This is a genomic window from Roseovarius conchicola (assembly GCF_041403425.1).
In the GTDB taxonomy this organism is placed as follows: Bacteria; Pseudomonadota; Alphaproteobacteria; order Rhodobacterales; family Rhodobacteraceae; genus Roseovarius; species Roseovarius conchicola.
On record NZ_JBGEHK010000002.1, the window covers coordinates 643,898 to 699,479 of the forward strand.

The following is a 55,582-nucleotide window of genomic DNA, read 5'->3' on the forward strand; positions in this document are numbered from 1 at the left end:
CCGGTTGTGACCGCGACGCCGTTGATATGGGTGATGGTCAGTGTGCCACCGGTGTTGTTCACATCATTGTCCAACACATCGAGCGTTTTGGTGCCGTCCGGGTTCAGGTTCAGAGTGTCGTCCAGCGCCACCAGCGTGGTTTGCACGCTGTCGCCCGCGATCAGCAAGGTGGAGTCGTATTGGTTGTCTGACACGTCTGCGATGCCGATGCGGATCGAGTTCAATACACCCGGGTTGACCGGAATGGTCAGTGTGAGCGTCAGGGTGAATCCGTCCATCTCGGTATTGAACTGATCGCCTGTGTTGTCGACAAACAGGTTGCTATTGGACCCGCCATTTAGATTGTTGGGATCAATATCACCGTCGCCGGCGCTTAACTCGACAAACTGTCCGTTGACCCAGACACCAACGAAATCCTGATAGGCACCGCTGGCAAACTCTGGGAATTCTTCGGACGAGAACACGAACTGCATCGTCATGACATCGCCGGTGGGGATGAAGTCTACATCAAGATAGGAGGCGTCAAACGTGTTGGTGCCTGCTGCGGCGTTGAACAGCGGATCGTTGTTGGGGCCGCTGGAATTGGTCGTGGTATTGGTGCGGATGTTGGACTGGGAGGAATTGTTGGTAAAGCCACGCAGATCGCCGGTGGAAAACATCACGCCGGTGTCGCTTGGGGTTACGCCGGGGGCGATGCTGTCGCCGTTGGTGTAAATCCCTGAACTGTCGTTGTCGCCGGTATAGGTGGCACTGACAACGGTTACACCATCGCCAAAAATCGCCTCGGCCATCTCATTCGCCGTCGCGCTGCGATCAATATCAAGTTCTGTGCCTGCTACCATCTCTGCCTTACCTCACCGGAAAGGCAGCGCAAAACGCCATCGCGAACGGGTTTCCCCGCCTATAGTATTTGGACGTGTTCTTGTCGTCCGCTCGATCGCTGGCCTATTGCGGCCATGCCTGTTTTGCCCTGCCTCGGGTCATTTATTGAGGAGTTGGTAGCAAGTATTGAGAGCTTTGTTAAGGGATTAATGCGGGGAGGACCTTGATTTTGCCCGTCAAAAGCGGCTTTCCCGCCACATTTGCGCTGTCCTGCAAAGCGGGGTAGGGACAGGACAGATAGATCAGAAACGTGATGATTGGCTGGTTGAAATGACGCCCACCTCCCCTGTTGATCCGGTCGAACTGACCGCTGATTTGCTGCGCTGTCCTTCGATCACACCCGAGGAAGGCGGTGCCTTGGTGCTGCTTGAACGCGTCCTCAGCGAGGCCGGGTTTGCCTGTACACGCGTGGATCGCGGCGGGGTCGCCAACTTGTTCGCCCGCTGGGGCGACAAGGGAGCGTTCAAGACATTTGGCTTTAACGGGCATACCGATGTCGTGCCCCTGGGGGATGAGGCCGCATGGAGCGTACCGCCGTTCGGAGCGCTTGAGAAAGACGGCTATCTCTGGGGTCGGGGTGCCACGGATATGAAATCGGGTGTTGCGGCCTTTGCGGCGGCTGCCATTGATCTGGTTCGGACCACCCCGCCGGACGGGGCCGTGGTCCTGACCATCACCGGCGACGAGGAAGGGGATGCAACAGATGGCACCACGGCATTGCTAGATTGGATGGCCCAGCAGGGCGAGGCGATGGATGTCTGCCTTGTCGGCGAACCCACCTGCCCGGATAAGATGGGCGAGATGATCAAGATCGGGCGGCGCGGATCGCTGTCGGCGTGGTTTACATTAACCGGTGTACAGGGCCATTCCGCCTATCCGCACCGGGCGAAGAATCCGGTGCCCGCCATGGCACGTTTGATGGATCGGCTGGCCAGTCACGACCTTGATCGGGGCACGGATCATTTTGACCCTTCGACACTGGCTGTGGTTACGATGGACACAGGCAATCCGGCCACCAATGTGATCCCGGCGGAGTGCCGCGCCACCGTCAATATCCGCTTTAACGATGCCCATCACAGCGATGATCTGATCGCCTGGATGCAGGGCGAGATGGATCGCGTGACCAAAGACTTCGATGTGGTTGGTGACATGCGTGTGAAAGTTTCGGGCGAAAGCTTTCTCACACCTCCAGGGCCACTGTCGGAGCTGGTTGCGCGCGCGGCCGAGGCGGAAACCGGCATCGCACCGGCACTGTCGACCACGGGTGGCACGTCGGATGCCCGGTTCGTCAAGGACCACTGTCCGGTGGTGGAATTCGGCTTGGTGGGCCAGACCATGCATCAGGTGGATGAACGGGTTGAGGTGGCGCAAATCCATCAACTCAAGAGCATCTATGGGCGCATTCTGCGGGACTATTTTGCGGGATGATCGAGATCGAGCCAAGCGATGACCTGACCACCTGTCTGGCGCTGCGCCATGAGGTGTTTGTCGAGGAGCAAGGCGTGTCCCTGGCTGAGGAACAGGATGGGCGCGATGACGACGCGCATCATATTCTGGCCCGCGTCGATGGCCAGCCAATGGGCACGGCCCGCATCCTGATCAAAGGTGAGACCGGCAAGATCGGGCGCGTTTGCGTTCTGAAAGCTGCGCGCGGCACCGGGCTGGGTGAGGGGTTGATCCGCGCCTGTCTTGACCATCTGCGCCAGCAGCCGGGCGTTACCCGCGCCGAGTTGGGGGCGCAAACCCATGCGCTGGCCTTCTATGAAAAGCTGGGCTTTGCCACCTATGGCCCGATCTATGACGACGCCGGGATGCCGCACCGGGATATGGAGCAGGCTCTGTGATCCGCCCCCAACTGGTGGTGATGCTGAAACTACCGCGCCCGGGACGTGTGAAAACCCGGCTGGGGCGCGATATCGGCATGGTGGGTGCTGCGTGGTGGTTTCGCCATCAGGTTGCCCGCGTGTTGCGCCGTCTGGAAGATCCGCGCTGGGACCTGATCCTTGCCGTTGCTCCGGATCATGAAGGGATGGCGGCCCGTATCTGGCCTGCGCATTTGCCGCGGATACCGCAGGGGCCGGGTGATTTGGGGGATCGCATGGCGCGGGTGATGCGTACCCGGCCACCGGGCCCGGTGTGTATCATCGGGGGTGACATTCCGGGGGTAGACCGTCCCTATATCGCGCGCGCTTTTGCGCGGCTGGGGGATCATGACGCGGTGTTTGGGCCAGCACCTGACGGTGGCTATTGGCTGGTCGGTTTGAAACGCGTTGGTGCGGTTCCATCCGGCTTGTTCAAGAATGTGCGTTGGTCAAGCGATCACGCGTTGTCCGATAGCATGGCCACCCTGCGTGACAGCCGGATTGCGCTGATTGATACGTTGCAGGACGTAGACACTGCGGCTGACTTGGAGGGGTGACCCTCAGCCAATCAGGCCTTGGCCAGCATCCGGCCCAGTGGGCGGCCGCCAACGATATGCAGATGGTAATGCGGCACTTCCTGAACGCCGTCCTGCCCGGCGTTCGAGAGGGTGCGATAGCCCGCGCCAACATCGCCGGGGCTGATGCCCTTGATCCTGCACACCTCGGCCGTGGCACGCATGAAATCGACGATTTCGGCCTCGCTGGCCTCAGCCGCGAAATGATCGTGGCACACATAGGCCCCCTTGGGGATCACCAGCACATGCACCGGGACCTGCGGTTGAATATCGTCAAAGGCCAGTGTGTGCTCGGTTTCCAGCACGGTGTTGTTGGGGATCTCGCCGCGCAGGATTTTCGCAAAGATGTTCTGATCGTCGTAGCTGTAGGGCATGTTATGGCTCAATCTGCAAAGAGGTGCTCGTCGCTTGAAATCTCCTGCGCTTTCTCGGGGCTGATGTCCAGAAACTGGGTCAGCAAATCTTCTTGCCGCTCGCGGCTATCGCTTTCGCGCAGGATGATGTGGTTTTCGAATTCTTCGTCGCGGATGCGATCGCTTTCAAAATTCATGTCGCTGCGGATCGTGGGCAGCAACCGCTCCAGCGTTTCCTTGGGGGTCTGTTCGCCCGCAAGGCCGACGCGCCGGGCATGGCCGATAAGGTAGTGATCGGTGAATTCGCACTGCACCTCCAGCAATTTGGTCACCGAGCGGTCGCCGCAGAAATCTTGTAGCAGGTCGATCTCGCCGGGGTCCATACACACGATCAGCCGGTCGGTTTCGTAATAGTCAAACAGCATCCGCATCAATGCGCGGCGGTGGCGCGTGCGTTTTTCAACGCTGGCCTGAATGCCACCCAGATCGGGCAGCACGGTGCTGTCTTCGTTGAAGAGATATTCGATGGCCGGCACATTGGTGACCTGCCTGATCCGTTCCAGCAGGCGTTTGGCCACATGCCATTTCTTGCAGATCACGATCATCAACTCGCGCTCGCGACCCAACGTGGATTCGGTTTCCCAGAACCGGCTGGCAAAGCGCCGTCCGATCCGGCCACGACCCGTGAGGAACTTGAACAGGTTGCGCCCCTCGTTTGAGATCTGGAACTGGGCATCGCCATCTGCATAAAGCGCCCCAAGCCGTTTTTTCAGCTCCAGCGCCTCGCCGCTGATCTTGCGGGCAAACAGGTAGTCCTGACCCAGCAGAAGATCATAGTGATCGTTGTAAAACGTCACAGGCATCCCGTAATCGGTGAACATCAGGAAGGTCAGTGTGCGCGTTCTGATCTCGTTTTCGGGGATCAGGTGGCGCACGAGGGTCTGGAAAAACGTTTCATCCGGGATCCAGGTGCTGCGAAAAAAGCGCATCACATCGCGCCGCTTGCGGGTGAAGTCGAGAATCCACTCGATGGTGCGGCGGCGCAGGCACCACCATTGGCTGCCGATCTGGACCTGGATATCTGACGGGATCTGGCGGGTCAGCCCCAGTTTCTTTTGCAGGTTGAACGTTGCATAAAAACGTTTCGGCTGTGTGCGCTCGTTGAAGTAATGGCGGTAAATCAACCGCTCTTCCTTCATGCCGGTCTTGATCCAGTCACTTTCGAAATAGTCAAAGCTTTCGATGTAATCGACATCGTTATCGTCCAGAAACTCATGCGTGTAGCGGGCCGACTTGATCGCCATGCAATCGCCGGACAGCATGTAGAAATGCGTGGCACGTGGAAACTGATCCACCGCTGCTTCAACTGCATACAGGGAGGCTTGCACCAAAGACCATTCCCCCCAGCCGCACTTGATGCGTTTCTTGGCGAAGGTCACGTTGGGATTATCGGCCAGTGCCGTCTTGATCTGGTTAAAATGCTCGGCCTTGGCGCGAGCATCGAAGTGAATGGACATGTAATCACCAGCCGCGGTCAGCATTTCTGCCTGACGGATGATCGCCTCAGGGTCCTTATGACACAGCAATATGAATGCGATTTTTGCCATTACCGAAACGGTTTACCCAAGTTAATCAAGATTGTTTACCCTGATAATGGTGAAAAGCGGCCGAATAAACAGGCTTTCTTTGCAGATTTTAACGGGTTAAAAACGCAAAAACCCGAAAAGTCGTCGGGCGAGTGGGGTTTCGGAGGCAGCGAATATGGGGTTTCCCGGCACATGGATGACCGAGAGTGAAAGCGTGGTGTACCGCGTGGTGCCCAAATGCGCCTGTTCGACCATTGGCCAGATCATGTATTATTCGGATCATGGCGAGTTTTTTGACGGCGACATTCATGATGCCAAGGATGGCCTGCACAAATGGGCGCGCGAGGACAGCCAGAGGCTGATCAATGCCAATGTGCGCACCCACACCTCCTATGCATTCACCTGTGTCCGTAACCCTTACACCCGCGTTCTGTCGTCATTCTTCGACAAGATCTGCGGCATTCAGCGCAATGGTAAACGCTATCGCGGCAAGCTGGTCCCGCTTCTGATTCAGAAATACGGGATCGAGGTGGGCGGCGATGATGGCAAGCAGGAATTTGACCAGATTCAAAGCTTCCGCCGCTTTTTGCTTTTTGCGCGTGACACCATCCGTTGGCGCCGCCCGATGGACCCGGACATTCACTGGTCTGCCATGTCAGGCCATGTCTCGACCTTCATTGCCAATGGCGGCACCTATGACAAGATTTTCTGGACAGAATCCTTCAACGACGGAATGGGCGAGGTTCTGAAGGCGATCAAGACGCCGAAGAAAGTCGATATCAAGAAGATCCCGCGCTTCAACGAAAGCGAAGGCCACGGACCGAAACGTGCGCACCCGGTCGAGGATTACTTCGACGATCTGTCGATGCATCTGATCAAGGAAATCTATCACCGCGATTTTGAGCTGTTCAAATACGATTTCGACGACCCCTCGAACAAGATGCCCATTGGTGAGATTGATCTGGACGAGGTGCACGCCAAGCTGGGGGAGTAGGCGGCTGGGCGTCCTGACACGGCACAGTAGGGGAAACCGGGGTAAAGCTGGTGACCTGGAGCAATCGGAATTGATGTCGGCTCAGTGGACGAAGCGCTACTTCGCTGCGCTTGCTCCAATAGCCGCTTCTGGCAGTTCGCACACGCTGCGAGATGGTTCCAATCCTTTCTTACTTTGTCCTCGACATGGCTGAACCAATTTCTTTGGCCAGGGCACGAACGCGACGTGGCTGAGCTCGCCCCGGCGGGAACATCATCTGCAGTGGGTTCGCTGGCGAAGTGTGCTCTTCCAGAAGGGCGATGAGGCGTCCGGATATCAGATCTTCGGAGACATCCAGTTCCGACTTCAGAATGATACCATGCCCCGCTATCGCCCATTCGCGCACGATTGAACCATCGTTGATAATCTTGTCTCCTCGCACCGTTATGCTTTGCGCTGACTTTCCGGAACCAAACCGCCAGACATTGTCGAGAGTTCTGCCAAATCGCATGACAAGGCAATTGTGATCTGAAAGGTCATCAGGGTTTTTCGGGGCACCATTGGCTTTGATGTACGACGGCGCGGCGCACACAAGCCGCCGATATTCCCCGAGGCCACGGGTGCGCAGCGTACTGTCCGTCACCTTTCCAAAGCGAATTGCGAGGTCGAACCCTTCTCCTACGATGTCGGTGTACCCGTCAGAAAGCGACAGCTCGACCGAAATGGCAGGGTGCTTCTTGGTGAAATTGGCGATCACCTTGGAGACGATGCTACGCCCGACATCAACGGGAGCGCTGATCCGGATTGGGCCAGACAGCGTTTCGGCTCCATGCCGAATGCGCGCGTCAAGATCATCAACTTCGCCCAGAACAACTTTGGCGCCTTCCAGTAAGGTGCGGCCTTCGTCTGTAAGGCTGATGGATCGGGTCGTGCGGTTCAAGAGAACAACGCCGTAATGCGCCTCAAGCGCGGCGAGCCGTTCGGAGACCGTGGTGGCCGACAGCCCGACCTCTCGACCGGCAGCCACCATGCTACCTTTTTCAGAAATCTTCAAAAACAGACAAATGTTATCGATCAGCATTATTCGGCATTTCCGGATTGTATATTTGATTTATGACCGTTTATCCGGAATTTTCAAGCCTGTATGTTCCATTCAACACGAGACTGGATTGAAAGGAATACCTCAATGTCAAAGCTGACAATCGTCGCCAACATCAAAGCCAACGCCGACAAGATAGAGCTAGTGAAGGCCGAGCTTCTGAAACTGATCGACATCACACGCGCCGAAGCAGGCTGTATCAACTACGACTTGCATCAAGACAATGAAAACCCCGCCCACTTCATGTTCTACGAAAACTGGGAAAACCGCGAATTGTGGCAGACCCACATGAATGCGCCTCATCTGGCGGCGTATATGGCAGCCACGGAAGGCGCCGTGGCGGAATTCACTCTCAACGAAATGTCCAAGATTGGATGACACCTTCGCAGGCAAGGAGAAGAAAATGAAAGCTGTAGCTCTCACGCATTATCTTCCGGCAACAGACCCGGATGCATTTCAGGATGTGGAACTCTCGAAACCAGAGGCTTCAGGTCGAGATATCCTTGTTCGGGTCAAAGCGGTTTCTGTCAACCCAGTTGACACCAAAGTGCGCCGAGGCGGCGGGGACACGGTCGAAGATCCCCCGCGTGTTCTGGGCTGGGATGCCAGCGGTGTGGTCGAGGCGGTCGGCAATGACGTGACGCTCTTTAAAGCGGGTGACGAAGTTTACTACGCTGGCGATGTCACGCGTTCAGGATCGAATGCCGAGTTCCAGCTTGTGGACGAACGCATCGTCGGCGCCAAACCCAAATGCCTGAGTTTTGCCGAGGCTGCCGCCCTGCCGCTAACCACCATTACTGCATACGAATCCTTCTTTGACCGTCTAGGTATTGATCGAGATGGAGCAAACTCGGGTGAAACAGTACTGATCATTGGTGCGGGCGGAGGAGTCGGCTCGATTGGTATCCAATTGGCCAAGGCTGCGGGGCTCAAGATCATCGCCACAGCCTCGCGCCCCGAAACCACGGCCTGGGTCATGGAGCTGGGGGCTGCTCACGTCGTCAATCACCGCGAGGATATGGTGGCGCAGGTGCGCGCCTTGGGGTTCGATCATGTCGATCACATCGCCATCTTCAACGACATGCGTCATTGGGAGACGGCAGTTGAGTTGATCCGGCCCCAGGGTGGAATTGTGACCATCGACGACACTGATTTGCCGATGCCCATGGCGGGGATGAAAACGAAGGCCGCCAGCCTGCATTGGGAGTTCATGTTCGCCCGTGCGAAATTTGAAACGCCCGACATGAACGAGCAGCACAAGCTGCTGAGCTACGTCGCCGGTGAAATCGATGCCGGGCGCATTCGAACAACGCTCGACAAGGTCATGAACCCGATCAACGCGGCCAATATGCGCGAAGCACATCGGTTGATCGAGACAGGCACCGTCAAGGGAAAAATCGTAATCGAAAGTTTTGATGACTGATCTGAAATCCACGAGGAGCACGAAATGGCACTTTATGAGTTGCGCCAATACAAGGTTCGCGATGGCAATATCGCCCGCTTGGCTGGACCTCATGGAAGGTGAAATCATTCCATACGTCGTCTCCAAAGGAATGGTTTTCATCTCTAGTTTTGCGGCTGAAAACGACCCGGCCGTCTATATCTGGCTACTTCGTTTCGAGGAAGAACCAGATCGTGCCGGCCTCTACGATGCGGTTTATGAGAGCGAGCGTTGGAAATCAGGCCTATCACCAAAAATCGGTGCACTACTGGTTCGAGAAGAGTCGATCATTCACAGGCTGACGCCGAAGCGCATCTCGCCACTGCAGTAGAGACGTATACTGACAGCAACTGCGGGTACTGGATAACGTGGGAAAGCCCACCCATAATCCGCCTTTCTAAAATTGGGAAATACCATGTCTGACATCCAGCATCTCAAGACGATCGAGCAGCGGCTTTTGTGGCTGTCGCACTGGATGATCCACCACGCCAACCATGTCCGGCCCAAGGTAGACGGGATCAAGGTGGGCGGGCATCAGGCGAGCTCGGCCTCGATGGTGTCGATCATGACGGCGCTCTACTTCTCGACACTGCGGCCCGAAGACCGGGTGGCGGTGAAACCGCACGCCTCGCCGGTCTTTCATGCGATGCAGTACCTGATGGGCAACCAGACCCGCGAGAAGATGGAGAACTTCCGTGGCTTTGGCGGGGTGCAGAGCTATCCCAGCAGAACGAAGGATATCGACGACGTGGACTTTTCCACCGGATCGGTGGGCCTCGGCGTGGCGATCACTTCCTTTGCGTCGATCATTCAGGATTACATCAAGGTCAAAAGCTGGGGCAGCGACGCACCGATGGGCCGTATGGTGGCGCTTGTGGGCGATGCAGAACTGGACGAAGGCAATATCTATGAGGCCTTGCAAGAGGGTTGGAAAAACGACCTTCGCAACACCTGGTGGATCATCGACTATAACCGCCAGTCACTAGACGGTGTGGTGCGCGAAGGATTGTTCGAACGGATCGAGAAGATCTTTGACGCCTTCAGCTGGGATGTCGTCCGGGTCAAGCATGGCGTGTTGCAACGCGCGGCGTTTGACGAACCCGGCGGCGATAGGTTGCGCGCCTGGATCGATGCCTGCCCCAACCAGGACTATTCCGCGCTGACCTTCATGGGCGGGGCAGTTTGGCGCAAGCGCTTGATGGATGATCTTGGCGATCAGAGGGACGTCATGGCGCTGATCGAGCGGCGCAGCGACGCGGAGCTGGCGGCGCTGATGGAAAACCTCGGCGGCAATTGCGTCGAGACCATGGCCGAAACCTTTGCCGTCATCGACCATGACCGCCCGACTTGTTTCCTCGCCTATACGATCAAGGGTTGGGGCACGCCGATTGCGGGCCACAAGGACAATCATGGCGGGCTGATGAACAGCACGCAATTTGCCGAATGGCAGGCGTATATGAGCGTCGCAAAGGGCGCGGAATGGGAGCCCATGGCCGGCGTCACCGATCCGGCTGCGCTGCAGGATTTCCTGTCGCAAGTGGCGTTCTTTGCCAAGGGCCCGCGTCGTTATCAGGACAAAACCATCGAGGTGCCAGGGATCGAGCTGAGTCCGGATCGCGAGATTTCGACACAGATGGCCTTCGGTAAGATCCTCGACGATCTCAGCAAGGGTGACAGCGAACTGGCGGCACGGATCCTGACGACTTCACCTGATGTGACCGGGACCACGAGCCTTGGGCCCTGGGTCAACCGGCGCAAGCTTTTTGGACGGACCGAACTGGCCGATGCGTTCATCGAACACCGGATCCCGTCCACCGCGAAATGGGAGTTCATGCCGGACGGTCAGCATATCGAACTGGGCATTGCCGAGATGAACCTGATGCTGCTTCTGGGCGCAGCTGGGCTGAGCCATAGTCTATTCGGCAAGCGCCTGATCCCCATCGGTACGCTATACGATCCGTTCGTGTCCCGTGGTCTCGATGCGCTCAACTATGCCTGCTACCAGGATGCGCGGTTTATGCTCGTGGGCACGCCTTCCGGTGTAACCCTGGCCCCCGAAGGCGGTGCGCACCAGTCCGTCGGCACGCCGCTAATCGGCATGTCGCAGGACGGGCTGGCTGCATTTGAGCCCGCCTTTGCCGACGAACTGGCGGTGATCATGGAATGGGCCTTCGACTATCTGCAGCGTGACGGCGATGGCGACCCGGACGAACGCACCTGGCTCAGGGATGAAACCGGCGGATCGGTCTATCTGCGCCTGACTACCAACCCGATCGAACAGCCCGGCAAACGCCAGGACGACGCCTTCCGCCAGGGCGCGGTCGACGGAGCCTACTGGCTGCGCAAACCGGGGCCCAATTGCGAAGTGGTGATCGCGTATCAAGGGGCAGTAGCGCCCGAAGCTATCAAGGCGGCCGGCATGATCGGTGAAGGACGCCGGGACATCGGCGTACTCGCGGTAACGTCCGCCGACCGGCTGAACGCCGGCTGGACGGCCGCGCAACGCGCCCGTTCGCGCGGCGCCAAAAACGCCACCTGCCATGCCGAAACCCTGATGCAGGACCTGCCCCCGCATTGCAAACTGGTCACCGTAATCGACGGACATCCTGCCACGCTCGCTTGGCTGGGCAGCGTATGCGGCCACAAGACTATTCCGTTGGGTATTGAGCATTTCGGTCAGACCGGCACCATTGGTGATCTCTACGCCCATCACGGGATCGATGCAGCAGCCATTGTCGATAAGGTAAATAGTTTGACCGAAGGCAGGCGCGTGATCCGCAACAACCTGACGTGATGATCTAGTACTAAGTTTTGCGCGGAACTACAGCGGCTGCTTTTTTTACCGTACTTGGTCGTTCACCCGCCTTGCGGCATCGGTCGGTTTGGGCTCTTCGTTAGCCTTAGCTGCTCATGTCATGAATGCCCGGTTCAGGACGTCCTGCTTTTCGCTGCGGGTTGGCTGAATTGGTGCGATGCGGACAAAAGCGGTCATCCGATATATTGATTTGAAACGCCGTTTTGTCCCGAAATGCAGTCGTTCGCCGCAAGTGTACGATTTTGAGGTTGGTCGAACTCAAACATCGCACTACGAAGTCGCCAATATGTCGGCTTTCCTAAGGTCCGGTCTCAAACTATTACGATTTTCACAGGTTGATCGGATGGTTGGGGTTCCTCGCATCAGAAAGAGGTTGAAAGTGGTAGGAAAGGCCGGTCAGGCCCTCATGATCGACCACGACAATTGTGCTGTCAGTTTTTGCGCGCAGCAGCTCGAGCAACAGGGCATTCTCGGGGTCTGCGGCAAGCCTGGTGGTGTCGATAACCACCAGATCGGGATTGGCCAATGCGATACGCACAAGGTCGATGCGCAGGCTGTCGGCGACAGGTATGTTACGCGCGGCCTCCGAGATGCGCGCCTTCAGCGATTTGCACCCCAGGGGCAGCAGGTGCCCAAGGCCAAAATCCTGTGCCATCTGCAGGATCTTTTCGCCCTTGGGTCTTGGCGAGATCCCCAATGTCATTGTCCGCCTGAGGCTGCCCTGCAACGCGATCGGATTTTCACCGATGAAATGGATGCGGGGTAAATCGACGGCATCGGCCCCATACGTGACCTGTAATTCCGGCCGCTCATCCAGCCCGGCCAGGAGCAGTGCCAGGGACGATAGTTGGCGCGCATCGCCACCACGAAGATGACCAGTCGACCCCGCAGGGATTATGAGATTGACGGGTTGATCATCCAGTGCCCCTGACGCCGTGATCCCAACCGGGTGCGAGGCCGAGGCCGGCAAGCGCAGGCGACTGTGCTGGGCAAGAAGGTTCAGCGCCTTCTGCCGGGCAATGCGCCAGCCGTTGAAGTGATCCCAGGATACGGCCAGATCCCGCAGCGGGAGCGCCAGTATGCAAAGCATCGACAGGATCGCGGCTGCGGTACCGGGCGCGGTATCAAGGCGGGCGGCCTGCCACAACGCGGCGGCACCGGCGACGGCCAGGCCGATCTGCGGTATTGCGCCAAGGGCACCCGCGCGCCAGGCCCGGGCTGTTGCGTCAGACCGAAGCTGCCGCCCCTTTTCGGCAAGCGCATCGAGCTCCTGCTGGGTCCGTCCCATCAGGTCGAGCACCGGGGCGATCACAATACGCTCCATCATCGTAATCGCGATACTGGCGCGCCGGGTCCGCAATGTCTGATGCAGCATTTCAAAACCGATGGCGGCAATGGCCATCAGCAGAAGGCTTAATGCCAAAACGATACAGCCAGTCAGGGCAATGCGCGGATCCAGCAGCCACAGCACAAGGGCTGCACCGGGCAGGACAACCGCCGCCGAGATCACCCGCGGTAGCCCCCATCCATACCAGTTCCGCGCCGCGGAAAGGTCACCGACAAACCGAAGCGACAAGGCCCCCAACCTGCGTGCATCCAGTTCTCGTTTGTGCATGCCGGCAAGGTGACGGTAGAGCACGATGCGCAAGCTGCTGGCATAGCTTTGCCCCAACCGTTCCGCGCAGATCCGCCGGAGCACCTCCAGGGCGGCAGCGCCGATGCCCGCGCCAATCAGCTTGAACAGCGTCAAGGCGCTGAGCAGTTCGCCGGCATGCAATGCGCCGAACGCATCGCGCGTGGTAAAAACGCCGATGGCAAGAAAGGCCACTTGCCCGACGCTCAGCAGTGGCAGAGCGACCGCATCGAGAATGCGGTCGCCAGTATAGAACGTGGGCAACTTGCTCATGACGCTACCTTCAGATGTGCGTCACGCAGATAGGGGGCGATCAGTTGCGACACGACGGCGCGATCCCACAGCTCTTCGCGCGACAGGATTGGCAGGCCCGTGATTTGGGCGGCCTCTGCGCTGGCCAGGGGCGAGCAGCTGACCATGCCCGAAATGGCGAAGGGGCTGAGGCCGTAGCGTTCAAGCACCGTCACTCCGCCAAATGCCCCAAGCGCATCCGGCGCCGCGAACAAAATGCCGTCCAGCCGGTCGCGAATACGGGATTTGTTGAGGATCGCGCGCGTTTCGTTCTGAAAGACGCCATCGGCGATTTCGACAACGATCATATTGGCCCCGTTGGCGGCGGCGGTTGCCACCAGCGTGTCAAAGCCGCGTTCGATCCGGTCGAGCGGCATCCTGTAGGTGGTGGCCATGCCCGCATCGGTGAAATCGGTGACAGGAATGCCGGCATCCTCGAATGCGTTGAAATCCCCAAAGGCACCAGTGCCCGTCGCCTTGATACCCGCCACATTGAACCCGGCGCGCCGCAGACCATGCGCCAGACTGGCCGCGGCGGTGGTCTTGCCCGAATTCATCGAGGCTCCGAAGACGCCCACGACGGTGACATCGTTATTGGGTGCCTTGGCAGGCAGGGCATAATCGGCGACATTCATCACCTTGCCTTCCGAATTGGTAAGCAGTCCCAAAGGCTGGACAGAGGTTGGCTGGCTCATCTTCTGATGGGCGGCCACCACGTTTCCGACGATGCCCCCACCCGCGGCGAGTTGCATTGGCGCCTCTTGCAGTTCGGCCTTGCAATGGAATTGATCGGGCGCGTAGCGGTCCCCCAGGCACAGCACCACGAGGTCTCCGGGGTAGCTTGCCGAGTTGCGGCGATCAGAAAGCTGGATGTTCTTGTGCTGGCCCACTGCCAGGATCTTGCAAAGCACCATGTCGCCTGCGACGGCGGTTTTGTAATCCTTGTTCAGAAAGACCGCATCCTCCTTGTTTGCGCGGCGCGTGGTAAAAGCCCATTTCGCGTTGGACAGGATTTGCGTGGCGTGAATTGATTGAAAAGTCATGGCGGGATCTCCCGATTGCTGGTTTCGATACAATCCACTCTGGAGATCTTTGCTGACTGCATTTTGAATGCCCGATTAACGCCGGTGAACACTTAAATGAATGAGTTCTGAAAAGCGCCTGAAAGAATTCGTATCGCGTTCATCAAACATTCATCTTACGCTCAGGACACGGTCATGATTTGCATATTATCAAAAGGATAGGCGGCCCGGAGCTTGCTATGCACAGCGTGTTTCACCGTCTCAGCGGCTGCACCTTCGGCATAACACTCTAACCTTCTAAAAAACCACTCGCGAGAAGTAAGTCTATCTATGAAAATTGCTCACATTATCAAAATTTTTGCGTTCGTCGTGCTGCTGGTCGCTTCGGCAAGTGTTTCGGTCGCCATCTGGGCCGCCAGACAAAGCGACTTCCACAACCATCGCATTACGCTCGCCCACACGTCTTATGAGCAGCATTTGATGCTCACGGCGGACACGTATCTGCTGTTCAAACGATTTGGCGATCTGCTTTTGGCGGGCGATACCGAGCGCGCGCAGGACGTAAACGAAATCAACGAGCGCCTGAATACGCATATTGCCAACATCCGTGAAACGATCGAGGAAGAGATCCGGCTGGTTGGCGATGAAGAGCTGGAAGAGCTTGAGCTATTGAGTGAAGTCGAAGACGTCATCGACAAGTTGTCCACACTGTTTCAGCGGGCACTGGAGCGTGATGACCTTGACGACATCCGGTCGAACTGGCGCGAGTTTTCGTTGGTTCTGAATGACAACATTAAAAAAGACTTTCGCGAGCTGATTTCGGTTGCGCTTGAAGAAGAAGAAGAAGAAGTTGCTGAAACTGAGGCTGAGGCCCGTGCGCAGATGGAATTGGTGCGTATGATTTCATACGCCCTGGCTGCAGTTTTTCTGGCCATTACTATACTGGCCCTGCTGATGTTCCGACGTGAGTTTACCCATCCGTTTGAGCGTTTATTGACGGGCGTACGCAAATTCGCTGCTGGGGATTTTTCAGCTCGTATCGACCTCAGGGGTGGCAGTGAGCTTTCGGAAATCGGATCAGTTCTGGACGAAATGTCCGAGGTTGTCGCCGCCCGCACCAAAACCCTAACTACGCAGAACGAGGAACTAGAGCAAGCGGTTCAGCAACGCACCAAATCGCTCGAAAAGCTCCTGACCGAAGCACGAAAATCCGAAGAAACCCGGCGCCAGCTGCTTGCGGATGTTAGCCACGAGCTGCGCACGCCTCTTACCGTGATCCAAGGAGAAAGTGACATCGCATTGCGCGGAGCCGACAAAACCGTCGACGAATACAAAGAAGCCTTGGGCAGGACACGTATGGCCGCAAATCATACGGCCAATCTGGTAAGCGATCTGTTGTTCATGTCACGCAAGGAGAGTGGATCGCTCCACTTGTCTCTTGAACCAGTTAACTTGGGCGAATTGGTCAAAGAGGTCATCACTTTGTCGGGCCTCGAAGTTGAGTTTAATTCGCCCTGCGAAGACGCGATTGCACGTGTCGATCGGCAGAGGCTTCGACAGGCGTTGCTGGCGTTGCTTGAGAATGCCAAACGTCACGGCGGAACGACGATTGACGTAACGCTGGACACGCGTCCCGACTCTGTAGAAATTGCTGTCTCTGACGACGGTTCGGGCATGAGTGATGAGGATAAAAAATCGGCGTTTGAGCGATTTTTCCGGGGATCTAATGCTTCCAGCCGGTATACGGAAGGGCTGGGGCTGGGGCTGCCAATCGTGCGCTCAATCGCCGAAGCGCATGATGGTACAGCCGAAATACGTGATAGGGACACCACCGGTACGACGGTTGTGATAAATCTTCCCAGCGCGCCAACGAGCTAAGGGACGCATCGATGAATATTCTGCTTGTAGAAGATGAGGAACGTGTCGCGGATTTCGTGCGTCGCGGTTTGAAAGCAGAAGGATACAGCGTCGAGTACGCCGGTGACGGTGAAATGGCGCTGGAGTTCTTGCAATCCCGCGACTTCGACGTTGTGATACTGGATCTCATGTTGCCAGGCATTTCAGGTAGCGAAGTGTGCCAAAGAATGCGCGCCAGGAGCAACAATACGCCAGTTCTAATGTTGACTGCGTTGGATTCGACCGACGAACGTGTGGCCGGTTTGCGCATCGGTGCAGATGACTACTTGCCAAAGCCGTTTGACTTTGAAGAATTGCTTGCTCGGCTCGAAGCTCTGCACCGGCGCAAAACCGGCTACGGGGACAAGGATGAAGGCCAGATGTTGGTCCATAAAGGCCTGTCCTTCGATCCATATGCGCTGGAATTCTATGTCGATGGCGATCCGATTTCGCTCTCGAGTAAAGAGAGGGAAATCGCAGTGCTGTTGCTGAAGAATGTAGGACGTGCACTCAGCCGCGAACGTATACTGAATGCGGTCTGGGGAAGCCAAGCAGATCCGATGACGAATATTGTAGATGTCTACATTGGCCGCCTTCGCAAAAAATTTGGTGATCAGGGCGATTACATCGTGACCCTAAGGGGCGCGGGATATCGGCTTGATTAAACCAAGCAGCTACGTCGTGGTTTGATAAGTCATTGGGGCACAAATAAGAACCAGATTTCAGGTTTTGTTCAACAAACTGCCAAGATCAAAAAATCCATCTGCTTTCAAGGCGTTACATCTGAATCAAATTACACCATTCTGAAGGAGTGTTGATATGGCATGTCGAGTTCTAGCGCGTTGGGGCGTGGCAGCGGTTGTTCTGATAAGCTTGGCATTTCCCGCATCCGACGCGGCGGTCGGTAAAGGCCTGTTTTTTTCGGCCGCCTGGGCTGATGGCGACGGTGGCGATGGAGACGGCGGGGATGGCGACGATGGCGGTGATGATCGCGATGACAGGGATGATCGCGGCAGCCGCAACGGCACTAACAGCAGAGCGCAAGGCGGTAGTGGGTTTGAATTCCGGTTCCCGTGGAAAGAACGTAGCCAGAAGACCCGCCGAACGCAACGAACCGCACAGACGGCGCCGCCGATTGTGCGTCTTGAACAGGCACCGGCCGAACTTGTTGTCTCCGACATTGCCAATGAGGATCTTGATGTGTTGTTGGAAGAAGGTTACGCGGTGATCCAGGTGTTGCAGCTTGCCGAGCTCGATCACGCTCTCACCCGGTTGACAATTCCGTCAGGCACCGGACTTGAAGACGCACGAGACCGTGTGCGCGCATTGACAACCGGCCAGACAGCCGATTTCAACCACTATTATCGCTTCGAGCAAAGCGAAACACTCGCAGCAGTTCAGGCGCAACCCTGCACACATGAGAACTGCCGCGCCTGGGAATTGATCGAGTGGCCGCATAATGCCCTTGCCCTTGGTGAATGTGCGCTGACGGTCCCGGTGGGAATGGTAGACACCGGCATTAACCCTGAACATGAGATTATGGCTGCCGCCCGTCTTGAAACGATCACGCTGACCGATATGGCGCTATCACCCTCGAAAGCTATTCATGGCACAGCAGTTGCTTCGTTGTTGGTCGGGGATACGAACAGTCGAGTGCCGGGTTTGATTAGCGATGCGGATCTGATCGCAGTCGACGCTTTTGCTAGCGCCGGGCACGAAGAGCGCGCCGATCTCGTGTCTTTGCTTCGGGCGCTTGATCTACTGGCAAACCGCGAGGTGCGTGTGATCAACCTGTCGCTGTCCGGGCCGGATAATCGGCTATTGGCAGAGGCGGTCGAAGAGATGGCGGAGGAGCGTAGTATAATCATTGTTTCTGCGGTAGGAAACGCTGGCCCAAGGGCCAAACCGTCCTTCCCTGCAGCGTACGAAAATGTTCTTGCTGTGACAGCGGTGGATGCCAAGGGGCGCATTTACCGCCATGCGCAACGCGGGGCACATGTTGATGTCGCGGCCCCTGGCGTGAATATGTTGGCGGCCACTTCGATCCGCGGTGCGCGGTTAAAAAGTGGGACGTCGTTTGCAGTCCCTTTCGTGACAGCGGCGGCAGGACTCATTGTATCGCAAAATCCGTCGCTGAATATCCAAGGGCTGCGTCAACGCCTCGGAGAAACTGCGCTCGATCTAGGTGCAGAAGGGAAAGATGACATTTTCGGTTACGGTCTGATCTCAACCAGCGGCGTCTGCGCCCCACCCTTGGTGGACTAGCGTGGGGTGAACAATCTGAAACCTGCGGCTCCGCACCTGCGCTGCGATTTGCCTTTTTCACGCGGCTTACCCCGATCTTTTGGAATTCAAGGGCGCCAGCCACGCTTGATCAAATCTATCTCTGTCGCGGCATCCAGCGCCGAGCCAGCGTCCATCTGATCCAGGACGGGGTTGAGGCTCAGCGTTTCGTCACCACTCGCGGTGACAAACCCATCCTCCGTTCCGGGCGCCACCAGAGGCTCGGACATTGTGACGACAATAGCCCACGCCCCATCCGTGCGACACGCAAGGCCAAGATCAATCTGTTCGGCGGCATTGTCCACGACCTCGATCTCGCGACAGAAACCACCCTTGACCGGCAGGGTCGCAAGGATCATCACTTCGCGATCCGCGTCCAGGCTTTGCGGAACGCCCGAGGGCAGGCTGTTCAAGGTGCTGGAAAGCGTGCTGCCCATTGCAACCGGTCCAGGCGTTAGCGCCAAGCGCCCGTCACTGGTCGCCATGATCTGCGGCAGGGTGACCAGCGCAAGTGCGACCGAGGCGGCCAGTGCGGCACCCCCGGCCCAGACAGCGGGTTTGCGGCGAAAGGGAACAACCTGAGCAGCGGGCTTCTCACCCATAATGGCCTGTTTGATCTCGGCAGGCACTGGTTGGTTCATAGGGGCGGAAAAAGCCTGTAGCAGAAATTCATTAGCGGCCATCAGGTTGTCCACATAGGCCTGGTCCTGAGGGTGATCCGCCAGATGCATCACCACTTTGGCGGCCTCTTCCGGGGTCAATTCGCCATCTGCAAAGGCGGCAAGACGGGTTTTGTCCATTACTGTCTCAAGGCTCATTGCAGGGATCCTTTGGTTAGTCCGAGGCGTGGTAAAAGAGCTTCGCGGGCGCGGGCAAGGCGGCTCATTACTGTGCCCAGTGGCACGTCCAACACCTCGGCTGTATCCTTGTAGCTAAGCCCCTCGATAGCAACCAACGATAAAACCGCGCGCTGCTTGTCCGGCAGGTTATTCATCGCGTTGCGCGCCATGTTCAACATCATCCTGTCCTCTGGCAGGCGCGCAGATTTGCCGCCATCGCTGAGACCTGCTTCCTCTGGGTCGACCTTGGCACCCTGGACCTTGGCGCGGCGGCGATCGTCGATCCAGAGCGTCTGGATGATGCGGTACATCCAGCTATCCATGCGTGTGCCTTCCTGAAACTGGCCGGCATTCCTTAGAGCCTTCACGCAAGCCGATTGTACAAGATCGTCCGCATCAGCGGTGTTGCCTGTCAGGGACAGTGCAAATCTGCGCAGCTTGGGGACGAGCGCGACTAAATCCTGTCGAAAGCGGTCTGTCACCTAATATCTCCGGATGCTGTTTCTGTATCTACAACGGGGCTGAAGCAGTTTTATTTCAAATTCCCGTCGAATAAGTTCATGCGACCAAATCCTGGCGCGCAGAAGAGCCGGTATCCCTCGTGAAAAGCTGAGGTTGGCACCGCCCGTGGCAAATTCCGACGGATTCTGTTCAAGCACCAAAAGCTGAAATACTGAACGTCGATCATGACGGACTCTCATTGTGAGAGCTGCTGGTAATCCAGCATCAGGTACTTGGCGGGCTGGTTCTTCTTGGCGTTGCCTTCATCGCTCATGAGCAGTAACCGCGGTTCACCCAGAACGGTAATTGAATCAATGGATTCAACGTTGTTCAGGTTTATGATATCGGGCAACAGGATCGGTTCGGGTGGCACATCCGCCTCACCGCTCCATGTCCATAGCTGCGAATGGCGTCCGGCGCCGGGGGTCTTGACCTCGTTGACGATCAGGAAGGCACCAAGAACCGGATCGAAGCTGAGAGCACGGATGCCACCTCCCAACAAATCAAGCAGGATTGGCGCGCCAAAGACCGGGTCCGCCTGATCCTCAAACACCTGCGCCGGATTTTCGATTGGAACGATGATCGAGTGATCACCGGCCTTAGGCTCGCGCAAGCCGAGCAAAAGCTGCTTGGTTTGACGGAAATAGGCCAACCCCTCGATATTCACCTTTTTGAAATCGACATCTTCGCCACTCTGGTCTCGGATTGCCGTTTTCAGATCATCAGCAGCACTCAGCGCGTCCGCCAAGGCGGTGAAACTGCTGATATCGCCGACATTCGAGCCTTTGATGCGGAATCTCAGCAATTGTTCACGTGCTGGACGGCGGGCACCTTTATCTGTTCTCGCATGCGAAGTGACCGCGTAGACGAAGTCTTGCTCGTCAATTGACAAGCCCTCCAAGTCATTCATTTTACGGGAAAATCCACGAATGAGTTTCAGATCGACGGCAGGATCCTCAATTAACGTCCCATCATCGGCAATGGACATTACGCTAATGGCACGCGCGGCCTCGTCCTCGACCACCAGAATGCGGCCGTCGGACAGTTGTTGGACCGCCGAAGGTTCGTAGATGTCGTTGAATTCCGAAATCCCAAGCCTGTGCAGCTGAACCACTGCGTCATCGTTTTGGCTGGGAAACAGGCCTTGCGCTGATCTGACGCCGATGAAGCTGAGCAGGGAAAGCAGCAGACCCCAGCGAAACACGGTGTAGGAAATGTTCAGGAGTTTGAATTTTCGGTTGGCCATCAATCCCAGCCAATAGAGCTGATCGCTCATCTTGTGATAGACATTGTCGCGATCACGCATCAGAGTTTCCATGCGCTGCCAGTATTCCGCTCGATTGACCCGGACTCGGTCGGCGTAAATCAGCATGTTCAGATCGTCGCCTGTCTCGGCTTCGCTTCCACGTATCACGTATTGGCGAAGATCGCGCAGCCGCGCCTCACCCCGGCGAACATCCCGGACCCAGGTCCAAAGGGACCCGAACAAATCGAACTGCTCGGGCGATGCGGCAAGAAGCGCAAAAATAATCGAGGTCGCAGCGGTACATAGAAAGACGCCCGCCGGCAGGAGGAAGGCGGGCGAGGATGCAAAAATGAAGGCGCCGGAGATCATCAGAGCGGAAATGATGAATCCGTTCAGCGAGATCATGATATTTGCCTTGGTAGCGGCCAGTGCAATTGTGTCGAGCTCGGCTCGATAGGCGTTGCGGAACATGGTATCGACCGCCTTGGCCGATCCAAGCTGCTTGATCTTGTCTGGCTTGGGGTCGCCAAGGTCTTTCGCCGGTTGACTTTTGCCGTCTTCCGCCGCTTGGCCCATCACGTCATGTTCGTTGTTTTTATCGGTTGATTTGCTCATTGTTTTTAGCTCTTTGACATATCATGACCTTGTGGCCAGACTTCTGAGTGCCTGCTGTCCCGCCACGGTGTCCGAATTTGTAACGCAGTGCTGGTAGCTGATAGGGCCAAGCTAGGAAAAACCCTCGCCGGCGTTACCTTTGCCTCTGGGAAAGACCACTTCATCACGTCAAAACTCCAAACTGAATTCGACGCCCAAATACGTGGCGGGATCGTCATGGTCATCGAAGGCAGAGCCCGGAAAAAACACCCCTCCGATCAGGTCTATATCGACGTTCTTGAATTCGCGAACACCGACCACCAGATTGATTTCGTGACCCAGATGGCGGCTAATGCCATTCGGTTTCCGATCCAGATTGCTGTTGCGGATCTTTGTTGATGCCCGGTGTTGGAAGCTGTTGTGGTAGACAATGTCGATCGAAGATTTATTGAGAAAGTCAAATCCCAACCCCAAGGTGAAGATTGCCAGATTGCTAAGTTCCGGATCGAAGACTTCGCCATAATATTTGAAATTTGTACGACCTCCGAATTTGTCGGAATTGCCCTGTATATCGGTTTGGCGAAACGCCGTGTCGGAACCGGAACCGTCATCGCCGGAACCGAAGGCTAAGCCCGCCGTCACGCGCGGATTGGAACGCCACTGGCTGAAAGTTCTGGTTAGCCCGACATCCAGCCCAAATCCCCGGATGTCCCGACTCTTTTCGCGGCCGCTGACATGGGCGAGCTCAGCCCAGTAATTGATGTCATTCGAGACGTGACCCGCAAACGAAAGGCCCAGCCAGAAAAGGTCAGCATCACCTCGGTCCTGACCGCGTTGATAGAGGCCATAAAGGCTGCCGATTTTATCGCCGGGCAGGTTGGCATAGGCGCGAGTGTAGAAGTGGTCCGGTTCGTTGTCATCATGGTCTTCAAGCAAATCCTTGTGAAATATCTGCTCGCGCGCATACATCATCTCGACAGCAAACTTGTGACCACGGTGGAAATAATGGATGCCGTCCAGCTCTTCTTCGAATAGCCATTCCCGTTCGTCAGACACCGACCATCGACCGATGGACAGCGCCTGATTTCCGCTGCTGTTGCGAAACGAGACATAGGCCTCGTTCACCTCGAAAATCGCGTCGCGGGCGTTGGATTGATTGCTGGCCAGGCTTTCGGTGGCGTAGTTCAGCTCCAGATAGGAACGGACGAGGCCACCGGTGTCGTAAAGAAGACCAAGCTGGCCTTCCAGTTTGGTTTCGGTCTCAGTTTCCCGGGACTCGAAATCCAAGTGTCGCGCGCGCTCCGCCGTAAGCTTTAACGCGACGCCAATCGCCAGGCGATCTGTCACTTTCTTGGTGACATGCGGCTTCTTGTCGAAGTGAAACCTGATCCATTCTGATGGGTCGTCCGGATCGGCGAAGGCCATTCCGCCAAACGGGAATATCAGGAACGCAGCCGCAGCGCAGATTAAGTTCATTGAAAGAAAACGGGCTTTCTTGTCGATGCAAGTATCAGGCTGCAACGGTGAGGCTTGAGGAGGGCCCGCACGATCAATGGATGACTTCAAAACGAGCATTTTCATTCACCGCTTGTCATTTCGACCAGGCCGAAAACAGTCCGATGCTCGCCATCGATCTTGTCGTCGCTGACTATGATAAGATGACCGTTTCCAATGTCGGCAACACCTTCGAACTTCGCATCCGGTACACCTGGAATTGGCACTGCGATCCAGCGGGTCGGACACAGATCCGGCCCACATTCCGCTGGGTCCAGCATTCTGAGGATCGGTGTCAGCACGGTCTTGTCGTCGGATTTCAGATTCTCCAATATGAGAATTTGACCGTCCGGCAGCACCTCAAGACTTTTGATGCTGGTCGATCCAGCGTCGGAGACATCAAAGGAAAAGAGCTTGCCCGCGGCGCCGTATATCGAATGGATTTGTCGAGGTGCCGCACGCAGGGGTTCTTCGGGTGCGGTCAGCAAACCGAAATCCGGATGCTGCGCAAAGGATTCGAGCCCGTCCTTGACGCTGCGTTGCAGGTCCGGGTCACGCAAGGCGTCGGGAACGGCGATGAACGATATTAGCTCACCGTCTGATGTAAACCGTGCGATTGACGGGCCTGTTTCACTGACAACGACGACATTGGCGTCGCCCGTTTTGCCATTATTTCCGTTGTATGTTTCAAGCCCTTCGGGGTTAAAGCCGACCCGCCGCATTTGTGTGCCGTCTGCATCCCGCAGCTTGACGGCCGAGACCGGGTTAATGATTTCGAATTTTCCGTTCGTCACCGGGACGTCAAAAGCAAACAGCCTGCCCCTGTCCGAGATGATCCGCAGCAGTTGCTTGTCGTGATCGAATGAGGCGCCTGAGGCTTCCGAGAACTTGATGTCGTCAACGCGGATAGCGCTTAGTATTTGATAGTCCCAAAGTGTCGCGTTCAGCCTGTTTGATGGGGCTGGTTCGACTTCAGCCTGGGCTGAAACCGCGCCAGAGCTGAAAGTAAGCATTAACGCACAACTCGCCGCCGGCAGAAGGTGTTTGTGAGGAGACGTGCTCATATCAGGTGATCCTTGGTGTTTTTTGGATGTGGAGTATACCCACCCCGGTCGGTGGCCGGCCGGGGTGATGGATCAGGTCAGGGGAGCATTACTCCGCGCAGCGTGAAGTAAGCGATTGCGGATATGGCTGCAGTTGCGGGAACCGTAATGATCCAGGCTGCGAAGATTCTCAGCACCAATGAACGGTCCACTAGGTCGCGTTTATGCAACCGGGTGATCGTCTTGCGATCGAGTTTGGTAACATCACTCTGACCCATGCGCGTCTTCAGCTTCAGCTCCTTCAGCATGGCGCTGCGCTCTGCGATCGGCGTGGTATGGAAACGCTTCAGGAATGCGTCTACGCCGTCTGTGTCCCCCTCGGGGTGGGCTTCGTGGATCTCGTGCAAGATCCCTTCATATCGCGCTTTGATCCGTTCGCGCAGGAAACCCACCCCCAGGACCGCGCCCACGGTTACGTGAGTGGTGCTTACTGGCAGGCCCAACTGACTGGCGAGAATAACCGTCAGGGTAGCGGCCATGGCAATGCAGTAGGCGCGGATGGCATCAAGATGTGTCAGTTCGGATCCAATGGTGCGGATCACGCGAGGGCCGAAGGCCAAGAGACCGATCGCCAAGCCAATGGCGCCGATGGCCAGCAGCCAAAAGGGAATGCCCGCCTTGGCATGGACATCGCCGCTTGCAAGCGCGTCGACAATACCCGCAAGCGGGCCGATCGCGTTGGCGACATCATTGGATCCATGGGCAAAGCTCAGGGCTGCGGCCGCCAGGATCAAGGGCACAGCCAACAGGCGGTTCACGCCAGCTTTGGTGTTCTCAAGCCCTTGGGCCTGGCGCATAACGACGACGCGCATCACAAACCAGGCGACCACGGCAAAGGCAAAGCCGAGGGTTGCCATGGTCACGAGATCGACTGAGATGATCTTTTTCAGGCCTTTGACCAGCAGAAAGGTGGTGAAGCTCATGGTCATGGCGGCAACGAGCATCGGAATCACACGTCTGGCAGCTCCGAGGATGTCGGACTGATAGGTGACGGAACGCTTCACGACGTATAGACAGCCAGCGGCGAGAACCGCACCCAGTAGTGGCGAGATCACCCAACTGGCGACGATATTGGTCACGACTGTCCAGTTGACCACCGATAGCCCGGCAGCGGCGACGCCAGCCCCAAGAACACCACCGACAATGGAGTGCGTTGTCGAGACTGGCGCGCCGACCATTGTCGCAAGGTTCAACCAGACCGCCGCCGCAAGCAGGGCCGCCATCATCACCCAGACATAGACCATCTGATCCGAAATCAGCGATGGATCTACAATTCCGGCTCTGACAGTGCCGACAACGTTGCCGCCGGCAATGATGGCACCGAGGGCTTCGAAGGTGGCGGCCATAACAAGAGCGGCACCGAGGGTCATGACCTTGGCGCCAACCGTGGGGCCTACATTGTTGGCGACATCATTGGCGCCGATGTTGAGGGCCATATAGGCGCCAAAACCTGCAGTAATGGCAAAAAGGATGCCAAATTCGCCACCTCGGAAGAAAGCATAGGCGGCCGCAGCAGCCACAAAAGCAAGGCAGAGTATGATCCGTTGGATCGTCTTGGTCATTTCCGGCGACCGGTCTGAACCTGACGTAGACATTGGTGAAGTTGTGGTGGAATCAGACATCTTATCGTCTCCGGTTTTGAAAAGATTATGAGGCCTCGGCCAGGCGTAGTTTTTTGAGCGCGGGCAAGAACCTGTTGTGGCGAACAACCGCGCCGGTCGATGCCATCCCAATGCAATATTTCGAGCAACGTCTGGTCGGGTGCATGTGCAAACCGCGAAGGATTTTGTCGGCGATGCCATTCCCGCGTGCGGACTTTGTCTCGACAATGAACATGTCGGGTTGAATGGCCCGCGATGTTCCGTTGGCCTCGAAATGCAGACTGGTGTCGATTGTCATCCGTTCGCCGCCTTCCTTGGCGACGAGCGTGATGCGCTCGTATTGCATCGCGATCACCGGATGGAGAGTCTTGCCGAATGTTTCGTTATAAATGTCGCGATATTGCTCTTCGATAAAATCCAGCGCTTGGCTGTTTAACGGGTCGTCCTGGTCAGCGACCTTCAGACGTTTCTTGACGGTGATCTTGCGTTTGTCCTTGAGCTTGACCTCAAGATAGCTGAATCCGGCATCTACATATTCGCGGACCCTGACCTTGCAGCGTTTGCGGCGTCCTTGATGGTGGTCGTAGTACCCGCGCATTTCCGGGTCGTCATAGTAATTGGTGGCATAGGTGAAGGCGCGCTTATTGTCGATTTCCAGCACTTCAAAATGCTCTGAGAACTCTTCAAGCGCAGGTTTGAAAGCACCGGCAGTCAGGATGTATTTGTTGTCCAGCCGCTCAAGCATGGCCGCTTTGCCGTTCAAATCGTCCAGGCTGATGGGATCGAACCCGGCCAACGTAGTCGCAATACTGATATCCATAGTGAAATCCTTTTTTGCTTTGCGTTTCCAGTGGTTTACGGTTTGCGGAAGAAGACGTTGATACGCGCCATATCGTTGATGTAATCAAGCGCCGTGATTTGATAGGACATCACCTCGACCCCCAATCGCGAGGACAGGTCCTGGCGCATTGCCTTGGGGTCCGAGAGCGCATGGGTGTCGATCTTGTCGAGTGTGATCTTGACACCATCGGACGACTTCAGAATGCGCGGATGATCCAGCGCCCAGGCCCCCACTAGAACCAAGCTGACAACCACACCCACGAAGGCCAACCCGGTGCCGTGGATCGAACAGATGACGGCAATGGCAATGGATCCGAAGAAATAGGTGATTTCGACCTTCGAAATCTGTTCTGATCGCAACGTGAAAAGTGCAAGTATGGCAAAGAGGCCGAACCCGGCGGCAAGGCTGAATTCAACAGACGACAAGACCGTCAGCACGCCGAATGCGAAGACGTTGAACAGCGACGCAGCGGTCACCAGTTCTTTGTCGCGATAGCGGTGGTAAAAAAGCCCAAATATCAACACGACCATGGAGGCAATATTGATCGCAAACCGGACAAGCGTTTCTGGAGAGAGAACGTGGTCGAGCATTGTTTGATCCTTAGTTTTGGCGGCTCCCGAAATGGAGGCGCTTTGGATCAACTTTGCCGGGATGCTGTGAATTCATCCTGTGTGACGAATTAACCAATCATAATAGTTTTATGAACGTTTGATGACAGCTTTGTAATATTGGCAATGCAGGTGCGCTTTAAGGACTCAGCTTAATAACTGGCCGGGATGTTGGGTCACGCGTGGGTGTCGAACGGTCGCAATAGTATTGGGTGGTCCACCCCCCTAGCCAACACCGCAAGGCGTCGCGATCAGGTGCTTTAGATACGCTGGGTTCTTGCCTTGCCGGTTCTTGTGCAAGCCAATTACTGTAATCTGCTATTGTTGATTTCAGGGCGCTAAAATTGGGCTCTCAGCTGGTCATGCGCAAGAGGTCGGGTGTCAAAGCAAATCTTTCAGAAATAGAACTAACGGTTCGCAAGCGGACGTACTCCAAATGAATGGTTTTACGTCTCCGGGTGGTTAAGCGACGACATTGGCCTCTCAACTGCGGTGCCACGATGGAGCTTCCTTAGTCGGGAGACAAATTCGTCAAAGTCGAAAGGTTTCACCAAAAAATCATCGGTGGAGGGTCGCAGACCTTCTTTCAATTCCTCGACATCACCAAATGCAGACAAGACCAAGATCGGTGTAAAGTCTGCTTGCTGACGCATTTCTCGATAAATCTGCTGCACTTGGCTGCATGCTTCCTGCTCGTGGCAACCGGGTAGGGTCAAGTCCAGAATAATGACATCGAAATTCTGAGTATCCAGAGTTTCGAAAGCAATTTTTCTTGATCCCGCATGTACCACGTGCCACCCTTCGGCATCCAAACCGCGGTGAATAAGTTCTGCTATCTGCATAACGTCTTCGATCAGCAATATCCGCATTGCAATGTGTCCCACTGTTCTGTCTCATTGGCAAAGAAAGTGCCTTGATGCTGAGACAACGCTTAGGAAACGAAATTATTCCACACCATTTTCTGTGGATCGAAGCATAAGCTTCGTTAAGATTCGCCAGTCGAGTTCAGTTCACTGTCGAAAACTGCCATTTAGCATTGAACATCAAAATTGCCCGACCATAAACAAGTCTTTTTCGGTAGAGAATGTGGTCATCGAAACGCGTGACGCCGGATGAGAATTTCCTGTAAGTCGGCAATTGACAAAAAGATGAGCAAGCAGCCTGTTCTTCACGCCCAACATTGAAGCTGTTTCTTCTAAAACCGGCCATTCATGCCTTCCGCAGAATTCGCCACTATGGGCTCAGACCAGCCCTTCTGCCTCGAACATCGCTTTCACATCGGCCTCGGGGCGGGCGCCGTAGTGGGCAATCACTTCAGCCGCCGCGATACAGCCCATGCGGCCTGAGACGGCCAACGGCTTGCCCGTGGCCACACCATAAAGGAACCCGGCGGCAAACTGGTCGCCCGCGCCGGTGGTGTCGACAGGGGTGATCTCATCCACTGGAACGCGGACGGTTTCGTCACCTTCTACGATCACCACATCTTCGCCAGAGCGCGTACAGACGATCAGCCCGCTTTCCGACGCGGCGGTTTCCAGTGCCGCGCCCAGGTCTTCGGTCTGGTAAAGCGACAGCCATTCGTGATCATTGCCGATCACATAATCCAACTCGGTCACCAGTTTGCGGAAATCATCCCGGTGGCGATCAACACAGAACGGATCGGACAGCGAGATGCCTGCCTTCCCGCCTGCTGCCCGACAGGCGCGTGCGGCCTCAAGAAACGCGGCCTTGCCCTTGTCCTTGTCAAACAGATAGCCCTCAAGCACCAGCAACCCGGTGCCGCCTGCAACCTCTTCGGGCACATCTTCTGATCCCAACTCGGTCGAGATGCCCAGATATGTGTTCATCGAGCGCTCGCCATCGGGCGAGACGAAGATCATCGAGCGCGACGTGGGCAGTTCGCCGCTTGTGACCGGGGTCTTCACGAAATCCGTACCCACATCGCTCATTTCGCTTACGTAATCCCGGCCCGGGCCATCATCGCAGACCCGCCCGATAAACGCGGTCGACAGCCCAAGCGCCCCAAGACCTGCAATCGTGTTTGCCACCGACCCTCCGGCCATTTGCGTGCGATTCTCCATGTTCTCATAAAGAAACTCTGCACGCTCCATCTCGATCAGCTGCATGATGCCCTTCTCGATGCCCATGCGGGACAGAAACGCGTCATCGCTTTGGCAAATCACATCCACTACAGCGTTGCCGATACCGACAGCTTGGTATTTGGTCATAGGGTCTTGTCCTCAAACATACAGAGATCTCGAATGATGCATGTGCCGCATAAAGGTTTGCGCGCCTTGCAGTGATAGCGGCCATGCAGGATCAGCCAGTGATGGGCATGATGCTGAAAATCGGCCGGAATGTTGTCTTCGATGGCGCGTTCGACGGCGTTAACATCCTTGCCGGGGCAGATGCCGGTGCGGTTGCCGACGCGAAAGATATGGGTGTCGACGGCTTGCGTGGGCATGCCCCACCACATGTTCAAAACCACATTGGCGGTCTTGCGCCCGACACCGGGCAGGGATTGTAACGCGGCGCGGGAATTGGGAACCTCGCCGCCATACTCATCGACCAGGATCTGGCTGAGTTTTATGACGTTCTTGGCCTTCTGGCGGAACAACCCGATGGTCTTGATATGCTCGATCAGACCCTCTTCGCCCAGCTCCAGCATCTTTTGCGGCGTGTCAGCGATCTGGAACAAGGCGCGCGTGGCCTTGTTCACGCCCGCATCCGTGGCCTGTGCACTTAGCGCGACGGCCACGACCAGCGTGTAGACGTTCACATGCTCAAGCTCGCCCTTGGGTTCGGCATCGGCAGCGTGGAAACGTTCAAAGATCGCGCGGATGGTATGATAATCAAGCTGTTTGGCCATTCTGCCTCATTGCCGGGCGCAGGCGCGGTTTGCAAGAGGTCAGAGGGCAAAATCCTCGTAAGGGTATTCGATCCGTGGTGGATCGGAGGACAGACCCGCCGCGATGTCGCGCAGCGCGATCAGGCGGTTGCGGATGGCCGGGGCCGGGCCGTAGGTGCCGGTGACGTCCTCCAGACGGTCGTAATACCCGCGCGCTGCAGGCCAATCGCCGATCCCGGCCATAAACACCGCTGCTTTGGCGGAAAGATCTTGTGCCAGTTCGGGATACCCGTCGGCGGCGAGGCGTTTGATTTCATCTTCGATCAAAGGGCGCAGGGCGGTAATATACTCGGGGCGCTGCCACTCGGGCACCTTGCCGGTATAAGTCATCCAATGGCCCAGGTTGCGCAGACCGTCCTGTGCGTCCAGCGCTATAAGGGCAATATCCGGGCGTTTGGCATCGGCAAACGCATAGGCCATGGACAGCACGTCCATACCACTCTTCTGCATTCTCTGGCTGGCCACATCAGCCGGGAAAACAAGCGGTGCTGTTTCGCGCTCAAACAGCTGGGCATGGTTGAACTCGGTCAGATCGGGATAGCGCGTTGGCAGCGCGCCAAGATAGGCCGAGGCTCGCAAGGCAAAACTATAGGTCTCATCGCGATACTCATAAAAAGCCAGTGCCCGGGTGAGCTCAATCGCCTCGGATAACGCATCTTCCCCCACCCATATCGACCAGTAATCACGCGTCTCATACGGTGAAGGATCGTCGATAATCGCGTTGTAGCGCGCCAGCATCCAACTCACCCAGGTTTCCGCCCATGGCTCGGCCTCGTCCGGCAGATCGAACAGCTCGAAAGACGGTACGCCAGGGTCATTGGCAAGGGCCATGTCGATGATCTGCGTTGCCTCGTCCTCCAGCCCAAGGCGCAGGGCGGTACGGGCATTGCGCATCATCGCGCCGCTGTCTTCCTCAAGGCCCGACTGCAGCGCCTCGGCCAAGATGGCCAAGGCCGCATCGAACCCGTCGTCACCTGTTTCGCCGGTTTGAATGCTGAGATATCGCGCCGCAACTGCCACGCTGAGCCGGGCGACCGGGGGCAGGTCATAGGCCGAGGGATCCGCCGATTCATAGGCATAAACCAGGGCATCCGGATCCCCCGTAGCAGAGTATTCCGCCTCGGCGGCCTCAATTGCCCGCTCGAACGCCTCTTCGTCGAATGTGGTGGCGGCAGTGGATTGAAAACTTGCGCGCATGCCTGTCACGGCCTGCGCCAGACGCCCCATGTCATCCATTTCGATGGCATGTCTTGCAATGGCTTTCCAGGCCATGAACGCGGGCTCGCCCGTGGCTTGAGCCGCACGCGATTGGGCCGCTTCGATCTCATCGCTTTGCAGATGGGCCAGCGTGGCGATGGCGTGCGCTTGGGCCTCGGCAAACAGATCAGGCGCGCCAGAGGACCCATCGGGACCAACCACATCCGGGTCGGCCTGAAGATAGTCTGGCAGTCGCGCGAACCACGACGCGGCAGTCTGCAAATCCCCTGTCTGGCGGGCAATATCGTAAAGGACCAAAAGGTAATCCGTCGGAACCGCAGCGTTGTCCGGCGTGTTCAGGTAACCCATCATCAACAGCAGGGCCAGTTCAACGCTGGGCTTTTCCGTGCCGTTCGGGGCCAGCATATCCAGCATCGGATTGCCCTCGGTCTCGGTTTGGGCGGCCTGATGGGCCGCCAACGCATCGTAACTGAGACCCTCCAACAGGGTCCGCGCTGCGGCCTCTCCCCGAGGGACAACACCCCAGTCGATCAGGTGATAAAGCCGGGCCACACGCGGACCTTCGGCAACATAAGAGAGCGCCTGATCACTCCAGAGCTTGGTAAAACACGCAGGTTCCGGCGCATCCCAACAGGCGCGCGCGGGCGACATGCTGAGAAGAAGGAAACACAAGGATATGACGTACCGAAACACCAGCCCCTCCTCCACATGATGCGAGGTCTGAAGACAGGGATACGCCGCCAAACCCCAATGAGCAATATTCGGGTCGCACCACCGTCGGGAGAGGCGTATCTTTGAGCAAGTTTGAGAAGGATCGCACCATGCATACGGACGCAGACCAAAGCTATCATTACAACGTGATGCGCCGCGCCATCGACCTGATAGATGAGGGCGGCGAGACACTGTCGCTGACCGATCTGGCCAGCGAGATGCAGATGAGTCCGGCTCATTTTCAGCGCCTCTTCACGAAATGGGCCGGTGTCTCCCCAAAACGCTATCAGCAGTATCTGGCGCTGGGGCATGCCAAAGAGTTGCTGGCGCAGAACTTCACGACGTTGGACACCGCGCACGAGTTGGGCCTGTCAGGCTCGGGGCGTCTGCACGACCTTTTCCTGCGTTGGGAAGCGATGAGTCCCGGTGATTATGCCCGCAAGGGCGAAGGCCTGAAAATCTATTGGGGGTGGTTCGACAGCCCCTTTGGCCTGAGCCTTGTCATGGGCACTGAAAAGGGCATTTGCGGCATCGGTTTTTCCAGCGAAATAGGCGAAGAGGCGGCGATGGAGGATCTTGTCTCACGCTGGCCCAAGGCTGAATTTGTAGAAGACCCGATGATGCTGCGCCCGTGGGTACAGGTGGCCTATGGCGCCGGTGGTTCCGGTGACGAGCGTGCCCCGCTCTACCTGATCGGCGCGCCGTTCCAGATCAACGTCTGGGAGGCATTGCTGCAAATCCCCTCAGGCCACGTGACCAGTTATTCCGAAATCGCACAATCTATCGGCAAACCCAAAGCCGTGCGCGCTGTGGGCACAGCCGTGGGCCGCAACCCTATCAGCTATCTGATCCCCTGCCATCGCGCCTTGCGCAAGTCGGGTGGATTGGGTGGCTATCACTGGGGCTTGCCTGTCAAACGCGCGATCCTTGCCTGGGAAAGTGCACGGGCCGAAGCGTGACATCGCGCTCAATAGTCCCGGTAGTCTTCTTCCCGGAGAGCTTGCAGGATGAAGTCTTCAGGATCGACGGTAAATGATTGATACAGCTTGAAATGCTGTGTGTCACGGTAGTCGACTTGAGAGATGCCACGAGACGAAACCTCGAGAACCCGCGCACCGGGTAACGCCATCAGGATCGGAGAGTGGGTGGCCATGATCACCTGAGATTTTGCTGCCTCTTGAATGCGATGCAGGATGCGGACGAGTTCGAGTTGCCTCTTTGGAGATAAGGCACTTTCCGGTTCGTCCATGAAGTAGATACCTTGTCTGGACATGCGTTCCTCGAAGAACCTCACAAACCCCTCACCATGGCTCCATGACAGAAAGTCAGGCGGTGCGCCGCCGCCCTCGCGTGCGGCATCATCCAAGTAACGTGCAACCGAGAAAAAGGACTCCGCCTTGAAGAACCACCCATCGGTGATTTTGGGCAGCCATCCCGCCCTAATGGCATCTGCCAGCTCGGCTCCGCTCTTGTCTATGGCCCGTGAATGATCCACCGGACGATAGCCTTTCCCTCCACCTGCCTCGTCGTACCCGCTGAGGGCAGCAAGGGCTTCGATCAGTGTTGATTTCCCGGTACCGTTTTCGCCAACGATAATGGTCACTGGGGTTGTAAAGCGAAGTTCGAAATCGTCTTGACTTAACCAAGGAAGATCGAATGGATAATCGGACTTTTCGGCCATGATGTCCGGGAGCAGAACAACCCGCTGCAGGAATGGTGCAGGTAAATTTGTTCCGATTTTACGCCGTGCCATTTGCTTTACTCACTCCGATTGGCCGCTAGGATTAACGATCAATACAGCCGATTTTATGGCTGATGCGCGAAATGCCGCCGAATTCCCCCCGGTTCGGACGCGGATTTCCCTTGGGGGATACTCTGATATTGAATAACATCGCCTCAGACCCGAAGAAATTGGGCATGTAACTGAGGCACGAGAGAGTATGACTATGAAAACCCCTGTGAAGATTATGGCCGGCCTTGCGCTGGTGGCTGTCGCGGCGTGTACGGACCCTGCGATGGTGGATGAAAACAATGGCTATCAGAAAACCCAGCAAGGGGCTCTGATCGGTGGCCTTGTGGGCGCGGTCACCGGTGCGGTGGTCAGCGATGACAAGGGCAAAGGCGCTGTGATCGGCGGCGCGGTTGGTGCCCTTGGTGGCGCGGCCATCGGCAATGCGCTGGACAAGCAAGAAGCCGAGCTGCGTCAGCAGTTGAACAATGACGATATTCAGATCACCAATACCGGTGATCGTCTGATCGTGACCATGCCGCAGGATATCCTGTTTGCCGTCGACAGCTCGACCGTGAATTCGGGCCTGCGCAGCGATCTGCTGACCGTGGCCAGCAGCCTGCAGCAATATCCTGACTCGACCGTTCAGGTGATCGGTCATACCGACAATACCGGCGATGCGGGTTACAATCAGGGCCTCAGCGAACGCCGTGCCAATTCGGTGGCGGATGTGCTGATGAATGGTGGCGTGGCCTTTAACCGGATTCAGACCTTCGGGCGCGGCGAAGATCAGCCCGTCGCCTCGAACCTGACCGAAGAAGGCCGCTCGCAAAACCGCCGGGTCGAGATTGTGATCCTGCCGACAGCCTAAGCTACGGGGCTTGAATGAGATTAGAAGCCGGGCGTAAAGCGTCCGGCTTTTACATGCGCGGCGCGCGGTTCTTGAAAGACCAGGATTTGCGCTTGCCGGGGTTCAGGCGGATTGCTTCCTGCTGGCGTGCCAGTTTGTCCGCGACATTGAGAAAACTCAGCCGTTCGGCAGCCAGGGACAGGGCGGCAATCATGTCCTGATCGCTCATCCCGTCCACTGCGCCGTTGGCTAAAGCCGCCTGATCAATCGCCTTGATGCAGCGATAAGCCACTGTGCCGCCCGGCACATGGCACAGCGGTTCGAAGTGATCTGCAAAGGCTTCCATCTGCACGGCGATCCATGGCTCTTTCCAATGCAGTTCGTCCTGCTGGACGATGATGGATTGCCCCGGGATCAGATGCGGAAAGAAGATTGCGGCCATCTGGTCCATCGTCTCAGAGGTCTTTGACGCATCCAGCACCAGCAACGCAATCGGCCCATCCTCCCAGACACTGTCTTCAATGCGCCCTTTGTGGAAATGCACATTGGGAGCCCAAGGGGCCAGCACCTGTTGCGCCAGCGGTAGAATATCGGTGCCATCAAAAGGCGCGACACCCTTGGAATACAATTGGCGTTCCTTGACCTTTTCGCTGGCGGCGAACTGATCGAAGGCGTGAATCTGCGCCTGCCCGCCGCCCTGCCGGGTGCCTTCGGCAAGATACGCAGTTGAACCACCGGCAAAACAGCCCAGATCGACAACCGCACCGTCGACGCCTGCCATGGTGCGTGACAACCAGACATAAAACCGGGCCTCTTCCGGGTTCAGCATGCTGGGCGCGCCGCGGGCACCGCCAAGATCGCTGTCGTCCAGCGCCAGCCAGGGCCGTTGGGCAAAGTCATCTAGGGTCAAATTGAAGGTCCTTGGTTTATTCATGCGACGTCGCGAGATGGTCACCGCGTCTTTCGGCTGATCTTAATCCAGCCGTGCATCTCAAGCCACCCGGCTTGTCAGGATCGACATGTGTTGAATTCTGCACCGCGAACGCTCTAGGGTCTGGCTCAACAGGTTGATTTCAAGAAAAGGCGCGCGACCATGAGTATTCCTTCGATCTACGGGGCCACCGACATGGAGTTAACTCCGGCGGGCCAGCGGGCCGGTGCCGACAGTGGCGATCCGCAGATTTCTGTGCATGAGATTTCAAACACTGATGGCGTGGCCGCTGGCGTTTGGGAATGTGAACCGGGTGGCTGGCCCGTGGTCAACCGCGCCGATACCGAAGTGGCCACGATCCTCAGCGGGGCGGGCACGATTACAGACGACAATGGCACCGTCACACCGATTTCCGCCGGAACCGTTGTGACCCTGCCCAAGGGTTGGACCGGTCGCTGGGACATCACCGAGACAACCCGCAAGGTCTATGTCATCATCAAGTAAGGCTATCCGCGTTAAGGGTATGTTTTTCCTGACTTGTAGATATTGGGTCCGCACCCTCACATTGTCGTGATCAAGGAGTGTGTATGAGTATCCTGGCCAAACTGACCGCCTTTGCTATCACCCGGTTTTCTTGGCTGATTACCGCTGTGCAGGGCTTTTGGCCGGGCGGTAAACCGGATTTGCGCCAAGCGGTCTATTTCGCCAATCACACCAGCAATGGTGATACGATCCTGTTGTGGTCGGTTCTGCCCGCATCGGTCAGACAGCGCACGCGCCCGGTGGCGGCGGCGGATTACTGGCTGAACCACCCAGTGAAAAAGTTCATCGGTGAGAAGGTGTTTAACTGCGTTCTGATCCAGCGCGATCCCGAGGCGCGCACCCAGGATCCGGTCGAACAAATGGTCGGGGCGCTGGATGACGGGTCCAGCCTGATCATCTTCCCGGAAGGGACGCGTAACACCGAAGCAGAGATGCTTCCGTTCAAACCCGGGCTTTTCCATCTGGCCGAGGCGCGCCCAAACGTGCCTCTGGTGCCGGTCTGGATCGAGAACCTCAATCGCGTGCTGCCCAAGGGCGAGGTCATTCCGCTGCCCTTCATCTGTACAGTGCGTTTTGGTGACGCGATCAAACTGGACCCCGGCGAAGAGAAAGCCGCCTTTCTCAAACGTGCCGAAGCTGCTGTTTTGGCGCTGGCCCCGGAGGTGGCGACATCATGATCGGGCATCATTCAGAGCTAATGACACTTCTGATGGCCGTTCTGGCAGTGCTGGTCACGGCGTCAGCCGTCGGGTTCGTCTTGGCGCGCCTCAAAGGGGCTGACAACCCGGTGATCGAGAATCTCAACGCGCGGATCAATGCGTGGTGGGTGATGGCGATTGTGCTGGGCCTGGCGTTCTGGTGGGGACGTCCGGGTGTGATACTGCTGTTTGCGATCTGCTCGTTCGCGGCATTGCGGGAATTCGTGACCCTGACCAATGCGCGCAGGGCCGATACATGGATGCTGGCCGCGCTGTTCTACATTGCGCTGCCCCTGCAGTACTGGTCGATCTGGACGGATTGGTACGGGTTCACTGCGATTTTCATCCCGGTTTATGTCTTCCTTGGCATGCCGATCCTTTCGGCTTTGCGCGGGGAGACCGACAATTTCCTGATCCGCGTGGCCGAGGTGCAATGGGCGGCAATGATCGCCATCTATTGCGTGTCGCATATCCCGGCCTTGCTCTGCCTGAATATCCCCGGATTTGAGGGACAGAACATCCTTCTGATCGCCTTTCTGGTGATCGTGGTGCAGGCCAGCGATGTGCTGCAATACATCTGGGGCAAGCTGATGGGTAAAACCAAGATTGCCCCGCGCCTGTCGCCCTCCAAAACCGTCGAGGGGTTTGCGGGCGGGGTTGGCAGCGCGACGCTGCTGGGCGCCTGCCTGTGGTGGATCACGCCATTCAGCTTCTGGCAGGCGGGCCTGATGGCCTTGGTGATTGCCTTGATGGGCTTCTTCGGCGGGCTGGTCCTGTCGGCGGTGAAACGCGATCGTGGCGTCAAGGATTGGGGCGCGACGATTGCAGGGCATGGCGGGTTCATTGACCGGCTGGATTCCCTGATCTTTGCGGCACCGATCTTTTTCCATCTGATCCGGTTCTGGTGGACGGTGTGATTGCACGGCTTGCCGGGATGGCGGTTGTTCATGTGGCGTTTGCGTTCCTGTTGATGGGCAGCTGGGCGCTTTATGCCAATTGGGGGCATCCGATGCCGAAACCTGTGCTGGCGGCGTTGGTACAGGGCAGTTTGTCGGGTGCCATCACCTATGCGCTGAAACGCACCTTGGACGCCCTGCGCGCAGGCCTGCCCCGCGCAAAGGGCTGGTGGTTGCCGCCGCTGATCGCATGCACCGGATCGTTGTGCCTGCTGGTTAGCGCTCATTGGCTGGCTCAAACGCCTGAGATATTGCGCACCATCTCGGTGCCGTTTTCTGTCGCGGCGACCTACGCCATCACCTACAATCTGATCATGTGGAGACGCTAATGACCGACCGCCGTCCGATTGCCAGCCGCGAGACCGGTTGGGCCAATGCGCTGACCCGCCGTCTTGCGGCGCGGGATGTGTCGCCCAATCAAATCTCGATCGCCAGTATGGTCTTTGCCGCTTTGGCGGGCCTTGCGTTTTTCGTTGGGGCCGGGGGGCAGGGCGTGGGCCGTGTGATCCTTTTGGTGCTGGCGGCGCTGTTTTGCCAGCTGCGCCTGATCTGCAACCTGCTGGATGGCATGGTCGCGATGGAGGCTGGGAAGGGCGCGCCCGACGGGCCGTTCTGGAACGAAGTCCCGGACCGGGTGTCAGATCTGCTGATCTTTGTCGGGTTGGGCTATGGTCTTGGCCTGCCCGAGCTGGGCTGGGCCGCCGCGGCGCTGGCCATTGGCGCGGCATATGTGCGTGAATTGGGCCGCGCCAGCACGGGCGAGAATGATTTCTGCGGCCCAATGGCCAAGCCACACCGCATGGCGCTGATCACGGGTGTTGCGGTTCTGGCGTGTTTTGAAGGGTTTTGGGGCGGCACCCCGGCGATCTTGCCGGTTGCCTTGTGGGTTGTGGCGATTGGAACGCTCGCGACGATTGTCCGACGCTCGATACGGATGATCGCACATATGAAAAAAGGGGCGTGATCACTTCACGCCCCTGAATTCAGATCAGCCGCCGGCGATCATCTCGGCTTGTTTCACGATCACCTCGGCCTGTTTGATCGAGGCAATGTCGACCAGACGGCCCTTATAGGTCGTCGCGCCTTCGCCACGGGCTTTGGCCTCTTCCATCGCGGCAAGGATTTCACGCGCCTCGGTCACAGCCTCTTCTGAGGGTGTGAACACTTCATTGGCCAATGCGATTTGCTTGGGGTGGATTGCCCATTTGCCGACCATGCCCAGCGTGGCCGAGCGCAGCGCCTGTGCGCGGAAACCTTCATCGTCCGAGAAATCGCCAAACGGGCCATCGACCGGCAGGATGCCATGGGTGCGGCAGGCGGCGACGATAGCGGCCTGCGCCCAGTGCCACGGATCGGACCAGTACTTTTCGCCCTCGCGGTGCATGTAATAGTTTTCCTGCGTCCCGCCGATGCCGGTGGTGGCCATACCCATCGAGGCGGCGAAATCAGCGGCCCCCAGGCTCATCGCCTGCATACGGGGGCTGGCGGCGGCGATTTCTTCGACATGGGCAATGCCGGCGGCACTTTCGATGATGACCTCAAAACTGATCGGCTTGGTGCGGCCCTTGGCGCGCTCAATTGCAGTGACCAGGGCGTCAACGGCGTAGATATCACCGGCACAGCCCACTTTCGGGATCATGATCTGGTCCAGCCGGTCCCCGGCCTGTTCCAGCAGGTCGACCACGTCGCGATACCACCAGCCGGTGTCGAGGCCATTGATCCGCACGCTGAGATATTTATTGCCCCAGTCAACGGTGTTGATCGCCTCAATCGTATTGGCGCGGGCGATATCCTTGTCGGTGGGTGCCACCGAGTCCTCAAGGTCGATATTGATCACATCTGCTGCACTGGCCGCCATCTTTTCAAACAGCTTGGTGTTCGAGCCGGGGCCAAACAGCTGGCAGCGGTTAGGGCGGGCAGGGGCGGGCGGTTGCAGACGGAAGCTCATGAGACATCACCTTTGGATAAGGAAATTGCGGAAGACTTGCGCAGATCGGTAGTAAATTACGCGCAGGCCCGCAAGGCGATTTTGCACTTGCAGCATCGCATTGCTCTGCGACAGGATAAATCATGCCAGTGTTGAGGCCCCGAAACCCATATGAGTAAAGCGCAGTCTCTTTCTGATTTTATCGACAGTTGCCGCAGCGACGATGATTTGCCTGCGCTTTGGGCCTTGGCGGTTGGGTTTTACAAAACGCGCGGCATCGGCAAGATAAGTTATCACACCGATATAGGGCGTGGGCCAGATCACAAAGAAAAAGGCGTGGCTGCCGCCGGATTTCCCGAAGACTGGGTGTGTCACTACATCCAGGCCGATCTGGTCCGTGTTGACCCGATCCCGGCGCTGACCTTGACCAGAACGCAGCCCTTTCTGTGGTCGGAGGTCCCCAAGCTGATGCACCTGTCCGAGGCACAACAGGACTATCTGAACGAAATGGCCCGCGCCGGGGTGGGTGACGGCCTTGCCATGCAGGTTTTTGGCCCCAATCTGCGCAATGCTTATGTCGGCCTCGGCTTTGATGAGGGGATAAAACAGCTTGATCCCGAGACGGTGTTCGAGCTGCAATGCGCGGCCCAGTTCTCGCATCTTCGCTATTGCGAGCTGACCGCGGATGAACCTGCCGTGAAGGTCGAGCTATCGCCACGCGAACGCGAGATTCTGGAGTGGATTGCCAAGGGAAAAAGCAATTCCGTGATCGGAGATATCCTGGGCGTGTCGCGCCACACGGTGGACACGCTGACCCGTCGCATCTTTGACAAGCTGGGGGTTAATGATCGCACGACAGCGGCGATCAAGGGCATCGGATCGGGCGTTGTGCGATATGAACCAGCCGGCGGGATGTAGCGCAACTGCGTGACAGACAGTCTTGCCGTGCGTTTCTAAAACAGAACTCAAGCCCCGACGTGGTGCGGTTACCGGCCTCGGTCGATATGTGAGGCCTATCCCCAGGACTGCAAAACCCTCCGCAAGGCGAGGGGTCACCGCGTCGGGGTGAGGATAGTAAATGGTGCTGACATGACAAAAGATGATCCTGCGCGCGCGTATCTTGGCGCATTGGCCGACATGACGACAAGTGAGAGATGCGCGATACTCACGCGCTGTTCGTCGGTTGTTGAGGCCACCGCCTTTCATTTGGTCGGAACCATCGAGGCCTCGCTCGTGGCCAGGCTGATTTCCGTTGCAGCTGTATTGGAACGGATGGCTGAGGAGGTGCGCGCAGCATCGCAGGAGTAGGCCGGAAACGACCGCCATGCCGCAAACAAACGCGACCCGGCCCAAGACGGCATGACAGCGTAGCCGCATGAAACGCGCGCTTCTGGATAACTGGGCCCTTTTTCTGGGCATGGGTTTGTTGATGGTGGCCAACGGGTTGTTGGTTACATTGCTGACCATTCGGGGCAATGCGCTTGGCTTTTCCGACTTGGAGATCTCAATCATGCAGGCCTGCTATCCGCTTGGCGCGCTAGCGGGTACGATCCTGACACCCAGGCTGATCGCCAAGGTTGGGCATATCCGGGTGTTTTCGGCGCTGGCCTCGATGGTATCGGTGGCGGCCATTGCCCACCTGCTGACCAGTGACCCTGTCAGTTGGTCGATGATGCGCCTTCTGGCGGGGTTCTGCTTCCCGGGGCTCTACGTGATCACCGAAAGCTGGCTGAACGCCAAGACGGTCAACCGAATCCGCGCGCAGGTTTTATCAATCTATTTCATCATCCAGACAGCGGGTCCGGCGCTGGGCACGGCGATGGTGGCCTTGCCGGACCCGACAGGAAACATGTTGTTCGGGGTCAGTTCGATCATGCTGTCCGTTGCGATTGTGCCGCTGTTGTTGTCGAACAACCGCGCCCCTGATTATGAGGTGCCAGAACGGATGCCGGTGCGACGTCTTTACCGCGTCTCGCCGATGGCTGTTGTCGGGATTGTGATCATGGCGTTCGGCGTATCGGCCTGGTTCATCAGCCTGCCTCTTTACGCATTGCAGCAAGGGTTTAGCGAGGCGCAGGCCTCGGGCGTATTGGTGATTGCTATGATCGCGGCGGCGGCGGTGCAATATCCCGTTGGCTGGTGGTCGGATAATACGGATCGGCGGGTTGTGGTGATCTGCCTTTCGGTCATGTCGGCGATCATCGCGATGGCCATTGCGGTGATGCCTACACCCATTGTCATCATCATCGGGTTTGCGGTTGTGGCAGGCTGTACCCTGCCGATCTATTCCATCCTCGCGGCGCACGCCAATGATCAGCTCAGCCCCGGACAGATCGTTCCGGCCAGCGGCACGCTGGCGTTTCTGCTGCAGCTTGGGCAAGTGTTCGGGATGTTGATCGGGCCGAATATGATCCGGCTGGCTGATGGGCGCGGGTTGCTGTTCCTGCTGATTGTCGTGGGTGTTGGCGTGGCACTGCTGGGGGCGGCCCGGCGCTTGCGGGGTGATGTGATCGAAGACACGGGCGCCGCGCAGGCCATGGGTGTGCTTGGCATAGCGCAACCCGGCGTGTTGCAGGCCGAAGTGCTGGCCGAAGATGATCAAGAAACGCGCAGTTCGTAGAAATATCGTGCTCAATATCGCAATAATGGCGAAGAAAATTCGACGTATGACGGTTTGAGTGGCGTATTCCCGCAAGATTTCGCAAATGGAATATCGGACACTGCCTTGAACCTGATTCCGCCTGGGAGGCTGCGCTATGATTGAATCACCTTATCTGCTGTTTCTGGGCGATGCGCCCGACATGCTGGCCGCCAAAGTGGCCATTGGTATCCGCGACTGGCGACCCGAATATGCCTTGGGTCAAATCCGTCTTCCGGGCTGTGGTGCCGATCTGGGTCTGAAGGACCTGACTTTGGCTGAAGCCAAGGAAATGGGGGCCAAAACACTTGTGATCGGCGTGGCCAACCGGGGTGGCGTGATTTCCGATGCCTGGAAAGAGGTGCTGATCGAAGCACTGAATATGGAATATGACCTTGCTTCGGGCCTGCATAACCTGCTGCGCGACGAAGGCGATCTGACCGCTGCGTCGCAGACCCATGGCGGGACGCTGCATGATGTGCGTGTTCCATCGGTCGGCTATCCGATCGCCAATGGTGTCAAACGGACCGGCAAACGTTGCCTCGCCGTCGGCACCGATTGTTCGGTTGGCAAAATGTACACCGCCATGGCGATGGAGCGAGACATGGTTGCGCGGGGCATGAAGGCCACCTTCCGCGCAACGGGCCAGACCGGCATCCTTATCACCGGTCACGGTGTGCCGCTGGACGCGGTGATTGCCGACTTCATGGCAGGCTCGGTTGAGTATCTGACCCCCGACAATGATCCGGATCACTGGGACCTGATCGAGGGGCAGGGCAGCCTGTTCCACGTCAGCTATTCCGGTGTGACCATGGCGCTGATCCATGGCGGGCAACCCGATGCGCTGATCCTAGCGCACGAACCAACCCGCGATCATATGCGCGGTCTGCCGGGTTACAAACTGCCCTCGCTTGAGCAACTGCGCGATACCGCCCTGCCGATTGCGCAGGTTGCCAACCCGGCCTGCGTGGTGGCCGGTATCTCGATCAACACCCAGCATATGAGCGAGGCCGACGCCAAGGCCTATCTTGAGAAGGTCGAGGCCGATATGAACCTGCCCGCGACCGACCCTTACCGCTTTGGCTCGGACAAGCTGGTCGACGCGCTGGCAGCAATCTGATCTTATGGCGGCGCCCCGTTGCGGGCGTTGCTGTTTGAGTATTTCTGGCAAGATGAAGGAGAGGCCTTGTGCAAATCTCGGTGACGCGTGATGTCTTCAAACTGGCGCAGGTTTTTACCATCAGCCGCGGATCACGGACCGAAGCCAAGGTGCTGACCGTCAAGATCAACGATGGCGGCGTGACCGGCTGGGGCGAATGCGTACCCTATGCGCGCTATGACGAGACATTGGACAGTGTGACGGCCGAGATTGAAGGGCTGCCCGAGACGATCACCCGCGCAGCTCTTTACGATCTGCTACCTGCCGGGGCCGCACGTAATGCCGTGGATTGCGCCCTGTGGGATCTGGAAGCAAAGCAATCCGGCAAACGTGCCTGGGAACTGGCGGACCTGCCTCAACCGGGTCCCGAGATCACGGCCTATACCCTATCGCTGGATACACCCGACAAGATGCAGGCGCAGGCGGCTGAGAACTCGTTTCGCCCGCTGTTGAAGATCAAGCTGGGCACGCCGAATGACATGCCCCGGCTTGAGGCCGTGCGCGCCGGAGCGCCCAAATCGACCATTATCGTGGATGCGAATGAAGGCTGGAGTGCTGAGGTCTATACTGATCTGGCCCCGCATCTTGTGCGTCTTGGCGTGGCGCTGGTGGAACAGCCTTTGCCTGCGGCCGAGGATGATGCGCTGATCGGGATGGAGCGGCCCGTGCCCGTTTGTGCCGATGAAAGCGCGCATGACCGCAGCAGTCTGCCCAAGCTGAAGGACAAATATGATGTGGTGAACATCAAGCTGGACAAGACCGGTGGGTTGACCGAGGCGCTCGAATTGCGCCGCGCAGCGCTGGCCGAGGGCTATAAGGTGATGGTGGGCTGCATGGTGGGCAGCTCATTGGCGATGGCACCGGCCACATTGGTTGCACAGGGTGCAATGGTGACCGACCTTGATGGCCCGCTTTTGTTGGCCGAAGACCGTGATGAACCTTTGACATTTGATACGGCCGGGATTCACCCGCCGTCAGCAGCACTATGGGGATAATCAAGATGCGCACCGCTTACGTAAATGGCGACTACCTGCCTGAAACCGAAGCCAAGGTTTCGATCTTTGACCGGGCCTTCCTTATGGCCGACGGGGTCTATGAGGTGACCAGCGTGCTGGGTGCCAAGCTGATCGACTTTGATGGGCATCTGAAACGGCTGGAACGCTCGCTGAACGAATTGGATATGCCCAAGCCTGAGGCGTTTGATGATCTGCTGGAGATTCACCGCGAACTGGTGCGCGTGAACGACATCACCGATGGCATGATCTATCTGCAGGTCACCCGTGGTGCGGCTGCGGATCGTGATTTCGTCTTTCCCGACCCGGCCGAGGTAAAACCGACGCTGGTTCTGTTCACCCAGTCGAAGCCCGGTCTGGCGAACAGTCCTGCGGCGGAAAAAGGCATCCGCGTGATCAGCATCGAAGATGTCCGCTGGGGCCGCCGCGATATCAAGACCGTACAGCTGCTTTACCCGTCGATGGGCAAGATGATGGCCAAGAAGGCCGGGTGCGACGATGCGTGGATGATCGAGGACGGGTTTGTCACCGAAGGCACCTCGAACAACGCCTACATCGTGAAGGGCAACAAGATCATCACCCGTGGTCTGTCCAACGACATCCTGCACGGCATCACCCGTGCCGCCGTTCTGCGCTGCGCTGCCGAGGCGCAGATGGAAGTGGAAGAGCGCAACTTTACCATTGACGAGGCGATGGGCGCGGATGAGGCGTTTATCACCTCGGCAAGCACATTTGTCATGCCGGTGGTTGAGATTGACGGCTCCACGCTGGGCGATGGCACGCCGGGCAATGTCGCCAAACGCCTGCGTGAGATTTACCTGGAAGAAAGCCTGAAGGCGGCGATCTGACCAAGGCTTGGCGTGTTACCCTTTGAGTGTATTTCTCAGAGGGTCACGCCGCGCCCTCATTGTGCCGAACCGTCGCCATCCAGTCCCGCGCACCTTCCAGCACAGTGGTATAGACAGCGCGGCCTGCCGCCTCGCCGATCTCGGTGTGGAGCCCGGCAAATTGTGTCGTGCCAACAGGGGCAGCGACGGCCACGCAATCCGTACCGGTGCCCGTGGCGCGGCCTGTCGGCAGCGTGTGATCCACTTCGATCACGGCGGCGGTGCGGGCCTGCACCGCGATACTCATTACTTCGATCAGGGCGGCTTGGGTGAGTGGCGTGCTAATCCGAAGGGCCACATTGATCGTTCCCCAATCCTTGCCTTTACGGTCGACGCGATGGCCAACGGATTCTGCGTTGGACAGGCCTGTCGTGGCAACGGCATGTGCAGTGGTGGTTCCAATGGTGACGGAGTGCTCGCGCACCTGCCGGACATCGCGCGAGGTGAGGAGAGTGACGGCGTCTGTTGCATCCCGCGCCTGTAATTCGTTCGTCAGCCATGACCCCACGTCCAAGTCGGGCGGCAGATCGCCATTGCGCACCTCGCGCCAGAGGATACGGGAGGCGGTTACAAAACCCGGCCTGTTCAAAGCCCAGCTGAGCACTTGCATCTCTTCGCCCAGATCAAACTCCAGCCATGGTCGATCAAGGGTCAGGGCGCTCACCGGATTACCTCAAGCGGTTGATAGACCGGTCCCTGATCCGTGTCTTTGTACCATGCGGTGATGCCAAAGACCTGCGCGAGCCGTTCGGGTGTCATCACCTCGGCAGGGGGGCCATCGGCGATCATCCGTCCCTCACCCAGCAGGATCAGCCGCGTGCAATGGCGCACGGCCAGACCCAGATCATGCAGCGAGACCAGCGAAGATTTGCCCTGATCGGCCTGCGTGGCAAAGGCCCGCATGGTGGAAATCTGATGTGCCGGGTCCAGCCCGGCAATCGGCTCATCCGCCATCAGCAGGGGCGTATCTTGCGCCAGTGCCCGTGCGATCAGAACGCGGGCTTGCTCGCCCCCGGACAACTCGGTGGCGGGGCGGTGTCGAAACGCTTGCAGTTCCATTTGGTCCAGCGCGGCATCGACCTGTGCGTGATCCTTGGTCGAAGGAGTCATCCCCGCCATATGCGGTGTGCGGCCCAGCATTACGACGGTCTCGACCGACACGGGCCAGGCGATTTCACGGGCCTGCGGCATCCATGCTACCGCCTTGGCGCGCTCACGTTCAGACAGCGCCAGAAGCGAGCTTTCACCTGTGCCCGGGATTAGCCCCAGGGCCGCGCGCATCAAGGTGGTTTTGCCTGCACCATTGGGGCCGATCAGGCCGACAAACTCGCCCTCTCCGATGCTGAGTGTTACATCGCGAAGAACATCGCGATCCCGCAAAGTGATGGCGAAATCCGTGAGGGTCAGCAGGCTCATATCCGCTCTCTCCTGAGTTTCAGGATCAGATGCAGAAACAGAGGGGCACCGACAAGTGCGGTCAGAACGCCGAGTTTCAAATCCCGTTCGGGCAGGACCAGTCGCACGGCGATGTCGGTCAGCAACAGCATGACCGCCCCGCCAAGGGCCGAGGCCCAGAGCAGGCGCGAGGGCCGTGCGCCCACGAAGGGACGCAGGATATGAGGCACCACAAGGCCGACAAAGCCGATCGCACCCGCCACCGCTGTGCCCGCACCCACGACGCAGGCCACGCCGACGATCAGCATCAGGCGCAATCGCTCCAGCCGCATGCCCATGGCCTGCGCTGCATCTTCACCCAATGTCAGGGCATCAAGCCCCTTGCCCAGCCCCGCCAGTAGAAGCCAGCCAGTCACCATTAATGGCAGGGCCAGCCAGACATGGGTCATCGAGCGGTCGGCAAGCGACCCCATCATCCAGAAGATGATCTCGCTGGCGGCAAAGGGGTTGGGGGATAGGTTCAGAACCAGCGAGGTCAGCGCTGCGGCGAGGGCCGAAACGGCGATCCCGGCGAGGATCAGTGTCAGGGACGTCCCGCGTGGCCCGGCCAGTAGCATCACAAGAAGCACGCCACACAACGCCCCTGCCAAGGCCGAGAACGGCAAGGCCAGCGCGAACCCCGCGGCCAGTCCGGTTTGGATGGACAGCACCGCGCCGAAGGCGGCTGATCCGGACACCCCGATCAAGCCTGGTTCGGCCAACGGGTTGCGCAGATAGCCCTGCATCGCGGCCCCGGCAAGGCCAAGGCTGGCCCCGATCATCACGGCCAACAAGGCGCGGGGCAGGCGGATTTTGCGCATCACCAGTGCAATGGGGCTGTCGCCGCCCTCAAGCAAAACTGCGATACTTTCGCTCAGACCCATACGCGCCGGGCCGATGAACAGCGAGGCGGCAAACAGCGCCAGAATGGCAAGGCCAAGGGGCAGCATGATGCGGGTCATTGCGCCTCTCCGGTTATCTCGCGCCGGGTCTGGGCCAGCTTTTCAACCGCGCGCAGCACAAAGGGCGTGCCGCAAACCCAGTCGTGATCGGTCACCGCGGTGGTGGCCCGGGTGCTTTTCAGGGCCTCCACGGCCGGATGCGCCATAACATCCTCGGCGCGCGAACCGCCCGGATAGGGCCGGGTGGTGATCACCAGATCAGGATCGCTGAGCGCGAGAATCTCAAGCGGCATTTTCATGCCCCAGTTATAGCCTGCTTCGATCGCGGCATTGCGAAACCCGGCCAGCTCGAGAATTTCATTGGCGAGGGTCTGTTCGCCCGAGGTGTAGCCGTTGGCATAATAAAGCATGGCGCTGGGACGGGTTTCAGGCGCGACGCTCAGCGCCGCAAGCCGGGCGTCGAAGTCGGCAATCATCTGCGCCGCGGCCTCCTGACGATGCAAGGCGTTGCCCATCTTCGCGATCTGATCGCGCACCCCGTCAATCGAGGATGTGATTTCAAACTGGATCACCGGGATGCCAAGGTTTTCCAGCATGTTGACCGTATGGGTGGGGGTGAAGACCCCTGCCAGCACCAAATCAGGCTGCAGCATATAGATCTCTTCGGCCTGACCGTAATTCTTGATGTAATTTTTGGCCTCGTCGGCCATGGGCGAAGAATGCCGGTCAAACGCGATCCGCGATACCGAGAGCAACTGATCCTCGCCCGCAAGCAGCATCGCCAGTTGGTCGGTGCAGAGATTGATCGACACCACGCGGGACGGAGCCTCAGACCATGCAGGGGGTGCACCCCATGCGGAAACTGCGCCCGCCATAAGAGCGCACCTGGCAAAGTGCTTTATGCGATCAGTACTTCGCATGAAGGCCCAGATAGACGGTGCGCCGGGGGGTGGTGAAAGCCACCTGCTTTCTCGTAATCTTCGTCAAACAGGTTCGCAATCTGCAGAAAGACCTCAGCTTGGTTGATGACGTCATAGGATACGCCCGCACCAACCAGCGTGCAATGATCAACCAGAGTGTCGGTCGGAGCAAATGCGCTGAGCATGACATCCGTCATATGCGGCACCACGTTCCCCATTGCCACGCGCTCGTGCGCCTGTTGCGACTCCCTTCACGCGATAAACCGGGTCATCTTCTGAGGGAAGAAAAATGGCGGCGATATGCAAAGACTACAGCCGCGATGCGACAGCCTAAAGGATCAGGTCGTCCACCGTCTTTGGATGCTCGGTGATGGGCTCGTAACCGGTTTCGGTAAGGATAAAACTGTCCCCCACTTGGGCCCGGAAGCTGCGGGTTGAGACCGACCCATCGACGGCCAGCACCATGCCCGGTTGCAGGATCGTGGTATCCCCGGTGACAAGCTGGGGATGTTCCAGAAAGCTGTACCCGGTCGCGCGGCCACAGCGGAACGGATAGTCATAGCCCGCGCCCTGAATGACCTTGGCATAGGCGGCATGGACGCTTTCGGCCGTTACGCCGGGCCGCAACGCATCCAGCGCCGCGCGCTGACTGGCCAAAGCCACTTCGTATACGTCGCGCTGGGCGGGATCGGCGATTTCGCCGATCCAGAAGGTGCGGTCAAACCCCAGCTTGAAACGGTGGAAATTGGTCATCCCGCAGAAACACAGGAACACCGGTTCGCCCCGCTGCATGACGCGCGTGCTGGCGCGGTGATGGGTCTTGGTGATCTCGGGGCCCGAGGCCATGATTTGCAGGAAATGCGTGTTGGGCGACATATCCGCATCGTCATAATGCGACGCCAACAACTCAGCTGCCTTGCGGGTGCCCGCGGCAGACGTGGCCAGTGCGACCTCATACTCGGCCACGCCATCGCCAATCGCCGCGCGCCCGGCCGCCATCATCGCGCTGGCCACCTGCCCGGCATGCCGGGCCAGTTGCAGCTCGCTCTCGGTCTTGATCATGCGCATCTGCGACAGGATTGGCGTGGCGCTGGCTGGGTCCTGATCTGCAATCAGCCCATCCACATAGGCGCGTACCATGGGCGGCATGTGATCGGGTTCAATGGCAACCCGGCCTTGCACCGCGTCGGGCAATTCCTGCCGCCATTCTTGACCGGCCCCGTCATTCCAGGGGGCAATGCGGTCAACGCGCGCGGCATGTTCGGCCGCAACCAGATCAATCGTCGGCGTGATCAACAATGTCGGGCCGCTTTGTGGCACCACCAGAATGGTCGGGCGGCCAAACTCCATATGCAGATAGTCGTAATAGCCGGTCAGGTAATAGACATTGTCATCATCAGTGATCAGCGCCACGTCTATTCCGGCCTTTGCCAGTTCGCCCTGAAACTGCGTCATGCGGGCCTGATACATCAGGCGACCTTGATCACGTCTTTGTCGATGGCCAGCACATAGCCCTTGCGGGCGATGTTCTTGACCAGCAACTCGGTCACCATCTGGTTGCCAAGCGCGTCGCGCAGCCGTTTGATCCGGGTAGCCCCTGCCGCCTCGTCACAATCGGCCGCGGAGCGGCCTGAAATCACGCCTTCGATCTCGGCACCGGATAGAACATCATCATCCATTCGGGCCTCGGCCAGCACCGCCAGCGTTTCCATCGCGGCATCGGTCAGCTTGAAGCCCATGTCATTGAGGTAGACGGTCTTTTCCTCGCGGCTGATCAACAGGCTGCTGACCTGAATGCCTGCCCGCTCGATCTGGGCCATGCGGCGGTTCAGAACCACCAGCATCACCAGAAACACCAATGACGATATCAGCAAGGCGGTGGCAAATACCAAAAGTACGAAAATGACCATCCGATAGCTGATCAGGGTTTCGGAAAACGCCGTGCCCGACAGGGCGAGGATTTCCAGCAGCTTGATCTCGGCATCGGTGGTCAGCGCGTCGTTTTCGATAAAGATCCGTTCGACCCGCGCATTAAAGGCATTGGCATCGGGCAGGGTGATAAACAGGAAAACCGCCGTAACGATCAGGATCACCACAATCGCAGCAACGCCAAATATCACCACCCGGCTGCCCGAGCGTCGGGCCTCGGTGGCAGTGGCAGTCAGATGATCCAAGGGCTCAACCTTCCGAGACAGACAATACTTTCAGCAGAGTCAGCCCCTGCCGTGCCAACATAGTCTGCAACTGGGCCGTGGCGTTTTCAACCGTGCAGGGGCCGGAGACCTGCGCCACATCATAAAAAAGCTCAAGCGGGTTGTCGCGCTTGGCTTTGTATTCGGCGGAACAGGCCGCTTGGGCCTGGGCGGTGGCGGCCAGCAGGGTGGTGGCGGCCAGAACGGGGATCAAAAAGCGTGTCATGGGGCAAACCATGCGCTGATCTGGGCGGCTATTCAATAACCGACTGAGTGCAAACGGCTTTAGCAGGGCTGATATCCGATAACGGGGTGGTGTTATTGCCTGACTTTTGCATTTCAACCCATCCTTGGTCATCGGGTGCGGCGATGCTTGCCAACCCCAACCAAGCTAACCTTGAAAGGATGCCGTTATGCACCGCAAATTTATCGCCCTGGTTCTGTCTGCCGCCCTTGCGGTGACCAGCCTTAACGCCCAGCCCGCCCATGCGGGCAGTGATGACACCGCCAAATGGGTTGCCGCACTGGCCGCGCTGGCCATCGTTGGTGTTGCGATCAATGAGAACAAGAAAAAGAAGCGCAAGAAGCGGCATGTGACCCCGGTCCGGCCCCATGATCCCTATCTGCTGCCTGGCAGGTGCCGGGTGACCAGAAATCTGCAAGGCAATACAATCCGCGGCTTCGCCAAGGGATGCCTGAAGCGCAACAACGTGAATGTGCAGTCCCTGCCACGTGAGTGCGCTGTTCGCTTCCGCGACCGTACCCGGGAACGCCGCGTGACACTGTTTACGGGTCGCTGCCTGCGCCAATACGGTTACCGCGTCGCGCGCAACTAATAGAACGACGAACAGGCCCGAGCAGTCAGAGGGGGCGTCCCACAGGGGCGTCCCCTTTGCATTTGGCCGACACTGCAATTAGGCAGAGGTATGGATGGCCCTGACTACTCTTTTGAACTGGCGGTAATGAAGCGCGGCGCACGGCTGGTGGCCGGTGTGGACGAGGTGGGCCGCGGGCCGCTGGCCGGTCCGGTGACGGCGGCTGCGGTGATCCTTGATCCCGACAACATTCCCGAGGGGCTGAACGATTCCAAAGTGCTCTCGATCAAACGCCGTACTGTACTGGCCAAGCAGATCATAGACAGCGCGCAGGTCTCTATTGCCCATGCCAGCGTGGAAGAAATTGACGATATCAACATTCTGCGCGCCTCGCATCTGGCGATGGAGCGCGCGGTAGCCGGGCTGCCTCAGGCGCCTGATCATCTGCTGATTGATGGCAACATGATCCCGCGTGGGCTGACGGGATCAACTGAAGCAATTGTGAAGGGCGATGCGCGATCCTTGTCGATTTCGGCGGCCTCAATTGTGGCCAAAATATGTCGCGACCGGATTATGCGGGATTTGGCGCAACACTACCCCGGCTATGGCTGGGAAACGAATGCGGGCTATCCGTCAAAAAGCCACAAAGCTGCGCTTCAAAATCTGGGCGTGACCCCACACCATAGACGATCCTTCAAACCGGTGCACAACATCTTGTATCAAGGAAAATCGGTAACCTCCTGATTCAAAAAAGAATTTGACGGCGAATCATCTTTGAATCATCCTGCCCTCAACGACCAGAGCACGACAACGTGCCGGGACAGAGGCAGAATATTAAAGATGACCAAGCAAAAGAGCGTGGCTGCGCTCCCCTTGAATACGATTCTGAGTGGCGATTGCATCGAGGCGATGAATTCGCTTCCCGAGGCGTCGATTGACCTGATTTTCGCGGACCCGCCCTATAACCTGCAATTGAAAGGCGATCTGCATCGCCCCGATAATAGCCAGGTCGATGCGGTCGATGATGCCTGGGACCAGTTTTCCAGCTTCAAAGCCTATGACGAGTTCACCAGCGCCTGGCTGGCCGCCGCACGTCGGCTGCTGAAACCGAATGGCGCGATCTGGGTGATCGGATCTTATCACAACATTTTCCGCGTTGGTGCCAGCTTGCAGGATCAGGGTTTCTGGATTCTGAACGATGTGGTGTGGCGCAAATCCAACCCGATGCCGAATTTCCGGGGCAAGCGCCTGACCAACGCCCATGAGACAATGATCTGGGCCAGCCGGGACGAAGGGGCCAAATACACGTTCAACTACGAGGCGCTGAAATCGCTGAACGAAGGCATTCAGATGCGCAGCGATTGGGTTCTGCCGATCTGTACTGGCCATGAACGCCTGAAAGATGACCAAGGCGACAAGGCGCACCCCACCCAAAAACCCGAAAGCCTGCTGCACCGTGTGCTGGTTGGCACAACCAATCCCGGCGATGTGGTGCTGGACCCATTCTTCGGCACGGGTACCACCGGCGCCGTCGCCAAGATGCTGGGTCGCGATTTCATCGGTATCGAACGCGAGGCTGCTTATCGCAAAGTGGCCGAGAAACGTCTTGCGAAGGTGCGCAAATACGACCGCGAAGCCCTGCAGGTCTCGACCAGCAAACGCGCTGAACCGCGCGTGCCATTTGGTCAACTGATCGAACGCGGCATGTTGCGCCCGGGCGAAGAATTGCTGAGCATGAATGGCCGTCACAAGGCCAAGGTCCGCGCCGATGGCACGTTGATTGGCGATGACGTAAAGGGCTCGATCCATCAGGTCGGGGCGGCGCTTGAAGGCGCACCCAGCTGCAATGGCTGGACCTATTGGTGCATCAAACGCGAAGGCAAGCCGGTTTCCATTGACGTCTTCCGCCAACAAATCCGCGCCGAAATGGCCGAGCGCCCGAATTAACCCAGATTAAGAACACCGCCGGTGCCTGTGGCCTGACACCACGGCACTACACCTATGCCCCGCCTTTATTGGCGGGGCTTTTTTCAGATTGGGGGCCAGCCCCCAAACCCCCGGGATATTTCTGGCCAGAAGAAACCTGTGCCACAACGCTTTGGGGAAAGGTGATGGGCATGTCATCGGGCATCCAGGCGGGATACTTTGCCATGATGGCGCCAAACCTGCCCGATGTTTTGAACCGGCCAAGCCACGCTATGACAGCAGACCAGGATTGGGCGTCGAACCAATTCAGGTCCACGTGAGCGAACTGGCGCACAAACGGCAGGATCGCCATATCGGCCAGTTTGGGTGAGGCCCCAAAAAGATACGGCTCATCATCCAACTTCTGGTTCAGCACCTCAAGAAAATCACTGGCCGCAGCGCGTGCCTGTTCAGGGTCAACATCCGTGTAGCGTGTCGGATATTTATAGCGATCCAGCGCCGTCTTGAACGGCCCATCGCAGGTGGTGATCAGATCGGTGTCGGGCATGTCCAGCCATCCCTCGGGATCGTTCTGATGCAAGGCCCAGATCATGATTTCAAGGCTTTCGTCAATCACGCCTGTCGCAGTATCAAGACACGGCACCGTGGCGCTGGGCGAAGCGGCAAGAAAGGCGGCGGGCTTGTCGCGCAGCACCACCTCGCGTAGCTCAACAGAAACACCAGACGAAGCCAAAGCCAGCCGCGCGCGAATTGCGTAGGGGCAACGGCGGAAGGACCAGAGGACCGGCAGGCTCATGCCGTCAATTGCGTTCCGCTTATCCCAGTGATCGGGGCGGTGACGATCTGGCTTTCAGGCTGATCCGTGTCAAAGATCACTTCGGTGAATTGCTCGGTTCGTCCCATGCGCGGATTTTCCATCAGGATGTGATGGGTGCGATCAATCTGCTGTGCCAGATGGCGTGTAACCTGCGCCCGACCTGCAGCGCGCAGACGCGCGGCGCGTTCTTTGATCACATTGCCATTCACCTGATTGGGGATCTTGGCCGCGGGCGTGCCTTCGCGTTTGGAATAGGGAAAGACATGCAGCCAGGTCAGATCGCACTCTTCCACCAATTTCAGTGAGTTTTCAAAATGCGCGTCGGTTTCAGTGGGAAACCCGGCAATGATATCGGCACCAAAGGTCATATCGGGGCGATGTTTGCGGGCCGCCTCGGCAAAGCGGATGGCATCATCGCGCAGATGGCGCCGTTTCATCCGTTTCAGAATCAGGTCATCGCCATGCTGCAGCGACAGGTGCAAATGCGGCATCAGCCGCGGTTCGCTTGCGATGGCCTGCATCAGGTTCTCATCCACCTCGATACTATCGATCGAGCTGATCCGCAGGCGCGGCAGGTCGGGCACCAGTTTCAGGATACGCATGACCAGATCACCCAGGCGTGGCGCGCCAGGCAGGTCCGCCCCCCACGAGGTCAGATCGACCCCGGTCAACACCACCTCGTTATAGCCCGTGCCAACAAGGCGCTTGATCTGATCCACCACCACACCGGCAGGCACGGATCGCGAATTGCCCCGGCCATAGGGGATGATGCAAAAGGTACAGCGGTGATCACATCCGTTTTGCACCTGCACATAGGCACGGCTGCGGGTGCCGAACCCGTCGATCAGATGGCCCGCCGTTTCGGTGACG

At 57.9% G+C, this 55,582-nt stretch carries 59 protein-coding genes (2 of these 59 cut by a window edge); 27 read left to right on the forward strand and 32 right to left on the reverse strand.

The features are described from left to right. Positions 1–842, reverse strand: partial view of a Hint domain-containing protein gene (locus tag V6N02_RS08975; protein ID WP_371225202.1) — the 5' portion only. Its footprint begins 736 nt before the window's first position; 842 of the gene's 1,578 nt are visible here — the first part of the coding sequence; its start codon is at positions 840–842; its stop codon lies beyond the left edge, outside the window. A gap of 310 nt (positions 843–1,152) precedes the next feature. On the opposite strand from V6N02_RS08975, the gene dapE reads away from it, so the two are divergent. Genes dapE through V6N02_RS08990 form a run of 3 tightly spaced genes read left to right on the forward strand, consistent with a single transcriptional unit; the run spans position 1,153 to position 3,301 of the window. Next, positions 1,153–2,310, forward strand: a complete 1,158-nt coding sequence (gene dapE, locus V6N02_RS08980; protein ID WP_371225203.1) for a succinyl-diaminopimelate desuccinylase — start codon at positions 1,153–1,155, stop codon at positions 2,308–2,310. After that, on the forward strand, positions 2,307–2,726 hold the full coding sequence (locus tag V6N02_RS08985; RefSeq protein ID WP_371225204.1) for a GNAT family N-acetyltransferase: 420 nt from the start codon (positions 2,307–2,309) through the stop codon (positions 2,724–2,726). The genes dapE and V6N02_RS08985 overlap by 4 nt, the downstream gene beginning before the upstream one ends. Continuing rightward, entirely contained in the window at positions 2,726–3,301 is a 576-nt protein-coding gene (locus V6N02_RS08990) for a TIGR04282 family arsenosugar biosynthesis glycosyltransferase (protein WP_371225277.1), read from the forward strand. Before V6N02_RS08985 ends, V6N02_RS08990 begins: the two co-directional genes overlap by 1 nt. An 11-nt stretch (positions 3,302–3,312) precedes the next feature. Here the strand turns inward: V6N02_RS08990 and V6N02_RS08995 are convergent, their stop codons facing one another. Beyond that, complete coding sequence (locus V6N02_RS08995) at positions 3,313–3,693, reverse strand: HIT domain-containing protein (RefSeq protein WP_371225205.1); 381 nt, start codon at positions 3,691–3,693, stop codon at positions 3,313–3,315. Positions 3,694–3,701: 8 nt separating this feature from the next. Continuing rightward, entirely contained in the window at positions 3,702–5,279 is a 1,578-nt protein-coding gene (locus V6N02_RS09000) for a DUF5928 domain-containing protein (RefSeq protein WP_371225206.1), read from the reverse strand. A gap of 154 nt (positions 5,280–5,433) precedes the next feature. Here V6N02_RS09000 and V6N02_RS09005 point away from each other — a divergent pair, with 154 nt between their 5' ends. Next, on the forward strand, positions 5,434–6,252 hold the full coding sequence (locus V6N02_RS09005; protein ID WP_371225208.1) for a sulfotransferase family protein: 819 nt from the start codon (positions 5,434–5,436) through the stop codon (positions 6,250–6,252). Between the two features lie 169 nt (positions 6,253–6,421). On the opposite strand, the gene V6N02_RS09010 is transcribed toward V6N02_RS09005, so the two are convergent. Further along, a complete protein-coding gene (locus V6N02_RS09010) occupies positions 6,422–7,312 on the reverse strand; it encodes a LysR family transcriptional regulator (protein ID WP_371225209.1) in 891 nt (296 codons plus the stop codon). 105 nt (positions 7,313–7,417) lie between these two features. Here V6N02_RS09010 and V6N02_RS09015 point away from each other — a divergent pair, with 105 nt between their 5' ends. The 4 genes from V6N02_RS09015 to V6N02_RS09030 all read left to right on the forward strand — a co-directional run bounded on the left by V6N02_RS09015 (position 7,418) and on the right by V6N02_RS09030 (position 11,565). After that, positions 7,418–7,708 (forward strand): putative quinol monooxygenase, encoded by a 291-nt coding sequence (locus tag V6N02_RS09015; RefSeq protein WP_371225210.1) that lies wholly within the window; start codon positions 7,418–7,420, stop codon positions 7,706–7,708. Between the two features lie 25 nt (positions 7,709–7,733). Next, a complete protein-coding gene (locus tag V6N02_RS09020) occupies positions 7,734–8,753 on the forward strand; it encodes a zinc-binding alcohol dehydrogenase family protein (protein WP_371225211.1) in 1,020 nt (339 codons plus the stop codon). 91 nt (positions 8,754–8,844) lie between these two features. Then, positions 8,845–9,102 (forward strand): hypothetical protein, encoded by a 258-nt coding sequence (locus V6N02_RS09025; protein ID WP_371225212.1) that lies wholly within the window; start codon positions 8,845–8,847, stop codon positions 9,100–9,102. 84 nt (positions 9,103–9,186) lie between these two features. Beyond that, positions 9,187–11,565: a 1-deoxy-D-xylulose-5-phosphate synthase N-terminal domain-containing protein gene (locus V6N02_RS09030; protein WP_371225213.1), complete on the forward strand. Its 2,379-nt coding sequence runs from the start codon at positions 9,187–9,189 to the stop codon at positions 11,563–11,565. A 349-nt stretch (positions 11,566–11,914) separates the two neighbouring features. On the opposite strand, the gene V6N02_RS09035 is transcribed toward V6N02_RS09030, so the two are convergent. Further along, positions 11,915–13,492, reverse strand: a complete 1,578-nt coding sequence (locus tag V6N02_RS09035) for an ABC transporter transmembrane domain-containing protein (protein ID WP_371225214.1) — start codon at positions 13,490–13,492, stop codon at positions 11,915–11,917. Then, positions 13,489–14,553 (reverse strand): P-loop NTPase family protein, encoded by a 1,065-nt coding sequence (locus V6N02_RS09040; protein ID WP_371225215.1) that lies wholly within the window; start codon positions 14,551–14,553, stop codon positions 13,489–13,491. The genes V6N02_RS09035 and V6N02_RS09040 overlap by 4 nt, the downstream gene beginning before the upstream one ends. 309 nt (positions 14,554–14,862) lie before the next feature. Here V6N02_RS09040 and V6N02_RS09045 point away from each other — a divergent pair, with 309 nt between their 5' ends. The 3 genes from V6N02_RS09045 (at position 14,863) to V6N02_RS09055 (ending at position 18,693) form a co-directional block, all read left to right on the forward strand. Next, on the forward strand, positions 14,863–16,410 hold the full coding sequence (locus tag V6N02_RS09045) for a sensor histidine kinase (RefSeq protein ID WP_371225216.1): 1,548 nt from the start codon (positions 14,863–14,865) through the stop codon (positions 16,408–16,410). An 11-nt stretch (positions 16,411–16,421) separates the two neighbouring features. Beyond that, positions 16,422–17,093 carry a response regulator transcription factor gene (locus V6N02_RS09050; protein WP_371225217.1) on the forward strand — a complete coding sequence of 224 codons (672 nt, stop codon included), beginning with the start codon at positions 16,422–16,424 and terminating at the stop codon, positions 17,091–17,093. A gap of 154 nt (positions 17,094–17,247) precedes the next feature. Beyond that, on the forward strand, positions 17,248–18,693 hold the full coding sequence (locus tag V6N02_RS09055; protein ID WP_371225218.1) for a S8 family serine peptidase: 1,446 nt from the start codon (positions 17,248–17,250) through the stop codon (positions 18,691–18,693). An 86-nt stretch (positions 18,694–18,779) separates the two neighbouring features. Here the strand turns inward: V6N02_RS09055 and V6N02_RS09060 are convergent, their stop codons facing one another. The 13 genes from V6N02_RS09060 to V6N02_RS09120 form a co-directional block, all read right to left on the reverse strand. After that, entirely contained in the window at positions 18,780–19,529 is a 750-nt protein-coding gene (locus tag V6N02_RS09060; RefSeq protein WP_371225219.1) for an anti-sigma factor family protein, read from the reverse strand. After that, a complete protein-coding gene (locus V6N02_RS09065) occupies positions 19,526–20,032 on the reverse strand; it encodes an RNA polymerase sigma factor (RefSeq protein ID WP_371225220.1) in 507 nt (168 codons plus the stop codon). Before V6N02_RS09065 ends, V6N02_RS09060 begins: the two co-directional genes overlap by 4 nt. A gap of 215 nt (positions 20,033–20,247) precedes the next feature. Next, the gene (locus V6N02_RS09070; RefSeq protein WP_371225221.1) at positions 20,248–21,912 is read right to left on the reverse strand and encodes a Pycsar system effector family protein; all 1,665 of its coding nucleotides are present in this window, start codon (positions 21,910–21,912) and stop codon (positions 20,248–20,250) included. 168 nt (positions 21,913–22,080) lie between these two features. After that, positions 22,081–23,472, reverse strand: a complete 1,392-nt coding sequence (locus tag V6N02_RS09075; RefSeq protein ID WP_371225222.1) for an alginate export family protein — start codon at positions 23,470–23,472, stop codon at positions 22,081–22,083. Then, positions 23,469–24,449 (reverse strand): esterase-like activity of phytase family protein, encoded by a 981-nt coding sequence (locus V6N02_RS09080; protein ID WP_371225223.1) that lies wholly within the window; start codon positions 24,447–24,449, stop codon positions 23,469–23,471. Before V6N02_RS09080 ends, V6N02_RS09075 begins: the two co-directional genes overlap by 4 nt. A 77-nt stretch (positions 24,450–24,526) precedes the next feature. Then, positions 24,527–26,110, reverse strand: coding sequence for an inorganic phosphate transporter (locus V6N02_RS09085; protein ID WP_371225224.1), 1,584 nt, complete (start codon positions 26,108–26,110; stop codon positions 24,527–24,529). A gap of 25 nt (positions 26,111–26,135) precedes the next feature. Then, positions 26,136–26,909 (reverse strand): polyphosphate polymerase domain-containing protein, encoded by a 774-nt coding sequence (locus V6N02_RS09090; protein ID WP_371225225.1) that lies wholly within the window; start codon positions 26,907–26,909, stop codon positions 26,136–26,138. A gap of 35 nt (positions 26,910–26,944) precedes the next feature. Further along, on the reverse strand, positions 26,945–27,520 hold the full coding sequence (locus V6N02_RS09095; protein WP_371225226.1) for a DUF4956 domain-containing protein: 576 nt from the start codon (positions 27,518–27,520) through the stop codon (positions 26,945–26,947). Between the two features lie 464 nt (positions 27,521–27,984). Then, entirely contained in the window at positions 27,985–28,398 is a 414-nt protein-coding gene (locus V6N02_RS09100) for a response regulator transcription factor (protein WP_371225227.1), read from the reverse strand. Between the two features lie 145 nt (positions 28,399–28,543). Next, positions 28,544–28,747: a hypothetical protein gene (locus V6N02_RS09105; protein ID WP_371225228.1), complete on the reverse strand. Its 204-nt coding sequence runs from the start codon at positions 28,745–28,747 to the stop codon at positions 28,544–28,546. Positions 28,748–28,779: 32 nt separating this feature from the next. Next, on the reverse strand, positions 28,780–29,766 hold the full coding sequence (locus tag V6N02_RS09110; RefSeq protein WP_371225229.1) for an adenosine kinase: 987 nt from the start codon (positions 29,764–29,766) through the stop codon (positions 28,780–28,782). Continuing rightward, positions 29,763–30,407, reverse strand: coding sequence for an endonuclease III (gene nth, locus V6N02_RS09115; protein ID WP_371225230.1), 645 nt, complete (start codon positions 30,405–30,407; stop codon positions 29,763–29,765). Before nth ends, V6N02_RS09110 begins: the two co-directional genes overlap by 4 nt. Before the next feature lie 39 nt (positions 30,408–30,446). After that, positions 30,447–32,357 carry a hypothetical protein gene (locus V6N02_RS09120; protein ID WP_371225231.1) on the reverse strand — a complete coding sequence of 637 codons (1,911 nt, stop codon included), beginning with the start codon at positions 32,355–32,357 and terminating at the stop codon, positions 30,447–30,449. 128 nt (positions 32,358–32,485) lie between these two features. Here V6N02_RS09120 and V6N02_RS09125 point away from each other — a divergent pair, with 128 nt between their 5' ends. Next, a complete protein-coding gene (locus tag V6N02_RS09125) occupies positions 32,486–33,334 on the forward strand; it encodes a methylated-DNA--[protein]-cysteine S-methyltransferase (RefSeq protein ID WP_371225232.1) in 849 nt (282 codons plus the stop codon). Between the two features lie 8 nt (positions 33,335–33,342). On the opposite strand, the gene V6N02_RS09130 is transcribed toward V6N02_RS09125, so the two are convergent. After that, complete coding sequence (locus V6N02_RS09130) at positions 33,343–34,128, reverse strand: AAA family ATPase (protein WP_371225233.1); 786 nt, start codon at positions 34,126–34,128, stop codon at positions 33,343–33,345. A gap of 187 nt (positions 34,129–34,315) precedes the next feature. On the opposite strand from V6N02_RS09130, the gene V6N02_RS09135 reads away from it, so the two are divergent. Next, positions 34,316–34,975 (forward strand): YiaD family glycine zipper/OmpA-like lipoprotein, encoded by a 660-nt coding sequence (locus tag V6N02_RS09135; RefSeq protein WP_371225234.1) that lies wholly within the window; start codon positions 34,316–34,318, stop codon positions 34,973–34,975. Positions 34,976–35,024: 49 nt separating this feature from the next. Here the strand turns inward: V6N02_RS09135 and V6N02_RS09140 are convergent, their stop codons facing one another. Continuing rightward, on the reverse strand, positions 35,025–35,864 hold the full coding sequence (locus tag V6N02_RS09140; protein WP_371225235.1) for a class I SAM-dependent methyltransferase: 840 nt from the start codon (positions 35,862–35,864) through the stop codon (positions 35,025–35,027). 183 nt (positions 35,865–36,047) lie between these two features. On the opposite strand from V6N02_RS09140, the gene V6N02_RS09145 reads away from it, so the two are divergent. The 5 genes from V6N02_RS09145 (at position 36,048) to V6N02_RS09165 (ending at position 39,046) form a co-directional block, all read left to right on the forward strand. Continuing rightward, on the forward strand, positions 36,048–36,389 hold the full coding sequence (locus V6N02_RS09145) for a cupin domain-containing protein (protein WP_371225236.1): 342 nt from the start codon (positions 36,048–36,050) through the stop codon (positions 36,387–36,389). Between the two features lie 83 nt (positions 36,390–36,472). Then, positions 36,473–37,105, forward strand: a complete 633-nt coding sequence (locus V6N02_RS09150) for a lysophospholipid acyltransferase family protein (protein ID WP_371225237.1) — start codon at positions 36,473–36,475, stop codon at positions 37,103–37,105. Next, entirely contained in the window at positions 37,102–38,043 is a 942-nt protein-coding gene (locus tag V6N02_RS09155; protein ID WP_371225238.1) for a phosphatidate cytidylyltransferase, read from the forward strand. Before V6N02_RS09150 ends, V6N02_RS09155 begins: the two co-directional genes overlap by 4 nt. Positions 38,044–38,060: 17 nt before the next feature. Beyond that, the gene (locus V6N02_RS09160) at positions 38,061–38,411 is read left to right on the forward strand and encodes a hypothetical protein (protein ID WP_371225239.1); all 351 of its coding nucleotides are present in this window, start codon (positions 38,061–38,063) and stop codon (positions 38,409–38,411) included. Continuing rightward, positions 38,411–39,046 carry a CDP-alcohol phosphatidyltransferase family protein gene (locus tag V6N02_RS09165; RefSeq protein WP_371225240.1) on the forward strand — a complete coding sequence of 212 codons (636 nt, stop codon included), beginning with the start codon at positions 38,411–38,413 and terminating at the stop codon, positions 39,044–39,046. Before V6N02_RS09160 ends, V6N02_RS09165 begins: the two co-directional genes overlap by 1 nt. A 24-nt stretch (positions 39,047–39,070) precedes the next feature. On the opposite strand, the gene V6N02_RS09170 is transcribed toward V6N02_RS09165, so the two are convergent. Further along, positions 39,071–40,030 (reverse strand): L-malyl-CoA/beta-methylmalyl-CoA lyase, encoded by a 960-nt coding sequence (locus V6N02_RS09170; RefSeq protein ID WP_371225241.1) that lies wholly within the window; start codon positions 40,028–40,030, stop codon positions 39,071–39,073. A 150-nt stretch (positions 40,031–40,180) separates the two neighbouring features. On the opposite strand from V6N02_RS09170, the gene V6N02_RS09175 reads away from it, so the two are divergent. From V6N02_RS09175 to V6N02_RS09200, 6 genes are all read left to right on the forward strand, one after another. Further along, positions 40,181–40,927 (forward strand): helix-turn-helix transcriptional regulator, encoded by a 747-nt coding sequence (locus V6N02_RS09175; RefSeq protein ID WP_371225242.1) that lies wholly within the window; start codon positions 40,181–40,183, stop codon positions 40,925–40,927. A 171-nt stretch (positions 40,928–41,098) separates the two neighbouring features. Further along, positions 41,099–41,317, forward strand: a complete 219-nt coding sequence (locus V6N02_RS09180; protein WP_371225244.1) for a hypothetical protein — start codon at positions 41,099–41,101, stop codon at positions 41,315–41,317. Between the two features lie 67 nt (positions 41,318–41,384). Further along, complete coding sequence (locus tag V6N02_RS09185; RefSeq protein WP_371225245.1) at positions 41,385–42,629, forward strand: MFS transporter; 1,245 nt, start codon at positions 41,385–41,387, stop codon at positions 42,627–42,629. 136 nt (positions 42,630–42,765) lie between these two features. Next, positions 42,766–43,767, forward strand: coding sequence for an N-acetyltransferase DgcN (gene dgcN, locus V6N02_RS09190; protein WP_371225246.1), 1,002 nt, complete (start codon positions 42,766–42,768; stop codon positions 43,765–43,767). Between the two features lie 68 nt (positions 43,768–43,835). Then, positions 43,836–44,801, forward strand: coding sequence for an N-acetyl-D-Glu racemase DgcA (gene dgcA / locus V6N02_RS09195; protein ID WP_371225247.1), 966 nt, complete (start codon positions 43,836–43,838; stop codon positions 44,799–44,801). A gap of 5 nt (positions 44,802–44,806) precedes the next feature. Beyond that, positions 44,807–45,667, forward strand: a complete 861-nt coding sequence (locus V6N02_RS09200) for a D-amino-acid transaminase (RefSeq protein ID WP_371225248.1) — start codon at positions 44,807–44,809, stop codon at positions 45,665–45,667. A gap of 43 nt (positions 45,668–45,710) precedes the next feature. Here the strand turns inward: V6N02_RS09200 and V6N02_RS09205 are convergent, their stop codons facing one another. The 8 genes from V6N02_RS09205 to V6N02_RS09240 form a co-directional block, all read right to left on the reverse strand. Beyond that, positions 45,711–46,370 carry an adenosylcobinamide amidohydrolase gene (locus tag V6N02_RS09205; protein WP_371225249.1) on the reverse strand — a complete coding sequence of 220 codons (660 nt, stop codon included), beginning with the start codon at positions 46,368–46,370 and terminating at the stop codon, positions 45,711–45,713. Next, positions 46,367–47,122, reverse strand: coding sequence for an ABC transporter ATP-binding protein (locus V6N02_RS09210; protein ID WP_371225250.1), 756 nt, complete (start codon positions 47,120–47,122; stop codon positions 46,367–46,369). The genes V6N02_RS09205 and V6N02_RS09210 overlap by 4 nt, the downstream gene beginning before the upstream one ends. Continuing rightward, the gene (locus tag V6N02_RS09215) at positions 47,119–48,102 is read right to left on the reverse strand and encodes a FecCD family ABC transporter permease (RefSeq protein WP_371225252.1); all 984 of its coding nucleotides are present in this window, start codon (positions 48,100–48,102) and stop codon (positions 47,119–47,121) included. The genes V6N02_RS09210 and V6N02_RS09215 overlap by 4 nt, the downstream gene beginning before the upstream one ends. Further along, on the reverse strand, positions 48,099–48,917 hold the full coding sequence (locus V6N02_RS09220; protein ID WP_371225253.1) for an ABC transporter substrate-binding protein: 819 nt from the start codon (positions 48,915–48,917) through the stop codon (positions 48,099–48,101). Before V6N02_RS09220 ends, V6N02_RS09215 begins: the two co-directional genes overlap by 4 nt. A gap of 23 nt (positions 48,918–48,940) precedes the next feature. Further along, positions 48,941–49,159, reverse strand: a complete 219-nt coding sequence (locus tag V6N02_RS09225) for a hypothetical protein (RefSeq protein WP_371225254.1) — start codon at positions 49,157–49,159, stop codon at positions 48,941–48,943. Positions 49,160–49,292: 133 nt separating this feature from the next. Beyond that, a complete protein-coding gene (locus V6N02_RS09230) occupies positions 49,293–50,432 on the reverse strand; it encodes a M24 family metallopeptidase (protein WP_371225255.1) in 1,140 nt (379 codons plus the stop codon). Beyond that, positions 50,432–51,136, reverse strand: a complete 705-nt coding sequence (locus tag V6N02_RS09235) for a winged helix-turn-helix domain-containing protein (RefSeq protein WP_371225256.1) — start codon at positions 51,134–51,136, stop codon at positions 50,432–50,434. The genes V6N02_RS09230 and V6N02_RS09235 overlap by 1 nt, the downstream gene beginning before the upstream one ends. Before the next feature lie 4 nt (positions 51,137–51,140). Beyond that, positions 51,141–51,380 carry a hypothetical protein gene (locus V6N02_RS09240; protein ID WP_371225257.1) on the reverse strand — a complete coding sequence of 80 codons (240 nt, stop codon included), beginning with the start codon at positions 51,378–51,380 and terminating at the stop codon, positions 51,141–51,143. A gap of 187 nt (positions 51,381–51,567) precedes the next feature. On the opposite strand from V6N02_RS09240, the gene V6N02_RS09245 reads away from it, so the two are divergent. From V6N02_RS09245 to V6N02_RS09255, 3 genes are all read left to right on the forward strand, one after another. Further along, complete coding sequence (locus tag V6N02_RS09245; protein ID WP_371225258.1) at positions 51,568–51,990, forward strand: hypothetical protein; 423 nt, start codon at positions 51,568–51,570, stop codon at positions 51,988–51,990. 90 nt (positions 51,991–52,080) lie between these two features. Then, positions 52,081–52,713, forward strand: coding sequence for a ribonuclease HII (locus tag V6N02_RS09250; protein WP_371225259.1), 633 nt, complete (start codon positions 52,081–52,083; stop codon positions 52,711–52,713). Positions 52,714–52,809: 96 nt separating this feature from the next. Beyond that, positions 52,810–53,916, forward strand: a complete 1,107-nt coding sequence (locus V6N02_RS09255; protein ID WP_371225260.1) for a site-specific DNA-methyltransferase — start codon at positions 52,810–52,812, stop codon at positions 53,914–53,916. Between the two features lie 52 nt (positions 53,917–53,968). On the opposite strand, the gene V6N02_RS09260 is transcribed toward V6N02_RS09255, so the two are convergent. Further along, on the reverse strand, positions 53,969–54,691 hold the full coding sequence (locus V6N02_RS09260) for a glutathione S-transferase (protein ID WP_371225261.1): 723 nt from the start codon (positions 54,689–54,691) through the stop codon (positions 53,969–53,971). Further along, a protein-coding gene (mtaB, locus tag V6N02_RS09265; protein ID WP_371225262.1) for a tRNA (N(6)-L-threonylcarbamoyladenosine(37)-C(2))-methylthiotransferase MtaB crosses the window boundary here: on the reverse strand, positions 54,688–55,582 show its 3' portion. The gene runs 365 nt beyond the window's last position; the window shows 895 of its 1,260 coding nt (coding positions 366–1,260); its start codon lies beyond the right edge, outside the window — the gene reads right to left on this strand; it ends in the stop codon at positions 54,688–54,690. The genes V6N02_RS09260 and mtaB overlap by 4 nt, the downstream gene beginning before the upstream one ends.

What these genes read in the sequence shown, in the direction of transcription:
- dapE (WP_371225203.1), top strand. Translation starts at nt 1,153, where the DNA reads ATGACGCCCACCTCCCCTGTTGATCCGGTCGAACTGACCGCTGATTTG.
- V6N02_RS08985 (WP_371225204.1), top strand. Translation starts at nt 2,307, where the DNA reads ATGATCGAGATCGAGCCAAGCGATGACCTGACCACCTGTCTGGCGCTG.
- V6N02_RS08995 (WP_371225205.1), bottom strand. Translation starts at nt 3,693, where the DNA reads ATGCCCTACAGCTACGACGATCAGAACATCTTTGCGAAAATCCTGCGC.
- V6N02_RS09000 (WP_371225206.1), bottom strand. Translation starts at nt 5,279, where the DNA reads ATGGCAAAAATCGCATTCATATTGCTGTGTCATAAGGACCCTGAGGCG.
- V6N02_RS09005 (WP_371225208.1), top strand. Translation starts at nt 5,434, where the DNA reads ATGGGGTTTCCCGGCACATGGATGACCGAGAGTGAAAGCGTGGTGTAC.
- V6N02_RS09010 (WP_371225209.1), bottom strand. Translation starts at nt 7,312, where the DNA reads ATGCTGATCGATAACATTTGTCTGTTTTTGAAGATTTCTGAAAAAGGT.
- V6N02_RS09015 (WP_371225210.1), top strand. Translation starts at nt 7,418, where the DNA reads ATGTCAAAGCTGACAATCGTCGCCAACATCAAAGCCAACGCCGACAAG.
- V6N02_RS09020 (WP_371225211.1), top strand. Translation starts at nt 7,734, where the DNA reads ATGAAAGCTGTAGCTCTCACGCATTATCTTCCGGCAACAGACCCGGAT.
- V6N02_RS09025 (WP_371225212.1), top strand. Translation starts at nt 8,845, where the DNA reads ATGGAAGGTGAAATCATTCCATACGTCGTCTCCAAAGGAATGGTTTTC.
- V6N02_RS09030 (WP_371225213.1), top strand. Translation starts at nt 9,187, where the DNA reads ATGTCTGACATCCAGCATCTCAAGACGATCGAGCAGCGGCTTTTGTGG.
- V6N02_RS09035 (WP_371225214.1), bottom strand. Translation starts at nt 13,492, where the DNA reads ATGAGCAAGTTGCCCACGTTCTATACTGGCGACCGCATTCTCGATGCG.
- V6N02_RS09040 (WP_371225215.1), bottom strand. Translation starts at nt 14,553, where the DNA reads ATGACTTTTCAATCAATTCACGCCACGCAAATCCTGTCCAACGCGAAA.
- V6N02_RS09045 (WP_371225216.1), top strand. Translation starts at nt 14,863, where the DNA reads ATGAAAATTGCTCACATTATCAAAATTTTTGCGTTCGTCGTGCTGCTG.
- V6N02_RS09050 (WP_371225217.1), top strand. Translation starts at nt 16,422, where the DNA reads ATGAATATTCTGCTTGTAGAAGATGAGGAACGTGTCGCGGATTTCGTG.
- V6N02_RS09055 (WP_371225218.1), top strand. Translation starts at nt 17,248, where the DNA reads ATGGCATGTCGAGTTCTAGCGCGTTGGGGCGTGGCAGCGGTTGTTCTG.
- V6N02_RS09060 (WP_371225219.1), bottom strand. Translation starts at nt 19,529, where the DNA reads ATGAGCCTTGAGACAGTAATGGACAAAACCCGTCTTGCCGCCTTTGCA.
- V6N02_RS09070 (WP_371225221.1), bottom strand. Translation starts at nt 21,912, where the DNA reads ATGAGCAAATCAACCGATAAAAACAACGAACATGACGTGATGGGCCAA.
- V6N02_RS09075 (WP_371225222.1), bottom strand. Translation starts at nt 23,472, where the DNA reads ATGAAAATGCTCGTTTTGAAGTCATCCATTGATCGTGCGGGCCCTCCT.
- V6N02_RS09080 (WP_371225223.1), bottom strand. Translation starts at nt 24,449, where the DNA reads ATGAGCACGTCTCCTCACAAACACCTTCTGCCGGCGGCGAGTTGTGCG.
- V6N02_RS09085 (WP_371225224.1), bottom strand. Translation starts at nt 26,110, where the DNA reads ATGTCTGATTCCACCACAACTTCACCAATGTCTACGTCAGGTTCAGAC.
- V6N02_RS09090 (WP_371225225.1), bottom strand. Translation starts at nt 26,909, where the DNA reads ATGGATATCAGTATTGCGACTACGTTGGCCGGGTTCGATCCCATCAGC.
- V6N02_RS09095 (WP_371225226.1), bottom strand. Translation starts at nt 27,520, where the DNA reads ATGCTCGACCACGTTCTCTCTCCAGAAACGCTTGTCCGGTTTGCGATC.
- V6N02_RS09105 (WP_371225228.1), bottom strand. Translation starts at nt 28,747, where the DNA reads ATGGCCGGTTTTAGAAGAAACAGCTTCAATGTTGGGCGTGAAGAACAG.
- V6N02_RS09110 (WP_371225229.1), bottom strand. Translation starts at nt 29,766, where the DNA reads ATGACCAAATACCAAGCTGTCGGTATCGGCAACGCTGTAGTGGATGTG.
- nth (WP_371225230.1), bottom strand. Translation starts at nt 30,407, where the DNA reads ATGGCCAAACAGCTTGATTATCATACCATCCGCGCGATCTTTGAACGT.
- V6N02_RS09125 (WP_371225232.1), top strand. Translation starts at nt 32,486, where the DNA reads ATGCATACGGACGCAGACCAAAGCTATCATTACAACGTGATGCGCCGC.
- V6N02_RS09130 (WP_371225233.1), bottom strand. Translation starts at nt 34,128, where the DNA reads ATGGCACGGCGTAAAATCGGAACAAATTTACCTGCACCATTCCTGCAG.
- V6N02_RS09135 (WP_371225234.1), top strand. Translation starts at nt 34,316, where the DNA reads ATGACTATGAAAACCCCTGTGAAGATTATGGCCGGCCTTGCGCTGGTG.
- V6N02_RS09145 (WP_371225236.1), top strand. Translation starts at nt 36,048, where the DNA reads ATGAGTATTCCTTCGATCTACGGGGCCACCGACATGGAGTTAACTCCG.
- V6N02_RS09150 (WP_371225237.1), top strand. Translation starts at nt 36,473, where the DNA reads ATGAGTATCCTGGCCAAACTGACCGCCTTTGCTATCACCCGGTTTTCT.
- V6N02_RS09155 (WP_371225238.1), top strand. Translation starts at nt 37,102, where the DNA reads ATGATCGGGCATCATTCAGAGCTAATGACACTTCTGATGGCCGTTCTG.
- V6N02_RS09160 (WP_371225239.1), top strand. Translation starts at nt 38,061, where the DNA reads ATGGCGGTTGTTCATGTGGCGTTTGCGTTCCTGTTGATGGGCAGCTGG.
- V6N02_RS09165 (WP_371225240.1), top strand. Translation starts at nt 38,411, where the DNA reads ATGACCGACCGCCGTCCGATTGCCAGCCGCGAGACCGGTTGGGCCAAT.
- V6N02_RS09170 (WP_371225241.1), bottom strand. Translation starts at nt 40,030, where the DNA reads ATGAGCTTCCGTCTGCAACCGCCCGCCCCTGCCCGCCCTAACCGCTGC.
- V6N02_RS09175 (WP_371225242.1), top strand. Translation starts at nt 40,181, where the DNA reads ATGAGTAAAGCGCAGTCTCTTTCTGATTTTATCGACAGTTGCCGCAGC.
- V6N02_RS09180 (WP_371225244.1), top strand. Translation starts at nt 41,099, where the DNA reads ATGACAAAAGATGATCCTGCGCGCGCGTATCTTGGCGCATTGGCCGAC.
- V6N02_RS09185 (WP_371225245.1), top strand. Translation starts at nt 41,385, where the DNA reads ATGAAACGCGCGCTTCTGGATAACTGGGCCCTTTTTCTGGGCATGGGT.
- dgcN (WP_371225246.1), top strand. Translation starts at nt 42,766, where the DNA reads ATGATTGAATCACCTTATCTGCTGTTTCTGGGCGATGCGCCCGACATG.
- V6N02_RS09200 (WP_371225248.1), top strand. Translation starts at nt 44,807, where the DNA reads ATGCGCACCGCTTACGTAAATGGCGACTACCTGCCTGAAACCGAAGCC.
- V6N02_RS09210 (WP_371225250.1), bottom strand. Translation starts at nt 47,122, where the DNA reads ATGAGCCTGCTGACCCTCACGGATTTCGCCATCACTTTGCGGGATCGC.
- V6N02_RS09215 (WP_371225252.1), bottom strand. Translation starts at nt 48,102, where the DNA reads ATGACCCGCATCATGCTGCCCCTTGGCCTTGCCATTCTGGCGCTGTTT.
- V6N02_RS09220 (WP_371225253.1), bottom strand. Translation starts at nt 48,917, where the DNA reads ATGGCGGGCGCAGTTTCCGCATGGGGTGCACCCCCTGCATGGTCTGAG.
- V6N02_RS09225 (WP_371225254.1), bottom strand. Translation starts at nt 49,159, where the DNA reads ATGACGGATGTCATGCTCAGCGCATTTGCTCCGACCGACACTCTGGTT.
- V6N02_RS09230 (WP_371225255.1), bottom strand. Translation starts at nt 50,432, where the DNA reads ATGTATCAGGCCCGCATGACGCAGTTTCAGGGCGAACTGGCAAAGGCC.
- V6N02_RS09240 (WP_371225257.1), bottom strand. Translation starts at nt 51,380, where the DNA reads ATGACACGCTTTTTGATCCCCGTTCTGGCCGCCACCACCCTGCTGGCC.
- V6N02_RS09245 (WP_371225258.1), top strand. Translation starts at nt 51,568, where the DNA reads ATGCACCGCAAATTTATCGCCCTGGTTCTGTCTGCCGCCCTTGCGGTG.
- V6N02_RS09250 (WP_371225259.1), top strand. Translation starts at nt 52,081, where the DNA reads ATGGATGGCCCTGACTACTCTTTTGAACTGGCGGTAATGAAGCGCGGC.
- V6N02_RS09255 (WP_371225260.1), top strand. Translation starts at nt 52,810, where the DNA reads ATGACCAAGCAAAAGAGCGTGGCTGCGCTCCCCTTGAATACGATTCTG.
- V6N02_RS09260 (WP_371225261.1), bottom strand. Translation starts at nt 54,691, where the DNA reads ATGAGCCTGCCGGTCCTCTGGTCCTTCCGCCGTTGCCCCTACGCAATT.